General features: G+C 63.7%; 44 protein-coding genes. 24 read left to right on the forward strand and 20 right to left on the reverse strand.

Annotated elements, in window-relative coordinates; translation table 11 throughout:
- Positions 1-259: 259 nt before the first annotated feature.
- Positions 260-481 carry a hypothetical protein gene (locus ACFRJ9_RS23060; RefSeq protein WP_377673023.1) on the reverse strand — a complete coding sequence of 74 codons (222 nt, stop codon included), beginning with the start codon at positions 479-481 and terminating at the stop codon, positions 260-262.
- Positions 482-738: 257 nt separating this feature from the next.
- On the opposite strand from ACFRJ9_RS23060, the gene ACFRJ9_RS23065 reads away from it, so the two are divergent.
- The gene (locus ACFRJ9_RS23065) at positions 739-2,847 is read left to right on the forward strand and encodes a type IIA DNA topoisomerase subunit B (protein ID WP_377673025.1); all 2,109 of its coding nucleotides are present in this window, start codon (positions 739-741) and stop codon (positions 2,845-2,847) included.
- Between the two features lie 14 nt (positions 2,848-2,861).
- Here ACFRJ9_RS23065 and ACFRJ9_RS23070 read toward each other — a convergent pair whose 3' ends face one another.
- Together ACFRJ9_RS23070 and ACFRJ9_RS23075 are read right to left on the reverse strand one after the other, a co-directional pair.
- Positions 2,862-3,848 (reverse strand): M56 family metallopeptidase, encoded by a 987-nt coding sequence (locus ACFRJ9_RS23070; protein WP_377673027.1) that lies wholly within the window; start codon positions 3,846-3,848, stop codon positions 2,862-2,864.
- 5 nt (positions 3,849-3,853) lie between these two features.
- A complete protein-coding gene (locus ACFRJ9_RS23075; RefSeq protein WP_011774471.1) occupies positions 3,854-4,240 on the reverse strand; it encodes a BlaI/MecI/CopY family transcriptional regulator in 387 nt (128 codons plus the stop codon).
- 280 nt (positions 4,241-4,520) lie between these two features.
- Here ACFRJ9_RS23075 and ACFRJ9_RS23080 point away from each other — a divergent pair, with 280 nt between their 5' ends.
- The 4 genes from ACFRJ9_RS23080 to ACFRJ9_RS23095 are packed head-to-tail and all read left to right on the forward strand — an operon-like array spanning position 4,521 to position 11,692.
- Positions 4,521-6,119 (forward strand): cytochrome ubiquinol oxidase subunit I, encoded by a 1,599-nt coding sequence (locus tag ACFRJ9_RS23080; RefSeq protein ID WP_377673029.1) that lies wholly within the window; start codon positions 4,521-4,523, stop codon positions 6,117-6,119.
- Between the two features lie 19 nt (positions 6,120-6,138).
- Positions 6,139-7,233, forward strand: coding sequence for a cytochrome d ubiquinol oxidase subunit II (gene cydB / locus ACFRJ9_RS23085; protein WP_377673031.1), 1,095 nt, complete (start codon positions 6,139-6,141; stop codon positions 7,231-7,233).
- Positions 7,234-7,240: 7 nt separating this feature from the next.
- Positions 7,241-10,672 carry a thiol reductant ABC exporter subunit CydD gene (gene cydD / locus ACFRJ9_RS23090; protein WP_377673033.1) on the forward strand — a complete coding sequence of 1,144 codons (3,432 nt, stop codon included), beginning with the start codon at positions 7,241-7,243 and terminating at the stop codon, positions 10,670-10,672.
- A 9-nt stretch (positions 10,673-10,681) separates the two neighbouring features.
- Positions 10,682-11,692: a GNAT family N-acetyltransferase gene (locus tag ACFRJ9_RS23095; RefSeq protein ID WP_377673035.1), complete on the forward strand. Its 1,011-nt coding sequence runs from the start codon at positions 10,682-10,684 to the stop codon at positions 11,690-11,692.
- A 10-nt stretch (positions 11,693-11,702) separates the two neighbouring features.
- Here ACFRJ9_RS23095 and ACFRJ9_RS23100 read toward each other — a convergent pair whose 3' ends face one another.
- Positions 11,703-12,221, reverse strand: a complete 519-nt coding sequence (locus tag ACFRJ9_RS23100; RefSeq protein ID WP_377673038.1) for a DinB family protein — start codon at positions 12,219-12,221, stop codon at positions 11,703-11,705.
- A 129-nt stretch (positions 12,222-12,350) separates the two neighbouring features.
- On the opposite strand from ACFRJ9_RS23100, the gene ACFRJ9_RS23105 reads away from it, so the two are divergent.
- The gene (locus ACFRJ9_RS23105; protein ID WP_377673041.1) at positions 12,351-12,734 is read left to right on the forward strand and encodes a VOC family protein; all 384 of its coding nucleotides are present in this window, start codon (positions 12,351-12,353) and stop codon (positions 12,732-12,734) included.
- A 70-nt stretch (positions 12,735-12,804) separates the two neighbouring features.
- On the opposite strand, the gene ACFRJ9_RS23110 is transcribed toward ACFRJ9_RS23105, so the two are convergent.
- Positions 12,805-15,321: a DNA topoisomerase (ATP-hydrolyzing) subunit A gene (locus ACFRJ9_RS23110; RefSeq protein WP_377673044.1), complete on the reverse strand. Its 2,517-nt coding sequence runs from the start codon at positions 15,319-15,321 to the stop codon at positions 12,805-12,807.
- 55 nt (positions 15,322-15,376) lie between these two features.
- Between ACFRJ9_RS23110 and ACFRJ9_RS23115 the strand changes: the two genes are divergently transcribed.
- The 4 genes from ACFRJ9_RS23115 to ACFRJ9_RS23130 are packed head-to-tail and all read left to right on the forward strand — an operon-like array spanning position 15,377 to position 20,776.
- Complete coding sequence (locus tag ACFRJ9_RS23115; RefSeq protein WP_377673045.1) at positions 15,377-18,064, forward strand: GNAT family N-acetyltransferase; 2,688 nt, start codon at positions 15,377-15,379, stop codon at positions 18,062-18,064.
- 57 nt (positions 18,065-18,121) lie between these two features.
- The gene (locus ACFRJ9_RS23120; RefSeq protein ID WP_377673046.1) at positions 18,122-18,847 is read left to right on the forward strand and encodes a DUF5998 family protein; all 726 of its coding nucleotides are present in this window, start codon (positions 18,122-18,124) and stop codon (positions 18,845-18,847) included.
- Positions 18,844-20,073 (forward strand): alkaline phosphatase family protein, encoded by a 1,230-nt coding sequence (locus ACFRJ9_RS23125; protein WP_377673049.1) that lies wholly within the window; start codon positions 18,844-18,846, stop codon positions 20,071-20,073. The genes ACFRJ9_RS23120 and ACFRJ9_RS23125 overlap by 4 nt, the downstream gene beginning before the upstream one ends.
- Entirely contained in the window at positions 20,066-20,776 is a 711-nt protein-coding gene (locus tag ACFRJ9_RS23130) for a thymidine kinase (RefSeq protein ID WP_377673052.1), read from the forward strand. The genes ACFRJ9_RS23125 and ACFRJ9_RS23130 overlap by 8 nt, the downstream gene beginning before the upstream one ends.
- Positions 20,777-20,786: 10 nt before the next feature.
- Here the strand turns inward: ACFRJ9_RS23130 and sepH are convergent, their stop codons facing one another.
- On the reverse strand, positions 20,787-22,127 hold the full coding sequence (gene sepH / locus ACFRJ9_RS23135; RefSeq protein ID WP_377673055.1) for a septation protein SepH: 1,341 nt from the start codon (positions 22,125-22,127) through the stop codon (positions 20,787-20,789).
- A 291-nt stretch (positions 22,128-22,418) separates the two neighbouring features.
- Between sepH and ACFRJ9_RS23140 the strand changes: the two genes are divergently transcribed.
- A complete protein-coding gene (locus tag ACFRJ9_RS23140) occupies positions 22,419-22,721 on the forward strand; it encodes a DUF4193 domain-containing protein (protein ID WP_377673057.1) in 303 nt (100 codons plus the stop codon).
- A 16-nt stretch (positions 22,722-22,737) separates the two neighbouring features.
- Here ACFRJ9_RS23140 and ACFRJ9_RS23145 read toward each other — a convergent pair whose 3' ends face one another.
- On the reverse strand, positions 22,738-23,235 hold the full coding sequence (locus ACFRJ9_RS23145; protein ID WP_377673060.1) for a DUF3093 domain-containing protein: 498 nt from the start codon (positions 23,233-23,235) through the stop codon (positions 22,738-22,740).
- 104 nt (positions 23,236-23,339) lie between these two features.
- On the opposite strand from ACFRJ9_RS23145, the gene dut reads away from it, so the two are divergent.
- From dut to ACFRJ9_RS23165, 4 genes are all read left to right on the forward strand, one after another.
- Entirely contained in the window at positions 23,340-23,855 is a 516-nt protein-coding gene (gene dut, locus ACFRJ9_RS23150; protein WP_377673062.1) for a dUTP diphosphatase, read from the forward strand.
- Positions 23,856-23,974: 119 nt separating this feature from the next.
- Positions 23,975-24,721 carry a DUF3710 domain-containing protein gene (locus ACFRJ9_RS23155; protein WP_377673066.1) on the forward strand — a complete coding sequence of 249 codons (747 nt, stop codon included), beginning with the start codon at positions 23,975-23,977 and terminating at the stop codon, positions 24,719-24,721.
- A gap of 100 nt (positions 24,722-24,821) precedes the next feature.
- Positions 24,822-25,079, forward strand: a complete 258-nt coding sequence (locus tag ACFRJ9_RS23160; RefSeq protein WP_377673068.1) for a hypothetical protein — start codon at positions 24,822-24,824, stop codon at positions 25,077-25,079.
- Entirely contained in the window at positions 25,076-25,864 is a 789-nt protein-coding gene (locus tag ACFRJ9_RS23165; protein WP_377673070.1) for a DUF3159 domain-containing protein, read from the forward strand. The genes ACFRJ9_RS23160 and ACFRJ9_RS23165 overlap by 4 nt, the downstream gene beginning before the upstream one ends.
- Here the strand turns inward: ACFRJ9_RS23165 and ACFRJ9_RS23170 are convergent.
- Both ACFRJ9_RS23170 and ACFRJ9_RS23175 read right to left on the reverse strand, forming a co-directional pair.
- The gene (locus tag ACFRJ9_RS23170; RefSeq protein WP_377673072.1) at positions 25,831-26,568 is read right to left on the reverse strand and encodes a potassium channel family protein; all 738 of its coding nucleotides are present in this window, start codon (positions 26,566-26,568) and stop codon (positions 25,831-25,833) included. The two genes, ACFRJ9_RS23165 and ACFRJ9_RS23170, sit on opposite strands and share 34 nt — an antisense overlap.
- The gene (locus ACFRJ9_RS23175; RefSeq protein WP_377673073.1) at positions 26,568-27,239 is read right to left on the reverse strand and encodes a potassium channel family protein; all 672 of its coding nucleotides are present in this window, start codon (positions 27,237-27,239) and stop codon (positions 26,568-26,570) included. The genes ACFRJ9_RS23170 and ACFRJ9_RS23175 overlap by 1 nt, the downstream gene beginning before the upstream one ends.
- Positions 27,240-27,353: 114 nt before the next feature.
- Here ACFRJ9_RS23175 and ACFRJ9_RS23180 point away from each other — a divergent pair, with 114 nt between their 5' ends.
- The 8 genes from ACFRJ9_RS23180 to ACFRJ9_RS23215 all read left to right on the forward strand — a co-directional run bounded on the left by ACFRJ9_RS23180 (position 27,354) and on the right by ACFRJ9_RS23215 (position 38,308).
- Entirely contained in the window at positions 27,354-29,327 is a 1,974-nt protein-coding gene (locus ACFRJ9_RS23180; protein WP_377673075.1) for an APC family permease, read from the forward strand.
- A complete protein-coding gene (locus ACFRJ9_RS23185) occupies positions 29,327-30,691 on the forward strand; it encodes a class I SAM-dependent RNA methyltransferase (RefSeq protein ID WP_377673078.1) in 1,365 nt (454 codons plus the stop codon). The genes ACFRJ9_RS23180 and ACFRJ9_RS23185 overlap by 1 nt, the downstream gene beginning before the upstream one ends.
- 243 nt (positions 30,692-30,934) lie before the next feature.
- Positions 30,935-33,742, forward strand: coding sequence for an aconitate hydratase AcnA (gene acnA, locus ACFRJ9_RS23190; protein ID WP_377673080.1), 2,808 nt, complete (start codon positions 30,935-30,937; stop codon positions 33,740-33,742).
- Between the two features lie 176 nt (positions 33,743-33,918).
- Positions 33,919-35,892 carry a 1-deoxy-D-xylulose-5-phosphate synthase gene (gene dxs, locus ACFRJ9_RS23195; RefSeq protein ID WP_377673083.1) on the forward strand — a complete coding sequence of 658 codons (1,974 nt, stop codon included), beginning with the start codon at positions 33,919-33,921 and terminating at the stop codon, positions 35,890-35,892.
- Positions 35,889-36,458: a DUF402 domain-containing protein gene (locus ACFRJ9_RS23200; protein ID WP_377673085.1), complete on the forward strand. Its 570-nt coding sequence runs from the start codon at positions 35,889-35,891 to the stop codon at positions 36,456-36,458. The genes dxs and ACFRJ9_RS23200 overlap by 4 nt, the downstream gene beginning before the upstream one ends.
- On the forward strand, positions 36,455-37,015 hold the full coding sequence (locus ACFRJ9_RS23205) for a hypothetical protein (RefSeq protein ID WP_377673087.1): 561 nt from the start codon (positions 36,455-36,457) through the stop codon (positions 37,013-37,015). The genes ACFRJ9_RS23200 and ACFRJ9_RS23205 overlap by 4 nt, the downstream gene beginning before the upstream one ends.
- Before the next feature lie 31 nt (positions 37,016-37,046).
- Positions 37,047-37,265: a hypothetical protein gene (locus ACFRJ9_RS23210; RefSeq protein ID WP_377673089.1), complete on the forward strand. Its 219-nt coding sequence runs from the start codon at positions 37,047-37,049 to the stop codon at positions 37,263-37,265.
- Positions 37,266-37,330: 65 nt separating this feature from the next.
- Positions 37,331-38,308 (forward strand): aldo/keto reductase, encoded by a 978-nt coding sequence (locus ACFRJ9_RS23215; protein ID WP_377673091.1) that lies wholly within the window; start codon positions 37,331-37,333, stop codon positions 38,306-38,308.
- An 84-nt stretch (positions 38,309-38,392) separates the two neighbouring features.
- Here ACFRJ9_RS23215 and ACFRJ9_RS23220 read toward each other — a convergent pair whose 3' ends face one another.
- From ACFRJ9_RS23220 to ACFRJ9_RS23260, 9 genes are all read right to left on the reverse strand, one after another.
- Positions 38,393-40,537, reverse strand: a complete 2,145-nt coding sequence (locus ACFRJ9_RS23220; protein ID WP_377673094.1) for a 3-hydroxyacyl-CoA dehydrogenase NAD-binding domain-containing protein — start codon at positions 40,535-40,537, stop codon at positions 38,393-38,395.
- A complete protein-coding gene (locus ACFRJ9_RS23225; RefSeq protein WP_377673096.1) occupies positions 40,534-41,784 on the reverse strand; it encodes a thiolase family protein in 1,251 nt (416 codons plus the stop codon). The genes ACFRJ9_RS23220 and ACFRJ9_RS23225 overlap by 4 nt, the downstream gene beginning before the upstream one ends.
- Positions 41,785-42,086: 302 nt before the next feature.
- Positions 42,087-43,448: an HRDC domain-containing protein gene (locus ACFRJ9_RS23230; RefSeq protein ID WP_377673098.1), complete on the reverse strand. Its 1,362-nt coding sequence runs from the start codon at positions 43,446-43,448 to the stop codon at positions 42,087-42,089.
- Between the two features lie 80 nt (positions 43,449-43,528).
- Positions 43,529-44,188, reverse strand: coding sequence for a DUF3000 domain-containing protein (locus ACFRJ9_RS23235; protein WP_377673101.1), 660 nt, complete (start codon positions 44,186-44,188; stop codon positions 43,529-43,531).
- Between the two features lie 68 nt (positions 44,189-44,256).
- Entirely contained in the window at positions 44,257-45,330 is a 1,074-nt protein-coding gene (locus tag ACFRJ9_RS23240) for a threonine aldolase family protein (protein WP_377673116.1), read from the reverse strand.
- A 43-nt stretch (positions 45,331-45,373) separates the two neighbouring features.
- Positions 45,374-46,102 carry an SDR family NAD(P)-dependent oxidoreductase gene (locus ACFRJ9_RS23245; protein ID WP_377673103.1) on the reverse strand — a complete coding sequence of 243 codons (729 nt, stop codon included), beginning with the start codon at positions 46,100-46,102 and terminating at the stop codon, positions 45,374-45,376.
- Positions 46,102-47,469, reverse strand: coding sequence for a DUF6421 family protein (locus tag ACFRJ9_RS23250; RefSeq protein ID WP_377673105.1), 1,368 nt, complete (start codon positions 47,467-47,469; stop codon positions 46,102-46,104). Before ACFRJ9_RS23250 ends, ACFRJ9_RS23245 begins: the two co-directional genes overlap by 1 nt.
- 214 nt (positions 47,470-47,683) lie before the next feature.
- On the reverse strand, positions 47,684-48,124 hold the full coding sequence (gene msrB, locus ACFRJ9_RS23255) for a peptide-methionine (R)-S-oxide reductase MsrB (protein WP_377673119.1): 441 nt from the start codon (positions 48,122-48,124) through the stop codon (positions 47,684-47,686).
- Between the two features lie 14 nt (positions 48,125-48,138).
- Positions 48,139-48,630, reverse strand: a complete 492-nt coding sequence (locus ACFRJ9_RS23260; protein ID WP_377673107.1) for a hypothetical protein — start codon at positions 48,628-48,630, stop codon at positions 48,139-48,141.
- A gap of 123 nt (positions 48,631-48,753) precedes the next feature.
- Between ACFRJ9_RS23260 and ACFRJ9_RS23265 the strand changes: the two genes are divergently transcribed.
- Positions 48,754-50,022 (forward strand): alpha/beta hydrolase family protein, encoded by a 1,269-nt coding sequence (locus ACFRJ9_RS23265; protein WP_377673110.1) that lies wholly within the window; start codon positions 48,754-48,756, stop codon positions 50,020-50,022.
- Between the two features lie 2 nt (positions 50,023-50,024).
- Here ACFRJ9_RS23265 and ybaK read toward each other — a convergent pair whose 3' ends face one another.
- Together ybaK and ACFRJ9_RS23275 are read right to left on the reverse strand one after the other, a co-directional pair.
- Positions 50,025-50,522: a Cys-tRNA(Pro) deacylase gene (gene ybaK / locus ACFRJ9_RS23270; RefSeq protein ID WP_377673113.1), complete on the reverse strand. Its 498-nt coding sequence runs from the start codon at positions 50,520-50,522 to the stop codon at positions 50,025-50,027.
- Positions 50,523-50,540: 18 nt separating this feature from the next.
- Positions 50,541-50,999, reverse strand: coding sequence for a SufE family protein (locus tag ACFRJ9_RS23275; RefSeq protein WP_377673115.1), 459 nt, complete (start codon positions 50,997-50,999; stop codon positions 50,541-50,543).
- Positions 51,000-51,168: the final 169 nt, after the last annotated feature.

Below are 51,168 nucleotides of genomic sequence, written 5' to 3' on the forward strand. Positions count from 1 at the left end.
AAACGCTCGGCTGGAAAACCCCAGCCGAGCGTTTACGTGATTTACTACAAACCACCTAACCAACAGGTGTTGCAACGACCCCTAGAAACCGCCAATTCCGACCGGGCCGCTTCTTTTGGGCACCGGGCTGTTTCTCGGCTCCCGTGGCTAAGCCCGCATCTGCAACATGCCGGCATACGCAACAGGGCCCCTCCCGCTGGGGAGGAGCCCTGTTGTGCTCGACGTGGTGGTGTTCCGGACGTGAGGCCAGACTTGCTGCCTAGTCGACCGGGACGGGTGCCTTCTCGTTGAGTCGTTCGGTCTCATCGTGCCAGTCCGAAGTCAGGGGCCGAAGCGTGGCTTCAACTGCGCGCCCATGGTGGCCGCAGAAGAGCAGCTCACCGCCGGAGGATTCGAGTACAACGCGGACGTATGCTTGGGCTCCGCAACGATCGCACCGGTCAGCTGCGTTGAGCGTGCGGTCTGCAACTGCTGTTGTCATGTCGGCCTCCTTAGTAGTTCTGTACATCCATATAACCAGTATTCGGAGCAGAACCATGGCAAGGATGGATCACTTTCGCTGTCCGCGTATCACATGTGCGTAACGTAACTACGTAGGATGTGGCCTCCCGGGAGTGGCAACCCGTGCCTGGAGGCGGCCCCGGCTAGCCTAGTATGGGCAGTGTTTGCCTTGAATTACCAGCAAATACACGGCTGGGAAGCACCCTTGAGATATACCCCCGAAGGAGCACACCGCGAGTGGCACCGAGTTCTGAATACAACGCCCGGCATCTTTCTGTCCTTGAGGGCCTGGAAGCCGTCCGCAAGCGCCCGGGCATGTACATCGGCTCCACCGACTCCCGTGGCCTCATGCACTGCCTGTGGGAGATCATCGACAACTCCGTGGATGAGGCACTGGCCGGGTTCGGCCACGACATCAAAGTGATCCTCCACGCGGACAACTCGGTGGAAATCCACGACGACGGCCGTGGCATCCCTGTGGACGGCGAGCCCAAAACGGGACTGTCCGGCGTCGAGGTCGTCTTCACCAAGCTGCATGCGGGCGGAAAGTTCGGCGGAGGTTCCTACACCGCCTCTGGTGGCCTGCATGGCGTGGGCGCGTCGGTGGTCAACGCCCTTTCCAGCCGTCTGGACGTTCAGGTGGATCGCGGCAGCAAAACGTACCAGATGTCGTTCCGCCGCGGCGAGCCGGGCCGATTCATTGATTCCGGCGCGAAGCCTGGACCCAACGCGCCGTTTGAGCCGTTCGTTGAGAATTCGGTGCTGGACGTCGTGGGCAAAGCCAAACGGGGCGTGACCGGAACCCGTGTGCGGTATTGGGCGGATCGCCAGATTTTCACCCCCGACGCGAAATTCTCCTACGATGACCTTGCTTCCCGCGCGCGCCAGACGTCTTTCCTGGTTCCCGGCCTGAAGATCACAGTCCGTGACGAACGCAAGCTGGCCGGTACGCCGGGGGAGAACGGGGCCCATGAAGAGGTCTTCCACCACGACGGTGGCATCTCCGAGTTCGTCGACTTCCTGGCGGCCGACTCCGGTGTGACGGACATCTGGCGTCTGCACGGCTCAGGCAAGTTCAAGGAAACCGTCCCGGTCCTTGACGAGAACGGGCACAGCAAGATCGCCGAGGTGGAGCGTGACTGCGAAGTGGACATTGCCCTCCGATGGGGCATTGGCTACGAGACGACTATGCGCAGCTTCGTCAACATTATTGCGACGCCCAAGGGTGGTACGCACCAGGCAGGTTTCGAAGCAGCTCTGCTGAAGACTTTCCGCAAGGCCGTGGAAACGAACGCGCGCAAGCTCAAAGCCGGCAACGACAAGATCGAAAAGGATGATGTCCTCGCGGGGCTGACGGCCGTCTTGACTGTCCGTCTGGCCGAGCCGCAGTTCGAGGGACAGACCAAGGAGATCCTGGGAACCTCCGCGGTTCGCGCAATCGTTGCCAAGGTGGTTGAAAACGAGATCACCGCCAGGCTGGGTTCCGCCAACCGCAACGACAAAGCCCAGTCAGCGCTCCTGCTGGAAAAAATCGTCAGCGAAATGAAGTCCCGTATTTCCGCGCGCGTGCACAAGGAGACCCAGCGCAGGAAGAACGCGCTGGAAACGTCGTCGATGCCCACAAAGCTCGCAGACTGCCGGACTGACGACGTCGCACGCTCGGAACTCTTCATCGTGGAAGGTGACTCAGCGCTCGGAACTGCCAAGCTGGCGCGTTCGTCTGATTTCCAGGCTTTGTTGCCCATCCGCGGCAAGATCCTCAACGTCCAAAAGGCCTCCGTGGGTGACATGCTTTCCAATGCGGAGTGCGCGGCCTTGATCCAGGTGGTAGGGGCAGGTTCAGGCCGTAGTTTTGATATTGATGCCGCACGGTACGGCAAGGTCATCCTGATGACGGATGCCGACGTTGACGGCGCGCACATCCGGACGCTGCTGCTCACGCTGTTCTTCCGTTACATGAGGCCAATGGTCGAGGCAGGGCGCGTGTTTGCAGCGGTACCGCCGTTGCACCGTGTGGAGGTCATCAATCCCGGCCAGAAGGCCAACGAGATGATTTACACGTACTCCGAAGCCGAACTCCACGTCCTGCTGGCCAACCTGGCCAAGGAGGGGAAGCGCTACAAGGAGCCAATCCAGCGGTACAAGGGCTTGGGCGAGATGGATGCCCAGCAGTTGGCTGAAACCACCATGGATCCGAGGCACCGCACGCTGCGCAAGGTGGGCATTGAGAGTGCGCAGCGCGCCGAAGAGGTTTTCGACCTCCTCATGGGCTCCGACGTTGCGCCCCGCAAGGAATTCATCATTGCCGGCGCGGCGACCCTGGACCGGGAGCGCATCGACGCCTAGGTAACTGACCGGCTCTAGCCGAAGAATCCCGGCACGATCAAGAGTGCGGTGGGCACGGCCAACAGCAGGGCTGAGGCCGCCAGCACCAAGGCACGCATGCCGACGGTGAGTGGCGGCTTTGGTGAGAGCAGGCGGCTCACGCGTGACGCCGTCGTCCGTGGTGAATCTGCGCCGCCGGTGGCGCTGACCGCAGTGCCTTCGACGACGGCGCCGCCCGTGTTGAGTGCCTGGGCACCCAGGGCGGGCGTGGTGGTTCCGCTGGCGACGATGGCGATGGCCTTGATCAGCGTGGCCTTGCTTTCGGTCCGCAGCGCGACGTCGTCGGCCAGCATTTCAATCAGGGAGTTCACGGCCGTCTGGGCAAGCCGGGTGGTGGGAAACCAGGGCAGGGCTTGGCGCCAGGCCGCGAAGGCCCACAGCAGGAGGTCGTGGCGCTGGGACAGGTGCGCGTTTTCGTGGATCAGCACGGCCCTGAGTTCGGCCGGTTCGAGCGCTGCCATCAGGCCGTCGGAAAGTACTGTTACCGAGCGTGCGCCACCTGGCAGGCAATACGCCACGGGGGAGTCGTGGTTGATAACCACCGTGCCCGGGCCGTCATCGGAGGGTGATGCGAGGAGGGCCAGCAATTCCCGGTGCCTCCGCCGCTGGCGTTCAATTTTGTAGTAGGTCAGCAGCAGGGTGAAAACCAGGTGCGCGGTGAGGAGGGCAGCCGCGGACAGGGCAAAGAGATGCCAGAAGCCCAGCGCGGTGGTGGGTTCGTTGTTGAACACCATTCCGGCCAGGCTCTTGAGTCCGGCTATGAGGTTGTCGCCGATTGGTTCCAAGCCGTAAACAAGCATGGCCCCGATCATGGACAAGCCACCGGCCAAGGCGATGGCCTGCCAGAGGACCATGGCCGTGAATGGCGAACGGGCCGGCCACTGAGCGCGCGAGAGCAGAACGGGGACCGGCCAAGCCAATATCAATGCCAGGACCGCAAGCAGGTATGAGGTCCAGAACATAGTGGCTAATTGTAGCCGAGCAGTTTGCGCAGGGTAGCGGCTTCACTTTCGGTGACGGAACCAATGAATCTGGCCAGGACGGCCTCGCGGTCCGGGGCCGAGCCCAGGACTTCGTGCATGAGTTCAGCGGTGTGGTCCGCGCGGCTCGAAACGGCCTGGTAGCGGTGCGGACGCGTTCCGCGTTCACGCTCCACAAGGCCTTTCTTTTCCAGGCGCGAGAGCACGGTCAGGACTGTTGTCACTGCCAAATCCTTGCCCTGGTGACCTGCAGTGCCGTCACCGGCTTCGGAATCCTGCGCCAGCAGATCACGCAGCGTGTTGGCAGTTGCAGCTTCCTGGCCTGCCCAGAGCAGGTCCATCACTGCCCGTTCCAGTTCCCCAAGACTTGCCATCAATACGTCCCTACCTTCCGCTTCCCGTATTCAGAAGAACTGTTGTCGGGAGCGACGATCCAACATTCCATCACTAATTTACCGCTTTTCAACTCTTCATTCTACGTCAGGTAGAACTATCGGCGCGCCGCGCTCCTTCCGGAGCCCTTGCGCGTGTGTAGCGCCACTTGAAGAATGGGCTTGATCGCCCGTCAGTTGTTCTACACTGTGTAGAGAAGAGTCTTCTACGTAGCGTAGAAGTTAGGTCAACGCACTTCGGTCCACCGGACAAAGGACAGCCATGGACGCCTTGGAAATCGCACGCTGGCAATTCGGGATCACTACCGTCTACCACTTCATGATGGTGCCCCTCACCATAGGCCTGGGCCTGGTGGTGGCCATCATTCAGACCATCTGGTACCGCACCGGCAAGCCCGAGTACCTGCGCATGACCAAGTTCTGGGGAAAGTTGTTCCTCATCAACTTCATCATGGGCGTGGCCACCGGCATCGTGCAGGAGTTCCAATTCGGAATGGCATGGAGTGAGTACAGCCGTTTTGTCGGTGACGTCTTCGGAGCGCCGCTGGCTTTGGAAGCCCTGCTGGCCTTCTTCGTGGAATCGACGTTCCTGGGGTTGTGGATTTTCGGCTGGAAGCAACTGAAGCGTGGCGTGCACCTGGCGTGCTTGTGGATTGCCGTGATCGGTTCAGTCTTCTCCGCCTACTTCATCATCGTGGCGAACTCCTGGATGCAGCACCCCGTGGGCGTGGAAATGGTCGACGGGCGTCCGGTCATGACCGACGCGTGGGCAGTGTTCACCAACAACACGGCAATGGTTGCCGTACCGCACACCCTCTTCGGTGCCCTCGGTGTGGCAGGCGCTTTCCTCCTTGGGATCGCCTGGTACCACTTGTGGCGCCGCCGGCACGACGGTATTGACATCGTGGGCGCGGACGGCAAGATGATTCCCGGCGAAGCCGCAGTCCCTGGCCGCGACAAGACCGATTACACCGTCTGGATGCGGTCCCTGCGGATTGGCGCCGTGGTAGCCATGGTCTCCTTTGCCGGCACAGCGTTCACTGGCGACCTGCAAGGCAAGCTCATGTTTGAGCAGCAGCCCATGAAGATGGCTGCCGCGGAGGCAGCCTGCCACGACGGCACCGGTTTCTCCGTCCTCAGCGTCGGCAACCTGGGCGCCACCAACTGCGACGACATCGTGGCGGTCATCGAAGTGCCCGGCATTCTTTCCTTCCTGGCCAAGGGCGACTTCACCACTGAGGTAAAGGGCGTCAACAGCCTCCTTGGCGAGTACAAAGAGAAGTACGGAACGCACCTGCCCGACAACCCGCTGTACGGCGACCGTGCTGGACAGGAAATCCAGTATGTTCCCGTCATGGAAGTGACCTACTGGGGCTTCCGCATGATGATCGGCTTCGGTGGCATTGCAGCATTCGCGGCGTTGTTGGCCCTCTGGGTCACCCGTAAGGGCGTCGTGCCGGAATCGAAATGGCTCATGCGGCTGGCCGTCTTTGGAATCCTTGCACCCTTCGGTGCCAATGCTGCTGGCTGGATCTTCACCGAAATGGGCCGCCAACCATTCGTGGTGGCGCCCAACCCGGACATGAACGGCATTGACCAGGTCTTCATGTTCACTGCCGCGGCGGTGTCCCCGGGCGTCAGCGCCGGTGAGCTCATGACGTCGCTGGTGGTCCTGACAGCCATCTATGCCTTGCTCCTGGTGGTGGAAGTAAAGCTGTTGGTCAAGTACATCCGTGGAGGCGTCGCCTCGGCGATGCCAGAACTGACCCACGGCAAGGACACGGACCACGGCGACAAGAACAACGATGACGACGCCGGCCCGGACAAGTCCGGCGACGACGTCCTGGCGTTCGCTTACTAGAAGCAGGGGAAAACTGACAATGGAACTGTTGCCGACTATCTGGTTCGTGGCCATCGCCGTCTTGTGGACCGGTTATCTCTTCCTCGAGGGGTTCGACCTCGGTGTGGGCATGCTCATGAAGCTCTTCGCCCGTAACAACACAGACCGGCGCGTGCTGCTGAACACCGTCGGCCCGGTGTGGGACGGCAATGAAGTGTGGCTGCTCACCGCCGCAGGAGCCACGTTCGCTGCCTTCCCCCTCTGGTACGCATCGCTTTTCTCGGCGCTCTACCTACCGCTCCTTTGCGTGCTTGCTGCGCTGATTTTCCGGGCAGTTGCGTTCGAGTACCGCGGCAAGGTGGACTCCGAGCGCTGGCGCAACCGCTGGGACTGGGCCATCGCCGTCGGGTCCTTTGTTGCCGCCTTCGGCATAGGAGCCGCTTTGGCGCTGACCACCACCGGCCTGCCCCTGAACTCCAACGGAGACCGCATCGGCGGACCCATGTCATGGTTCAGCGGCTACGCGCTTCTGGGCGGGTTCGGCGTGGTGGCATTCGCTATGGTTCATGCCTTGGCGTTCCTCGCGTTGAAAACCGACGGCGATGTGCGGCACCGTGCCCGCCGCTGGTTCGTTCGACTGGTGCCGGTTGCGGTCCTGCCCATGTTCGGCTGGATGGTGGCAGTACAGCTCCTTAGCGGGAAGGCCTGGACCTGGGCGCTGGTGGCGGCCGGAGTCGTCGCCGTCGCATTGGCCTGGCAGTTGGCCCGCGCAGGGTCCGAGGGCCGCGCCTTCGGAGCCCTCGGCGCCTTCATCGTGTGTGCCACGGCCTCCATTTTCGGTGCGGCCTTCCCCGTGGTCATTCCGTCCACGATCGATCCCGCCTTCAACCTGACAATCTCCAACGCCTCGTCCTCGGACTACACCCTGGGGCTGATGAGCATTGTCGCCGCAATAGGGCTGCCCTTGGTGATCGCCTACCAGTCCTGGACATACTGGGTGTTCCGGCGTCGGGTCAGCGCGGCCCAGATCCCCGAAGCCCATGGCTTCCTTCCTGCGATTGCCGCCAAGGTCCTGGTCTCCAAGGAACAGGGCGCAGCAAGCAAGCCCCAAGACCCGTCCCACCCAGGAGCCTAGGCGCACGATGAAACCAGTGTTTCCAGCCGGGCCGGCCACACGCTCAGCGCTCTATGCGATTGGCCTGCTCTCTGCACTCAAAGCACTCTCCCTGGTGCTCATGGCGCAAGCCGTGGCGGGAATGCTGGCGGGACTTGCATCCGGAACGGGTGACTGGAACACAGGGATTCTGTGGGGCGCTGCAGGGGCGGTCCTCAGGTCTTTGACAGTATGGGGGCAGGGGATCGCCTCGCGGCGCGCTGCCCTGGGAGTCAAAGAGGAACTCCGCGCAAGGCTGCTGCAGCGCTCGATGGCCGACGGCGCCTCAGCCCCGCCCGCGGGAATGAACGACGGCGGCCTGGCGGTCCTGGCGACACGAGGCCTGGATGCGTTGGACGACTACTACACCCAGTACCTCCCCGCTTTGGTGAACTGCGTTACCGTGCCGTTGTTGATCGGTGCCCGGATTCTGTTCGCCGACTGGGTGAGTGCAGTAGTGATAGTGCTGACGGTGCCCTTGGTGCCTTTGTTCATGGTCTTGATAGGACGGCATACCGAGGACAGCGTCCGGGACGCGCAGACGACCCTGCGCAAACTGTCCGGCCATATCCTTGAACTTGCCAAGGGGCTGCCGGTATTGGTGGGACTCGGCAGGGCCACTGAACAACGCGCGGCCCTGGAGGATATTTCCGAGCAGTACCGCACCCGGACCATGGGCACACTGCGAACCGCCTTCCTGTCGGCACTTGCGCTGGAACTGATCGCAACCATCTCAGTTGCCGTGGTTGCCGTCTTTATCGGCGTCCGGCTGGTGGCAGGGGACATGGCCCTCGAAGCCGGTCTCCTCGCCCTGATCCTCGCACCGGACTGCTACTTGCCACTCCGGGAACTCGGCACCGCCCACCACGCCAGCGACGACGGCAGGGCAGCACTCGAAACCACCAATACTGTGCTGGAAGCGCCGGCCCACCAACGCCACACCAATGAACAAAGCGGCGCTGTTCCGGGCGACGTCGTGGTCAAAGGGTTGACGGTGACGTACCGCGCAAGGTCCGCGGCCGCCGTCGGACCGCTCGACTTCACCGCCGCACCAGGGAGCATTACAGCGCTCGACGGCGACAGCGGCACCGGCAAGAGCACGGTCCTGGGCGTCCTCGCCGGCCTTGTGGGGCAAGGGCCGGGGGCCACTGTCAGTGGGAACATCAATGGCGCGGCGCCAGGGACTGTGGCGTGGGTGCCGCAGCATCCCGTGATGGCAGCCGACACAGTCCAGCAGGAGATCGAGCTCTATCTCCATGGCGCCCCGAACAGCAACACCGCCGACGCTGTAGCGCGCGTCCTGGAGAAAGCCTCAGCAGGCCACCTGGCGGCCAAGCATCCCGCTGAACTGAGCCCCGGGGAATTGCGGCGCGTAGCGTTGGCCAGGGGACTGGCCCGCCTGGAAGCCGGTGCAACACTACTGCTCTTGGACGAGCCCACGGCGCATCTGGACCACTACTCCGCCAGCGTGATCCGGGCTGCCATCGAATCCCTCCGAGGCTCCACCACCGTGATCCTCGTGGCCCACGACGCCGCTACCCGAGCGCTCGCCGACCACGTAGTCGCCGTCGGCCACCAGCACGCCCACACAGCCCTCGCAGCCCCTGAAGACAGTGCAGTGCGCCCGCTGCGCAGCGCTGCGGAAGACCGGGCTCCTGTGGTCCCGGCGAACGATTCCGGGAACGGCCCCGCGGCGGTTCCCGAAATCCTCGATTCCGGGAATAGCGCCGGCAGCCTGAAACGGTTGCTGCAAGTACTGACACCTGTCCGCTGGAAGTTCGCCGCCGCCGGGGTGGTCGCAGTCCTGGCTGCACTATTCGCCGTAGCCCTGTCCGGGTTGTCCGGTTGGCTCATCATCAGGGCCAGCGAACAGCCGCCGATCCTCTACTTGCTGGGCGCCATTGTTGGTGTCCGCTTCTTCGGCATCGGCAGGGCCGTGCTGCGGTATTGCGAACGGCTGCTCACCCACGACGCCGTGTTCTCCGCGATGACCCGTCTCCGCGGCGCTCTGTGGGCAACACTGAGCCGCCGGGCCCTCTCCCTACGGCGTCTGCTCCAGGGCGGAAATGTCCTGGGAACCATTGTCGATGACGTTGACACGCTGCGGGACCTGATGCCCCGGGTGGCACTTCCTCCGCTAACTGCAGTGGGCGTCGGGGCGGCGGCCATCGTCGCCACGTCGATGGTGCTGCCGGCTGCGCTTCCCGCAGTAGCAATCGCCTCAGTCATAGGGCTGGCCGTCGCTCCACTGCTGGCCGTGTTGGCTGACCGCAACGCAGCCAAAGCCGAACAGCAGATGCGCTCGGTGGTACTTCGCGGAGTCGCATCCGCCCTCGATGCCCGCGCGGAACTGAGCGCCAATGGCGTAGGTGGCCCCGTCCTGGACACACTGCGTGCCAAAGACCGAGCCGCCACATTGTCAGCCCAGCGCTCGGCATGGGCTGAGGGTCTGGGCCAAGCCGTGATCGTCCTCGGCTGCTCCCTGGCGGCACTATGGGCCGGAGTCCTCAGCGCACCCTCCGTGCTCAACGGAGGCGCGGCCCCGGAACTCGCAGCAGTCATCGTCCTGATGCTGCTCGCACTCGTGGAACCCTTTGGCGGTATCGTGTCCGCGGTGCGCCAGGCCCCGGCGCTCGCCGCCGTCCTGGGACGGGTGGCAGCCTCCGGTGCTTTGGACGCCCCTGCCCCGACGAATCACCAGGACGACCTCGACGGCGGCCCGCGGCCGCTCCCGGACCGTCCCGGCACAGCGGGACTGGAGTTGACCGGCGCCGCTGCAGCATGGCCCGGAGGCCCCAATGTTTTCGAAGGGTTGAATGCAGCAGCCAAACCCGGCCGTTGGCTCGCCGTGACCGGACCTTCGGGAGCAGGAAAGTCGACGCTTCTTTCCGTCCTCCTTGGGTTTCTCCCACTGACGGAAGGAACGGCCACACTGACCGGCACAGCAGCGTGGTGCCCCCAGGAGGCACACCTGTTCGACTCCACTATCCGGGGAAACCTCTTGCTGAGCCGGCCCGCGGGGGAGAAGCCCAGCGAGGACGACATGCACAAGGCGCTGGCCGACGTCGGCCTTGAAGCCTTGGTTGAATCTTTGCCCGGTGGACTTGATGCCCGGATCGGAGCCGCTGGCTCCTTCCTCAGCGGTGGCGAGCGGCAGCGGCTCGCCATGGCCCGGACCCTCCTGACAGGTGCTTCCGTGCTGCTGCTGGACGAACCAACCGCCCATTTGGACGCAGGATCGGCACGGGAAATGATGGCCATCCTTCGCGGGGGACTCAAGGACGTCACCGTTGTCCTCGTCACCCACAATCCGGAGGACATCGATCCTTCTGACGCGCGGCTTGAGCTACCGGCTGCCCACGCGGCCGGGAAACGAATCACGGGTGCGGCGGAGCTGGTGGGAAGGGCTACTCCTCAGTAGCCTGTTGGCATGCCTTTCGAAGCCGCAAGCCATGCCATGCCCGATGTCACCATGACCGGCCTTCAGTGGCGGGCGGCCACCCTGGAGGACCTCGATAACTGGGCCGGGCTGATCGCCCGCACTGCCGCGGTCGAACATCCCGTCTGGTACGAGAAGCGCGGTGACCTGATCCACATCCTGGAGTCCACCAAGAACCCTGCGGCGACAAGCACGCTCCTGGGATTGGATGCAGGCGGCGTTGCTCGCGCCTACGGACGCATCACCAAGAATCCCGAAGGGGACAAAGCCACCGGCATGGCCTGCGTCGACCCGGAGTGGCAGCTACGCGGAATAGGCTCCGCTGTCCTGGTGTGGCAGGAAGGACAGGTCCGGCAACGATTCGAAGCTGATGAGGCTGCCGGACACACTGCGGCACCGCCCCGCCTCCGGATCCAGACAGAAGAACAGCATGAACACCAGGCCACCCTCCTGATGGGGCACGGCTACGGCGCGGTTCGATGGTTCAACGAGATGCACCGGCCCCTGTCCACGGTGCTGCCTGACGCTCCACTCGGTGCAGGGCTCGAACTGAGAACGCTGGAGCCTTCACTGTTTGAGCCGGTGCGCCTGGCCCACAACGATGCGTTCAGGGACCACTGGGGAAGCGAGCCGAGGGACGAGGAGTCGTGGCGCTTTACCATTGAAGAGCCCACGGGGCGGCACGATCTCAGCGCGGTAGTCATCGACAACGCCACAGGGGAGATTGCCGGATACCAACTGACCAGCTTCGATCCCGACTCCGCTGCGGACCGCGGTTTCAAGGAGGGCTACACCGAGCTCCTGGGGGTTCGCCGGGCATACCGGGGCCGGGGGATCGCCCAAGCGCTGCTGGCCGACGCCATGCGTCGGTACCTCGACGCCGGCATGGACGTGGCATCCCTTGACGTGGATTCGGCGAACCCCACCGGGGCGCTGGAACTCTACCTCGGCATGGGCTACACGCCGGTGAACCGCAGCATGACGTGGGAGAAAATGCTGTAGGACAGCGGTCCTAGCCGTCTACGTCGTGCAGGTGGTGGACCACATCGTGCAGGAAGTACTGGGAGAACGTGAGGACGGTAAACGAGGATCCGTTGCTGCGCGTTCCGGTGCGCTGCCAGTCATCCTCCACCACCCGGGCAAACGACTCGGCAATCTCCTTGCCCTCCGCTTCCAGTTCGTCGGCAACCGTTCTTGGATCCGCCGAAGCGTACTCGCCATCGATGGCAGCTTGGTCCTGATCCCAATTGGCGAACGTGGCGTCGTCTTCGGTCAACATCAGATTCAGGCGCTGGTCGAAGAGGCTGAAGACGTCGCGGACGTGGCAGGCGTACTCCAGGTTGGACCACGTGTGTTCGTTGGGACGCGTGGCAACATCCTCGCGGCGCATGACGGCCCGCCATCGCGGGAGCATGTTCACAACGGTGCCCGGCACCGTTGAAGGAGTCACCGTGGCGGCGTCGAAACCGCATTCGGGGCAGGGCTCTGAGAGCACCCAGGTCCAGTCTTTTTCATCAGGGATGATCGGCATGCGGCCAGTCTAGGCCGATCCGCCCCGGACACCTTCGCAGGCCATGAAATGTGGTGTCGTTTTCCAATTACTTACCTGCCCGCCCAAGAGTAAAGTTCGTTCCGGGGGGAGAGCCGGAAAGAGAAAATCATGCTCAAGGATCAGCAGGTTGGTGCCGTCCTACCGGCACAGGACATAGCCCGGGCCCGCGCGTACTACAGCGAAAAGCTCGGACTGGAACCCGAAAATCCGGACGACGACGACAACCTCCAATACAGGTGCGGCGATGGAACCGGATTCTTCCTGTACCAAACACCCAATGCGGGGACTGCCAAGAATACGCAGATGGGTTGGATGGTCAGCGATGTCGCTGCCACGGTGGCGGAATTGCGGGACAAGGGAGTCACGTTCGAAGACTATGACTTCCCCGGGCTGAAGACAGAGAACGGCGTCGCTACGATGCCGGACGGGAGCGCCGCAGCGTGGTTCCTTGATACTGAAGGAAACATTCTGAGCCTCAACCAAAGCGGCTAGCCCATGGAGTGGCTCCTACGCCACGACAGCAACAACGGCCGGCGGTCCCTACCGCCGGCCGTTGCTGTGCCTACTCTGCGGGCTCAGCCCATGCCATGCTCGGGCCGATGGCTTCCACGGGTTGCGACAATGGCACGCCGGAGCCGTCCCTGCGCCCGTGCTCGTGCGGCAGGCCCCTTGCCACGCCAGCCGCGGATGAAGCCTTTGCCGGTCCGTGCCCTGCCCAGGCCAACAGAAGTGTGTCTTCACCCTTGAGGAAACGGTGGACACGGACGCCGCCGGTGGCCCGGCCCTTGGCGGGGTACTCCTCGAACGCAGTCACCTTCGCGGTTCCCGGTGCCGTGCCCGGCAGCGCGCCGTTGGTGCCGGCAATAGTCACCACGACGGCGGCAGGATCGTTCGCGCGGACGGTACCAAAGTGGATGACTTCGTCGCCGGCAGCCAGCTTGATCCCGGCCATTCCGCCTGCTGTCCGTCCCTGCGGGCGGACGTTGGACGCGCTGAACCGAAGCAATTGCGCCTCTTTGGTCACGAAGACGAGGTCGACGTCGTCCTCTTGTGCCGGCTCCACGGCGAGCACCGAGTCCTTGTCCTTGAGGGCGATGATCTCCCAGTCTTCGCGGTTCAGCGGGTACTCCGGTTGAACGCGCTTCACCACTCCCTGAACGGTGCCGATGGCCAGAATGGCATCCAAGGGGACGAAGGCGACCAGTGTCTCTCCCTTGACCAGGGTGATGAAGTCCTTGGCAGGCACTCCGCCGGCCAGGTTGGGGAGTCCGGAAACCGGAGGCAGGACCGGCATATCCATCACCTGCAGGCGGAGCATGCGCCCCTGGGACGTGACCGCACCGATTTCACCGCGCGCGGTGGTCTTCACCACCGAGCGGAAGACATCGTGCTTGGTGCGTGGCCCCGATTCGGCCAGCGGCTCCTGGTTTGACGTCCTGGCGATCTGGCCGGAAACGCTCAACAGCGCCCAGCAGGGGTCGTCCGGAATCTCCAGCGGCAGCGCGGCTGCCTTGCCCTTGGGACCGGGAGCGGCGGCCGCGAGGGCAGCGGCCACTGTGGGGGAGACGGCCTCGGATTCGAGCAGTACCGTGCGTCGGGGAGTGCCGTACTTTTCGGCAATCGCGGCGAGCTCCCCGGAGACCAGGTCACGGAGCAGTTCATCCGACGCCAGGATGGCCTCCAATGCCTCAATTTCGCGGCGGAGCTCGTCCTGTTCCTTCTCCAGCTCAAGGCGGGAGTACTTGGTCAGCTGCCTCAGCCGAAGTTCCAGGATGTAGTTGGCCTGGATTTCGGTGAGGTCGTAGATGGACATGAGCCGCTCACGCGCCGCCGAGGCTTCGTCGGACGAACGGATGATCTGGATGACCTCGTCGATGTCGACGATCGCGATCAACAGGCCTTCCACCAGGTGCAGGCGGTCCTTCTTCTTGCCCAGGCGGAACGACGTGCGTCGGCGCACCACGTTCAGCCGGTGCGCCACATAGACCTGCAGCAGCTGCAGCAGGCCAAGGGTCTGCGGCTGGCCATCCACCAGCGTGACGTTGTTGATGCCGAAGGAATCTTCCATGGGGGAGTATCGGTACAACTGCTGCAGGACGGCGTTGGGATTGAAGCCGTTCTTCAACTCGATGACAAGCCGCAGTCCATGGTTGCGGTCTGTCAGGTCCACGACGTCGCTGATGCCGGTCAGCTTCTTGGCGTTGACGGCGTCCTTGATCTTCTCGATGACCTTTTCCGGGCCCACCATGTAGGGGAGCTCCGTGACCACCAGGCCGGTACGGCGTGCGGAAAGCTGTTCGACCTCAACCTTGGCGCGGGTTTTGAAGGATCCCCGGCCCGTGGCGTAGGCGTCACGGATTCCGTCCAGGCCCACAATCCGGCCGCCCGTGGGAAGGTCCGGCCCGGGAATGAACCTCATGATCTCGTCCAACGTGGCGTCAGGGTTGGCGATCAGGTGGCGCGCCGCGGCGATGACTTCGACCAGGTTGTGCGGAGCCATGTTGGTGGCCATGCCGACCGCGATGCCCGTGGTGCCGTTGACCAGCAAGTTGGGGAAAGCGGCCGGAAGGACTTCGGGCTGCGTCAACTGGTTGTCGTAGTTGGGGACGAAGTCCACTACGTCTTCGTCGAGGTGGTCGGTCATGGTCAGTGCAGCGGCAGCGAGGCGGGCTTCGGTGTACCGCGGTGCTGCCGGGCCGTCGTCGAGCGAACCGAAGTTGCCGTGGCCGTCGATCAGGGGCAGGCGAAGCGAAAAGTCCTGGGCCATCCGGACCATGGCGTCGTAGATCGCGGCGTCACCGTGCGGGTGGAGCTTGCCCATGACTTCGCCCACCACGCGGGCGCTCTTGACATGGCCGCGGTCAGGGCGCAGGCCCATGTCGGCCATCATGTACAGGATGCGCCGTTGAACGGGCTTCAGGCCGTCGCGTGCGTCCGGGAGGGCACGCGAATAGATCACCGAGTAGGCATACTCCAGGAAGGAGCCTTCCATCTCGGAAGTGACATCAATATCGACGATGTTCTCGGTGAAATCGCCGAGGGGCTCGCCCTTGCGTGCGGGAGTTTGGCTGCGGGCCATGGGGTCGGTGAATCCTTGAAAGTTGTACTGCGGATGTTTTAGCTAGGCTAAGCCTATGGTGGATCAGCCCGGCGTCGGCATTTATCCGGAATATTGGGAGGCCGATGTCGTCCTGCGCGACGGCGGAACCGCCCACCTTCGTCCCATCCGGCCAGAGGATGCCGACGCTTTGCAGGCTTTCCACGCGGGCCAGTCGCAAGCCTCCATCTATATGAGGTTCTTCTCCTTCAAGCCAAAGCTCTCGGGCAAGGAAGTCCGGCGCTTCACGGAGGTTGACCACATCAACCGGGTGGCGTTTGTCATCACCATCGGCGGCGAGATCATGGGCATCGGCCGCTACGACCGGCTTGAGGACCCGGACGAGGCCGAGGTCGCCTTCAACATTTCGGACGCCCACCAAGGCCGGGGTATCGGCTCGATCCTCCTTGAACACCTGGCCGTGGCCGCCCGCGAAAACGGTATCCGGCGCTTCACTGCCGAGGTTCTGCCGGAAAACCGCAAGATGCTCATGGTTTTCGCCGACGCCGGTTACGATCTCACCCGGCAATTCGACGACGGCGTAGTGAGCGTCGAGTTCAACATCGACCCCACGGAGAAATCACGCGCCGTCATGGAGTCACGTGAGCACCGAGCCGAGGCGCGCAGCGTGCGGGACCTCTTGTGGCCGTCGTCCGTGGCGGTGATCGGCGCGAGCCGGAAGTGGGGAACCATCGGCTACCAACTGCTGGAGCACATCATTGAGGGCGGCTTCACGGGCCCGGTCTACGCCGTCAATCCCGAGGCCTTCGAACTCGCCGGCATGATCTCCTTCGCGCGGTTGTCCGAAATACCTGGCCCCGTGCAGTTGGCCATCATCGCTGTGCCCTACGAGGAAGTGCCCAAGGTGGTGGACGATTGCGCCGCTTTTGGGGTCAAAGGGATCGTGGTGGCCACCGCCGGCTTTGCCGACGACGGCGAACGCGGCCTGTTGCGCCAGCACGAGCTGGTGCGTCGGGCCAGGGCTAACGGAATGCGGGTCATCGGCCCGGAATCGCTGGGGATCCTGAACACGCACCCGGCAGTGTCGCTGAACGCGTCCTTGGCGCCCACCATGCCGCCGCGGGGGAGTTTGGGCCTGTTCAGCCAGTCGGCAGCCGTCGGCGTCGCTGTCTACGCTGCGGCGAGCCGCCGGAGGCTGGGCTTGTCCTCGTTCCTCTCCGCCGGCAACCGTGCAGACATCTCCGGCAATGACGCCATGCAGTATTGGGAGGACGATGCCGATACTTCTGCCGTAGGCCTCTACCTGGAGTCAATCGGCAACCCCCGCAAGTTCTCCCGCCTCGCCCGTCGGTTGTCGCGGAGCAAGCCCGTTATCGTTGCCAAATCCGACGTTACCGGCCTCAGCCTGCCGCCGGGGCACGAGGTCCGGACCACGCAGGCGCCTTCTGCGGCAGTGGACGCCATGATGCGCCAGGCCGGCGTGATCCGCGTTGAGACCATCGAACAGTTGATGGACATTGCCCAAATCGTGTCGTCGCAGGCACTGCCCACAGGACCGGGCCTGGCCGTCTATTCCAATTCCGTCGCCCTCGCCAAAGTCGTGGCAGACAGCGCCGCACCGCTCGGATTGGACGTGGCCCGACTGGTCACGGACGTGGACCTCGACGCCGGGATGTCACTTGCGCTTCCCGCTCTTAAGGCCAGCCTGCAGGAAAGCCTTGCAGCTGAATCCGTCCACGCCGTCGTGGCCGCCCTCCTCCCTGCCCGGGGGCTCACGGTTGAGGCCTTGGCCGGTGTCCTCGCGGAATGCGCTGCCGAGGCCGGCAAGCCTGTGGTTGCCGCCTTCACTGGAATCCTTGATCCCTCCGTCCATGTGGAGGGCATGGTGGGTTCCACTGGAAAACCCCTGCTGCCCTGCTACTCCAATGCCGGTGCCGCCGTGGCTGCGCTGGCCTCGATCGTCCGCTATGCCCAGTGGAGGGACCGGGACCAAGGACTCTTCGTTGAGCCCGACGGCTGCGACGTGGACGGCACCAGGGAGGCCTTGGCCGCGATGCTTTCCGGCGTCACCGGCGAAAAACTCAGAAAGCTCGACGCCGGTGCTGCCGCAGCGCTGCTGGCCGGCTACGGCATCGAGGTGGTGCCCGCACTCGGATTCGGGACACCCGGCGAGGCTGTGCAGGCGGCCGCAGAGGTCGGCTGGCCTGTTGTCCTGAAGACTACGGATCCTGCGTTGCGGCACCGTTTGGACCTGGGCGGCGTCCGGCTGGACATCCAGGACGCGGAGTCGCTGTTGCAGAACATCGCCCAAATGCGCCGAGCCCTCGAGCCGTACGGTTCTCCGTCCCTCGAGGTTCAAACAATGGCCCCGGTCGGACAAGCCTGCTCCTTGCGTGCCATGGAAGATCCGCTGTTGGGGCCGGTTGTCTCGTTCGGTTTGGCCGGGGACGCCGTAAACCTCTTGGATGACTGGGCGCACCGCGTGCCGCCACTGTCAGGAACGGACCTGCATGATGTCATCCGTTCGCCGCGTGCTTCCAGGAAGCTCTTCGGGTACCAGGGACTTCCGGCTGTGGATGTGGCTGCCCTCGAGGACATCGTGGCCCGGCTCGCCAAGCTCAAGGATGACCACCCGGGAATAGCCCTGGTGGAGTTCAATCCCGTTCTGGCCGGCCCCGCGGGAGCGGCAATCCTGGGCGCAGACGTGTGGATCGGCAATGCAGCGCAGCGTACGGACAGCGCCCGCCGCGCGATGCGGGGTTAGCCACAGGGAGCTGGCAGGCAGTTAGGAAGTCACCAGCCGATCTGTGAAAATGGGGGAATGAGCACCCAGTCTCCGACGCCTCAATCCCGCCCGTCCAACACCGGGCACCACACCGCACATAATCACAGCTCGCAGGGACAGAGCCTTGACCAGGCGCTGCAGCAGGCAGGGTTCTACCCGCGGTTGGTGGCCGACGTCGTAGATGACGCCCTGGACGGCCGCGAGTGCCTGTCGCACTTGGTGCACCTGGAAACACACTTTGACCGTGCCGAGGTTCGCAGGCACATCACAGTTCTGGTTCTTACCGAAGACATGCTGGTGATCACCCATGTTGACGACCAGCAATTGGATGAAGCCGGCGAGCAGATCGTCGCGCAGATCTCCACGGAGTCCGTCCCGGTGGCACAGATCCGCTCGGTGGTGCTCAGCTATATGTACTCCCAGCCGCAGGACTACAAGTCTTCCGATCCTGTCCGGGAGTTGACTGTCTCCATCGCGTGGTCCGGCGGACAGCGCCTGGACATGGGCCCGGCAAGTTGCGGTGACCCGCAGTGCGAGGCCGACCATGGCTACAGCGGAACCATCGCCCAGGAGGACATCGTCTTGCGTATCAGCGCCGAAGCTGACGGTCTTCAAGCGGTGCAGGACGCCAAGGTTTTCGCCCGTGCCCTGCGCGCGGTCAACACGGGCAACCCTGCGCCCGTCCAGCACGCCAGTATCCCTGCTCCCCGGCCTCGATCGGGCGTCTTCAGCAACCGCTTGAGCCGCGGACACCAGCGTTGAGTGATTCCGCACAGAATTACGTAAGCGCGACTTCGGCGGCAAGGCCAGGCACGGACCTTCCGTCGCCTCCGCTTTTTGGGAGCAAGTCCATAGCCGAAGTGTTTACGAGCGCTGCGGCGGCACTCGGACTTCCCGGTTTCGCGAATCAGCTCCAACTGCCCTCAACGAAGCGCGTTTGCGTTGTCCTTGCCGATGGCCTGGGCCGCAACCTCCTCAAGCAGAAGGCTTCCCACACGCCCTTCCTCCGGTCGGTGGTAGCCGCCGGGCAGGGCCAGGTTCCGCAGTGGATCGACGCCGCCTTTCCGAGTACCACGGCTGCTTCCCTCGCGAGCCTGGGCACAGGTCTCCCGGCAGGGCAGCACGGCATGGTGGGCTACGACGTCCTGGACCCTGCCCAGGACAAAGTGGTGAATCTCCTGGGGAACTGGGATGCCCACGTGGATCCGGCCGTGTGGCAGCCGCACCCCACCATCTTTGAGCGAGTAGCGGGGGAGTTGGACGTTGTGACGGTCAGCCTGCCGCAGTTCGGGGATTCCCCCATGACCCAAGCTGCCCTCAGGGGCAGCCGCTTTGTGGGCGGCACAACCCTTCATGCGCGCACGTCGGCCGCCGCGGAGGCAATGTCCGGAGGCCGGCGAACCCTCATGTACTTCTACGCCAACGAGTTGGACAAGGCGGGCCACCGCTACGGCTGTCAATCGGACCGCTGGGAACACCAGCTCGAAGAACTCGACTCCACCGTCAAGAGGCTCTCTGCCACGCTGCCGGTTGGCACCACCATCCTGCTGACCGGCGACCACGGGATGCTCGATATCCCCGAGTCCCAGCGCATCGACTATTCAGCTGATGAATCATTGGTGGCCGGCGTCCGGCATACCGCCGGCGAACCGCGCATGGTCCATCTTTACCTCGAGCCGGACACAACCGATTCCCAGCGGGATGCACTGATCAATGCTTGGCGGCAGCGTTTTGGCGAACGAATATGGATCTTTACCCGTGACCAGGCAACGGAAGCCGGGCTATTCGGCCCCGTCCGCCCCGAGGTCGCACCCAGGATCGGGGATGTCATGATCGCAGCCCGCGACACTTTGGCACTCTACGACACCCGGAGGGTGCGTCCGGCGGCGATGGAGGTGGTGGGCCAGCACGGTTCCCTCACCAAGGCTGAGCGCGAGGTACCGCTGCTGTGCTTCCCGGCCGCCGGCAAGAAGGGCAAACGTGGCTGAACTGGTCTTCTTCTCCGGAACCATGGACTGCGGGAAGTCGACGCTGGCCCTTCAAATGGACCATAACCACCGCGCCCGCGGGCGTGGCGGTGTGCGTTTCAGCTGCAACGACCGCGCCGGGGACTCCACAATCTCCAGCAGGCTGGGTTTGCAGACGGACGCAGTCGAGGTGGGCGAGGGCACTGATTTCTGGGAAGAGGTTGTGGCCCGGCGTACCGGCGGCCTTCGCGTGGACTACCTCATCTGCGATGAAGCGCAGTTCTACTCACCGTCCCAGGTTGAGCAACTGGCCCGGGTGGTGGACGAGATGGGCGTGGACGTGTTCGCGTTCGGGATCACGTCCGACTTCCGGACCAGGCTGTTCCCCGGTTCCCAGCGGCTCATTGAGCTCGCAGACAAAGTCCAGGTGCTGCAGGTCGAGGCCCTGTGCTGGTGCGGACGCCGGGCAACCCAGAATGCGCGCACAGTCAACGGCATCATGGTGGTTGAAGGCGACCAGGTGATGGTGGGCGACGTCGCCCACCAGGCCACAGACGACGCACCGGTGGTTGGTTACGAGACTCTTTGCCGGCGTCACTATATGCGCCGGGTTACTGCCCATGGAGCCAACCTGATGGCGGGCGGGGACCAGCCCCTTCCCTTCGACATGGACGCTTGCCTGTGGGCAGGGGCCGGGGGGCTCCGGCAAGGCGCCGAAGCCTGACCGAAAAGGTTTAGTCCCCGCGTGCTCCGAAAACGATCTCGTCCCAGCTGGGGATGCTGGACCGCTTGGGCCTGGACGGTTGGCGCTCCGCCGGAGCATCAGCGTCCTTGTGCTCAACGGTCTCCTTGGCGTCAGCCGGGAGGCGCTCAACCCTGATGCTCTCAGGCACGGACTCTTCGCGGGAGGAATCGCTGCCGGTCCGGGGCTCGGCGTTGGCGCCACCACCCAGCAGTTCATCGAGACCGGCGGGCTTTCGTCCGGCCAGCGGCGTCACTGGCCGGAGCGGACTGGCCACCACGGTTATTTCACGCGTCTCCGTGCTGACTCCGTTGTGGAGCTTCAGCGAATCATCAGAGTCGTCATCCGAATCGAAGTGCCGCGGGGCCAAACTCAGCCGCGAAAGCATCGAAGGGCGGCCGTCCTTGCGGACTGGTTCGGTAGCCACTGGTTCGCTGACGTCGGGTTCGGGGCTCGCGGCGTCATCGGCTGCCTGGTCTTCGTCGTCTGCGGGCCGCGGATGAGCTGCCGGAACGTTGCTGAGCAGGACGGCCAATGCGTCGTCGCCGTCCTCGTCAACACCGAGGCGCTGACCCCTGCGGGAACGGAGCATCTCCAAAAGACTGTCTGATTCCTTGGCGGAGGCACGCGCAGCCGACTCCGAATCGGTCTCAAAGTCGAAAGGACGGTCCGTTACGGCAGCGAGCCTGCGTGCCGGGACCGGCCCGTCAAGGGGTTCGAGTTCACTGAGTTGCTGGGCCCAGCGGTTGGCGTTCTGCAAGGACTTCCGCTGCGGACTGAAAGTCCACATGGCGGGAGGCTCCTCGCCGATGCTTCCGTGTGCTCCGGGCAGTGTTTCAAAGCGCGCGACGACCGTCCAAGTACCGTCAGATCGACGCCACGAGTCCCAATCAACCGTTGAGGAATCAATGCCGTGGGCAGAAAGCCGATGGGCCACCATCTCGCCGAGGGTAGCCGGGTTGTCGCCGAAAACGGAGCGGAAGACGTCGTGCCCCGGAGCGGGCGCGGCAACTTCGATGGCGCGTGCTTGCCGGGCGACATACTCGCGCTCTGCCAGGACCGGGCCCTCGTAGCGCTGGACGTTGCCAAGGGGAAGGCCAGACAATTCCGCCACTTCTGCGGCTGTGGATCCGCTTCGGATCCTGGCCTGGATGTCCCTGGGGGACATTGCAATGGGTGTGTTCGAGGCACGCGCGGCCACCTGGGCCGGGGTCCGGCTCGCCGCAGCCCGCAGGGCTTCGTCGATCGGAAGCTGGAACATCGCACCGCCGGGACCGCTCAGAAGCAGATGCCCGCCGTCGTCGTGGACGCCTACCAGTCGTAGATCCTGCATAACACCCTCCACCACATGGCATAACTGACATTCGAAACTCTGCCACCCGTCCGGGCCTTTTCCTACTAGGACAAAGGGCGTGCCGTGATATTCCGGCGAAACAGGCCGAATTCGGCGCTTATCCGGCACAAGAGCCGGACTATGGACTTTTGCTGGTGGTGGGAGGACAATCTGGCCGATATCGGGCACAAATCCGGGGCGTCCGGCGTTGCACCCATACACCGGCCGCGGGAATGTTCCGTGTCAGGCCGGGATCCCACCCGAAGCAGTTATGGAGGATGAAGAAGGACCATGGCCACGGATTACGATGCCCCTCGAAAGACCGAGGAAGACGTCAGCGAGGATTCCCTGGAGGAACTCAAGACGCGCCAGTCGGGGAAGCAATCCTCAGCGGTGGACGTTGATGAGACCGAGCTTGCCGAGGGCTTTGAGCTGCCGGGAGCGGATCTTTCCGGAGAAGAGCTCCTGATTCAGGTCATGCCTGCGCAGGCAGACGAGTTCACTTGTTTCAACTGTTTCCTGGTCAAGCACAGGTCCCAGATTGCCGTGGAACGGAACGGGCACCTGTACTGCACGGAGTGCGAAGGCCTGTAGTCGCCTCGCCCGGACTTCAGCGTTGCTCGGCGACCAAGGCTGAGACCAGTGCGTCCGGCCGGCGGGATGACGCCAGCCAGTACGGGGTGCGGTCGGCGGGGTCGGTAATTTCGATCTTCACCACGGGGTCGATCCATCCCCGGAAGCACATATAGGCAAGGCCGTTGAGGCGGGGGCCGCGTTCGGCTGTCGCCTCTGCCTTGGTGAACGCCTCGACATCGCCAACGAACTTGCGATCGATACTTGCCCGGCCTATGCGCAGGGTGTCTGCCGTCACCGTGATGGTGGGCGTGGACAGCACCAGCATGGTGGTCATGATGGCAAGAAGGACAAGCGCGGCGATGATGCCCGTGGCAGGACTGATCGGTCCAAACATCAAAATGCCGGCACCTGAAAGGCCTACCACCACAATCCAGATCCACACTGAGGGCCACAGCTTCTCCGTATAAAGGACCTCGGAGGCTGAGGGGGTGTTCCGGGCAGGCACAGGAGCGGAAGGGTCAGGCGTAGGCATGGGTCCAGCTTATCGGGCCGTGGAGTGCACCTTGCGCCCGGGGTGCACCATGGGCTTGGGCCGGCTTCTGCCGGGGACCGCCGGTCCACGTAGAATGGACCACTGTGAGCAACGAAACCGCAGTATTCAGTACAAACGCCGAGACCACCGCTGTTGATGGCGCCCCCACTTTGGACGTTCAGCTGAAAATGCTCGACGACGGACTGGAAGCCCCCTCCTACGCACACCCTGGCGACGCCGGCGCTGATCTTCGTGCCCGCGTGGACGTGCATCTCGCCCCTGGTGAAAGGAAGTTGGTTCCCACTGGTGTTTCCATCGCGCTGCCGTACGGGTTTGTGGCGCTCATCCACCCCCGTTCGGGCCTGGCCACCAAGCATGGACTGACCGTCGTCAATGCCCCCGGAACGGTGGACGCCGGATACCGCGGCGAAATTGCCGTTACCCTGCTGAACACTGACAAGGACCATGCCCTTGAGCTCAAGCGCGGCGATAGAATTGCACAAATGGTTATTCAGCGCGTCGAGCACGCGAGGTTCGTTACCGTTGACCAACTGTCCGACTCCGTTCGCGGTACGGGCGGCTTCGGTTCCACTGGCGGTTTCAACGTATCGAAGGCCTGAACAATCTACTGAACCCGGCGTGCCACCGAGACCGACACTTGCCGCATTGGCTCGGTTTAACGTGGTTTACCGTGGTTGCGGTTTACTTGGGGATAGACCACTACTAAGGAGAAAACCCAATGCTTTTTGGGCGCGGTAAGAAGTCCAAGGCCGAGCGGCCGGAGACTGCCGGCACCGTCGAGGAATCCGACGTTGCCGGTGCTGAAAATTCCGGCACAGGCAACACCGGCACCAAAGGTGACTTCCGGCTCGGCAAGGGCCCCTTGGACATCGACGAGATCGAGGACCGCGACGGCTATGTTGACCTCGGTGCTCTGCTGATCGCTCCCGCGGAAGGCCTGCAGTTGCGGCTTGAGGTGGAAGAAGCCACCCAGCGAGTGGTGGCCGTGACCATGGACCTCGCGGGCTCCAGCTTGCAGCTCCAGGCTTTCGCTGCACCCCGCTCTGAGGGCCTTTGGGATGAAATCCGTGAGCAGATCAGTGAGTCTGTAGCGAGCCAGGGCGGAGAAACCGAGGAGATCTCCGGTGGCTTCGGTCCGGAATTGGTGGCAAAACTGCCCGCCGAAGCTGCTGATGGCAACCGCGGCTTCCGCGCCGCCCGCTTCATGGGCGTCGACGGACCCCGGTGGTTCCTCCGTGGTGTGCTCGGAGGCGAAGCCGCCCTGGATCGCGACGCGGCGGCAGCACTTGAAGAACTCTTCCGCCGCGTGGTGGTTGTCCGCGGTGACAACCCCATGCCGCCCCGCGAACTCCTGCAATTGCGCCTTCCCAAGGACGCCGCAGTGCCCGGACAGTCCGGAGCTCCCCGCGGCGAACCTGCCATGGAACAGCCGGAACGAGGGCCGGAGATCACCCAGATTGGCTGATTCTCCGGACCGCTGCGAACGGGTCCCAGGGTCCTCGGGGCAGGGAGTACGTGATCTCCCTGACCGGGGCCGGGCGGTGTGCACCGGATTCATTGAATCGGTGACCCACCAGCCGCCCAGCCAGCAGCCGTTCTTTTCGGCCGTGGTCGTGGACGCCCTGCAGCCCGGAACGCAGTCATCAATGGTCGCCGGGAAGTACCCCACACGCCTGCGCGTCATTTGGTTGGGCCGCAACCGCGTCCCCGGAATTGAAGCCGGGGTGGAACTTCGCCTCAACGGCATGGTTACCCAGGTGGACGGACTGCCGGCCATGTTCAATCCACGCTACGAAATACTTTCCCGTCAGGAGCATCTATGACCGTGGCCAACGGATCAGAACCGAAGGACAGCGGCCGGCCGCCGCTGGAAGGCGAAGCGCCGCAGCAGGAGCTGCCGGAGGCTACCAAGCCAGCAGCGGCAGGACCAAGTATGTCCGATCTCGCTGCCGGCTACGCTGAAAAGGCGGGCCTCCACCGGAACAGTGCGGGCCACGTGGACATGCTGAAGTCCGCCGGGGGAGTGCAAGGGATTGCTGAGAGCATTGTCCCTGGCTTGGTCTTCCTTGTGGCCTTCACGATTACCCGGGACCTGACCGTTTGCCTCATCGCCGCGCTGGCTGCCGCCGCCGTCTTCACCGTGGTGCGGCTGGTCCAAAAACGTCCGCTGACGCAGGCCCTGGCCGGCGTGGTCGGCGTCGGTATCTCGGCCTGGTTGGCGAACACCACGGGCAAAGCCGAAGATTTCTATGTGCTGGGTTTCTTCACCAATATCGCCTACATCGCCGGCATGGTGCTTTCGATTGTCTTGAAATGGCCGGTCGCCGGCCTGCTCTTCGGCTTCGTCCGGAATGAGGGACTCGAGTGGCGGAAGGATCCGGAGCGGCTGCGGGCATACAAACTGGGCACCTGGATAGTTGTGGCCGTCCTGGTCCTGCGACTAGTGGTGCAGGTTCCGTTGTATTTCATGGGTGAGCCAGGCCTGACAGCGTTGGCTACCACCAGGCTTTTGATGGGCGCCCCGCTGTACATCCTTGGGCTCTGGGTGGCTTGGCTTGTGACCAAGCCGGCGCCTCAGCCGTCGAAGCCGTCGTCGTCAGCGGCCTGATCTGCCACCTCGGCAGCACCAAGTCTCGGTCCCTGACCTTCAACTGAGGCCGGCGACAACAAGGCCCGCAGGCCGTCTTCTGCCGCAATAGTTGTCACGAAGAACAGCTCGTCGCCACCGTCCAGGACGTCGTCCCGGGTGGGGGTGATCGGCGCCTGGTCACGCAGGATGGCAACCAAGGTCGCGTCGTCGGGCCATTCGATGCCGCCTACGGTGCTCCCGATGACGTGGGAATCGTGCGGAACGGTGAACTCCACGATCGAAGCCACTCCGGTCTGCAAGGTCAGGAGCCGGACAATGTCGCCGATTTCGACGGCTTCTTCCACGAGCGCAGTCATGAGCTGCGGGGTGTTGACTGCTACATCGACGCCCCAGGAGTCGTTGAACATCCAGTCATTCTTGGGGTTGTTGACCCGCCCTACAGTTCTCCCGACACCAAATTCCGTCTTGGCGAGCAGCGAGACCACGAGGTTTACTTTGTCGTCGCCGGTGGCAGAAACCACGACGTCGGCATCCTCCAGTTTCGCGTCCTGCAGGGTGCTCAGTTCGCAGGCATCGCCCACCAACCACCGTGCGCCCCGAAGGCCGCTGCGCCCAATGACCTCGGGCTTGAGGTCAATGAGCAGGATTTGGTGGTTGTGGGCCAGAAGCTCACGCGCAATGGACGAGCCGACGCTGCCTGCGCCAACAATGACAACTTTCACTAAAACTCCTTGACGGGTGCTTTGGCGAGGATCCGGGTGATCTCCGAAGTCCTGTCCAGGGTCACCATGGCGTGAACCGTGTCGCCTTCCTGGTAGGCCGTTCCGGCCTGCGGCAACAAGCCCTCCCCGAAGCGGGTGAGGAACGCGATGCGGATTCCGGATGCTGCCTCAATGGCGTTGAGGCTGTGCCCGATCCAGCCCTCATGCAGGTCAACTTCAGCCAGGACCAAACGGCCGGACGGCTCGCGGTAGTCGCCAGCCAAGTGCTGTTCGGGAAGGATTCGGCGCAGGACCTGGTCTGCGCTCCAGCGCACGGCCGCAACAGTGGGGATACCGAGGCGCTGGTAGATCTCTGCCCGGCCGGGATCGTAGATACGAGCCACCACGTGTGCCACGTGGAAGGTCTCGCGGGCCACCCGCGTGGCCAGGATGTTCGAGTTATCTCCGCTGGAGACCGCGGCGAAAGCGTAGGCCTCTTCAACTCCGGCCTGCTTGAGGGTGTCGCGGTCGAATCCGACGCCAGTGACCTTGCGACCGGTGAAGGTGTTGCGCAGGCGGCGGAAGGCCCGCTCGTCCTGGTCAATGATGGCCACGGAATGGCCTGCATCCTCCAACGTGTGTGCCAGGGTTGCGCCCACACGGCCGCAACCCATGATCACGAAGTGAGCCACCGTGTCTCCTTTTGTGTGTTGTCCATGCCGCTGCGTATGACTTTACCGTTGCAACGCGTGTAAGGCGGCGACCGTCGTCATGACATCGCTGGTGATTCAGAGTAGCTTTGCGGAGTGCTGACAATTCTGAATGCCGCGAAGCGGGTATTGGTGGGCCGGCCAGTCCGGAATGACCGCTTGTCCCACACCTTGCTGCCTAAACGCATCGCTTTGCCGATCTTCGCCTCGGACGCGCTGTCCTCAGTGGCCTACGCACCCGACGAAATCCTGCTCACTCTGGCCCTTGCCGGTGTCAGTGCGGTGGCGTTTTCTCCCCTCGTGGGCCTGGCAGTCATGGTGGTGTTGCTCACAGTTGTGGCTTCCTACCGTCAAAACGTGCACGCATATCCCTCCGGCGGGGGCGACTACGAAATCGCCAACGTCAACCTCGGCAAGTTCGCTGGGCTTACGGTCGCCTCGGCCCTCCTGGTGGACTACGTGCTGACCGTTGCAGTGTCGATGTCGTCCGCGGCGGCCTATGTCACCACCGCCATCCCTTCGCTCCACGGACAGCAGGCGCTCATTGCCACCATCGGGGTGGTCATCCTGGCCTTGGTAAACCTTCGAGGCATCAAGGAGGCCGGCTCGGTCTTCGCCGTTCCCACGTACATCTTCATGGCGTCCATCCTGGGCATGACCGCCGTCGGCATTTTCCAGGCCGTAACGGGGCAGCTGGGCGAGGCGGCATCGGCCAACTTCACCATCGTCCCGGAGTCCGGCTTTGACGAGGGGCTGGTGGGGCTCGCGGGCGCCTTCCTGTTGTTGCGAGCTTTCTCATCGGGTGCTGCTGCCTTGACCGGCGTCGAAGCCATCAGCAACGGTGTGCCCAACTTTCAAAAGCCCAAGAGCAAGAACGCCGCTACAACGTTGCTGCTCTTGGGAGCGATCGCCGCCGCCATGTTGGCCGGCATCCTCTTCCTGGCCAATGCCACCAAGGTCCACATCGTCCTGGATCCCGCCACGGAATTCCTGGTGGACGGCAAACCGCTGCCGGAGGGTTACATTCAAAACCCGGCCATCAGCCAGATCGCCGACACGATCTTCGGGGCGGGCTCCATCCCGTTCTACATCGTGGTGGCCGCCACGGGCGTCATCCTCGTTTTCGCCTCGAACACCGCCTTCAACGGCTTTCCTGTCCTGGGGTCGATCCTCGCGCAGGACGGATACCTTCCGCGCCAGCTCCGTACCCGCGGCGACAGGCTTGCGTTCAGCAACGGCGTCCTGGCCCTGGCGGCCGGAGCGCTGGTCCTCATTCTTGCCTTCAACGCCGATGTCACCAAGCTGATCCAGCTGTACATCGTGGGCGTCTTCATCTCGTTCACAGCCAGCCAACTGGGCATGGTCCGGCACTGGGGGCGCGAACTGAAACTCGCCCGGGACAAGGGTGTCCGCCGCCGGATCATCAAGTCGCGCACCATCAACATGGTGGGCTTCGGCATGACAGCGTTGGTCCTGGTCATTGTCCTGATCACCAAATTCGAGCAGGGCGCCTGGATTGCCCTGCTCGCCATGTTTGTCCTGTTCCTCATCATGTGGAGCATCCGGGCGCACTACGACAATGTGGCCAAGGAGCTTGCCGTCGACGAGGATTCCTCGCCGCGTGCCCTCCCCACGCGCGTGCATGCGGTGCTCCTTGTCTCCCACGTCCGCAAGCCGGTGCTCCGCGCGCTGGCCTATGCGAGGGCCTCGCGCCCATCGCGGCTGGACGCCATTACCGTGGATATCAACTCCGAAGAGACCGAGCACACCGTCAGGGATTGGGAGAAACTGGAGATTCCCGTTCCCCTCACCGTGTTGGCAAGCCCCTACCGTGAGACCGTTACTCCGATCATGGAGTACGTCAAGAACATGCGCCGGGACTCCCCGAGGGACCTCATCGTGGTCTACATCCCGGAGTACGTCGTGGGTAAATGGTGGGAACAACTTGTCCACAACCAGACCGCACTCCGCATCAAGACGCGGCTCCACTTTGAACCTGGAGTCATGGTTGCCAGCGTTCCTTGGCAACTGAAATCTTCCGAAGAAGCAAAGGCACTGCAGGATACATAATGACCTCCCACAGCACTTCCCCCCATGCCCGGTCCAGTGATGGCCCGGGCACCCCAGGCACTGAACTGGTTGTAGACGTTGGCCCCATCGCGCACGGGGGGCACTTTGTGGCCCGGCACGAAGGCCGTGTCATTTTCGTCCGCCACGCCATCCCGGGGGAAAAGGTCCGCGTCCGTTTGACTGATTCCGGTGACTCGTCGCGCTTCTGGCGTGCCGACGTCGTCGAAGTCCTGGAGGCCTCACCCGACCGGGTGCCGCACTTTTGGAAGCTGGCCGACTCGCTGGGTTCCTGGCGTCGTGGCGGGCCGCCTGTGGGCGGCGCGGAGCTGGGGCACATCTCCCTGCAGCGCCAGCGTGCCCTGAAGGCCGACGTCCTCGCGGAGCAGCTGAAGCGGCTGGCCGGACTGGAACTCGCCACTGCGGTGGAACCAGCCGGGGCCGACGACGACGGGCTGGGCTGGCGGACCCGCGCCAGTTTCGCCGTGACAGCCAAGGGGCGGTTGGGTATGCATGCGCACCGCTCCGACGTCGTGATTCCCGTGAAGGACATGCCGTTGGCGGTGCCGGGAATCAACGACTTGAAACTCTGGGATGTTGATCTTGGCGGCATTGCCCGCGTGGAAGTCGCTGTGCCGGCCAATGGTTCACGGCCCTTGGTACTGCTCGCACCGGAGGAATCCACCAGCCCGAAGCGGCTGCACAGCATTCTTTCCCAATTGCCCCATGACGTCTCCGTAGCCAGCTTCGACCCCAGCAAGGGCGAAGTCCTGCAGCTGCGCGGCCGTACATGGGTGCAGGAATCGGCGGCCGACCATGAGTACCGGGTCACGGGTGAGGGCTTCTGGCAGATTCACAAGGACGCGCCGGAGACCTTGGTGAATGCTGTGACCGGATATCTTGCCGGTGGCGGGTACCTGCAGCCGGGCGCCGTCGTCGCCGATTTGTATGCCGGGGCAGGTCTGTTTACCGCGCCCCTTGCCGACGCCGTAGGCGTCACGGGTTCGGTACTTTCGGTCGAAGGTGCGCCTGGCACCAGCCGCGACGCACGGAAGAACCTGCACGGCCAAACGCAAGTAGAGATCGTGCAAGGGCGCGTGGAACGAGTCTTGAACCACCAGGGCAGGAACTTCGACTCGGTAGTGCTGGATCCGCCTCGCGCCGGGGCGGGCAAGGCGGTGGTGAAGCAGTTGATGGCTTCCGGGCCGCGTGCGATCGCTTATGTGTCCTGTGATCCGGCCTCCTTTGCGCGTGATCTGGGTTACTTCCAGCAAGGTGGCTGGCGCCTGGATTCCCTCCGTGCCTTCGACCTCTATCCGAATACCCACCACCTGGAAACTGTGGCGCTCATCGTCCCGGCAACGTAGCAATCCCGCCCGCCGGGCAACCGCCGGCGGGCGGCAACTGCCGGTTTCCATCGCTACGCCTGATAAATGCCACGATGGAGTTGTATGCCACTACGATGGGCGTAGTAGTCCCGCCCCGCGTAGTTCCGCGCTGCGGACCGGGGTGACCAAGAGAGATGTGCCGCCGGGCTAAGTAAGGTGCGCCTAACTGGCTAGCGGCCAACCACGCGACAAAGATGAAACTGTTGCGAGAGGAGTCCTGCCATGAGCACTGTGGACAGCTTCGGTTCCAAAGGCGTACTGAATGTAGCCGGCACCGATTATGAAATTTTCCGGTTGAACTCCGTAGAGGGCGCAGACAGCCTTCCGTTCAGCCTTAAAGTATTGCTTGAAAACCTCCTGCGGACTGAGGATGGCGCCAATATCACGGCGGACCATGTCCGCGCCCTGGCCGGTTGGGATCCCAATGCGGAACCCGACACGGAAATCCAGTTCACCCCGGCACGAGTCATCATGCAGGACTTCACTGGCGTGCCCTGCGTTGTTGACCTTGCCACCATGCGCGAGGCCGTCAAGGAACTCGGCGGCGACCCCAAGCGAGTCAACCCGCTGGCGCCCGCTGAGATGGTGATCGACCACTCCGTCCAGATCGACGCTTTCGGTAACTCCGGCGCGCTGGAGCGCAACATGGAGATCGAATACCAGCGCAACGGTGAGCGCTACCAGTTCCTCCGCTGGGGACAGACGGCGTTCGATGACTTCAAGGTTGTTCCTCCGGGAACCGGCATCGTCCACCAGGTCAACATCGAGTACTTGGCACGCACCGTCATGACCCGCGAAATTGACGGCGTTCTGCGTGCGTACCCGGACACCTGCGTTGGCACCGACTCCCACACCACCATGGTCAACGGCCTGGGCATCCTGGGTTGGGGCGTTGGCGGCATCGAAGCCGAGGCAGCAATGCTCGGCCAGCCCGTCTCCATGCTGATTCCCCGCGTTGTTGGCTTCAAGCTCAACGGCAGCATCCCGGCCGGCGCCACCGCTACCGACGTCGTCTTGACCATCACCGAAATGCTGCGCAAGCACGGTGTTGTGGGCAAGTTCGTTGAGTTCTACGGCGAAGGCGTTGCAGCCGTGCCGCTGGCCAACCGCGCCACCATCGGCAACATGAGCCCGGAATTCGGTTCCACGGCTGCCATGTTCCCGATCGACGACGTCACCTTGGACTACCTGCGCCTCACCGGCCGCTCGCAGGAGAACGTTGCCCTTGTCGAGGCGTATTCCAAGGAGCAGGGCCTCTGGCACGATCCCTCCCGCGAACTGCGCTTCTCCGAGTTCCTTGAGCTGGACCTCTCCACCGTGGTTCCGTCGATTTCCGGCCCGAAGCGTCCGCAGGACCGCATCGAGCTCACGGACGCCAAGGAGCAGTTCCGCAAGGACATCCACAACTACGTCTCCATCGAAGACGGCAGCGTGGACGAGTCCCTGGACGAGTCCTTCCCGGCTTCGGACTCGCCGTCGTTCACACACGCGGACTCGCACACCACCGAAACGGCGCGGGTTGCCTCGGCGGCCAACGGTGCACACGGACGTCCGTCCACACCGGTGCACGTGAAGACCGCTGATGGCCGCGAATTCGAGCTGGACCACGGCGCGGTGTCGATCGCTTCGATCACCTCCTGCACCAACACGTCCAACCCGTCCGTCATGCTTGCGGCTGCCCTCCTGGCACGCAACGCGGTGGACAAGGGCCTGACCTCCAAGCCGTGGGTCAAGACCTCCGTAGCCCCCGGCTCGAAGGTCGTCACGGACTACTACGAGAAGTCCGGACTCACCCCCTACCTGGAGAAGCTCGGCTTCTACATCGTGGGTTACGGTTGCGCCACCTGCATCGGCAACTCCGGCCCGCTTGAGCCGGAAATCTCCGAGGCCATCCAGGCCAACGACCTCTCCGTCACGGCTGTCCTCTCGGGCAACCGCAACTTCGAGGGCCGCATCAACCCGGACGTGAAGATGAACTACCTGGCTTCGCCGCCGTTGGTCATCGCATACGCCCTGGCTGGTTCCATGGACTTCGACTTCGACAACGACGCCCTGGGCACGGACTCCGAAGGCAACGAGGTCTTCCTCAAGGACATCTGGCCGAACCCCACCGAGGTGCAGGAAGTCATTGACTCCTCCATCGATGAGGCCATGTTCGCCAAGGGCTACGAGGGCGTCTTCGACGGCGACGACCGCTGGAAGGCGCTCGACACCCCCGCCGGTGACACCTTCGCTTGGGCAGAGGATTCCACCTACGTGCGGAAGCCCCCATACTTCGAGGGCATGAAGGCGCAGCCGGATCCCGTCAAGGACATCGCCGGCGCCCGCGTGCTGTTGAAGCTTGGCGATTCCGTCACCACGGACCACATCTCCCCGGCGGGCTCCTTCAAGTCGGACACTCCTGCCGGCCAGTACCTCCTGGCCAACGGCGTGGAGCGCAAGGACTTCAACTCCTACGGTTCGCGCCGTGGCAACCACGAAGTCATGATCCGCGGTACGTTCGCGAACATCCGTATCAAGAACCAGCTCCTGGACGGCGTTGAGGGTGGCTTCACCCGCGACTTCAGCCAGGAGGGCGCACCCCAGGCGTACGTCTACGATGCCGCACAGAACTACCAGGCCGCAGGAACGCCGCTGGTGGTCCTGGCAGGCAAGGAATACGGCTCGGGTTCATCCCGTGACTGGGCAGCCAAGGGCACCGCGCTTCTGGGCGTCAAGGCTGTCGTTGCCGAAAGCTACGAGCGTATCCACCGCTCCAACCTGATCGGCATGGGCGTTCTTCCGCTGCAGTTCCCGGCTGGGGAATCGGCAGCAACGCTCGGCCTGACCGGTACGGAAACGTTCGCAGTAGAGGGCGTCACCGAGCTGAACAACGGCACCACGCCGAAGACGCTCAAGGTAACGGCTACGGCAGAGGACGGAACTGTTAAGTCGTTCGACGCCGTCCTGCGCATCGATACCCCGGGTGAAGCGGACTACTACCGCAACGGCGGCATCCTGCAGTACGTCCTGCGTCAGATCTCCGCGTAGGGCATCTGCTGGTCTTCAGCTGATTCACTACCAGGCAGCCCCGGCTGGTCGCCCGACCAGCCGGGGCTGTTGGCGTCCCGGGACAGCAGTCCTGTTGCTTGGGCGGCACGCGGGAAACGCGGAGCCCGGGCACGCGCTAAAGTTAACAAGCACGTCATTCACCCTAAGGAGGGCCGTTGGGACTTTTGGAAACCGTCAAGGATCCACAGGACCTGGCCAAACTGTCCGGCACTGAGCTGGAGCAACTGGCCGGCGAAATCAGGGAATTCCTGATCACCAACGTTGCCGCGACGGGTGGACATCTGGGCCCCAACCTTGGTGTCGTTGAACTCACCCTCGCGATTCACCGGATCTTTGACTCCCCCCGGGACTCGGTGGTGTTCGACACCGGGCATCAGTCCTATGTGCACAAGCTCCTTACCGGTCGCCAGGATTTCAGCACGCTCCGTCAGCAAGGCGGCCTGTCGGGCTATCCGGACCGTGCTGAATCAGAGCACGACATTGTGGAGAGTTCCCATGCGTCGTCGTCGCTGTCCTGGGCCGACGGCATCTCGCGTGCCCGCCAGCTGACCGGGGAAGGCGACCGGTTCGTCGTCGCTGTGGTTGGCGACGGTGCGCTGACTGGTGGCATGACCTGGGAGGCCATTAACAACATTGCCGCTGACAAGCGGCGTCGCGTGGTCATCGTCGTCAACGACAACGGCCGGTCCTACGCTCCCACGGTGGGTGGCTTCGCCGACTACCTCGCATCCTTGCGCCCCACCATCGACTCACTGCGTACAGCCCCCGCCTACGAGCGCATGTTGGACTGGTGGAAAAAGAAGCTGCAGAACGGCGGCCCGGCCGGGCAGTTCACCTACAAAAGCCTGCACGCCATGAAGAAGGGCATCAAGGACTGGTGGGCACCCCAAGGCATGTTCGAAGACCTCGGCATGAAGTACATCGGGCCAGTGGACGGGCACAACCTCCAGGCCATGGAACATGCCCTGAATACCGCAAAGGCCTACGGCGGGCCGGTAATCGTCCACGCCATGACCGAGAAGGGGCATGGCTACGCTCCGGCGCTGGCCAACGAGGCCGACCAGTTCCATGCAGTGGGCATCATCGATCCCGAAACGGGTGAGTCCACCGAGACTCCGGGTGCCAGGTCCTGGACTTCGGTCTTCGCCGAGGAAATTGCCGACATCGCCGATGAGCGCCCGGACATTGTGGGCATCACCGGAGCCATGCTCATTCCCGTGGGCCTGCACAAGTTCGCTGAGCGCCACCCTGAGCGTGTCATCGATGTCGGCATCGCCGAGCAGCACGCCCTTACTTCGGCTGCCGGCATGGCCTTCGGCGGGCTCCACCCCGTCGTGGCAGTCTACGCAACGTTCCTCAACCGAGCCTTCGACCAGCTCCTCATGGACGTGGCCTTGCACAAGGCCGGGGTAACCATTGTCCTTGACCGCGCTGGAGTCACCGGTCCTGATGGTCCCAGCCACCACGGCATGTGGGACATGGCGATGGTGCAGATCGTCCCGGGGCTCCACTTGGCCGCCCCTCGCGACGCCACCCGTCTGCGCGAGGAACTGCGGGAAGCCGTCGCGGTCAACGATGCCCCGACCGTAGTACGTTTCTCCAAGGGCAGTGTCGGCTCCGAGGTCGAGGCAATCGACAGGCTCCACGATGGCGTGGACATCCTGGCGCGGCGTCCTGACGGCTCCACTGAAAATGATGTCCTCATTGTCAGCGTTGGTGCCATGTCCGAGCTCGCTCTCGATGTTGCCGACCGCCTGGGCGCACAGGGCATCAGTTCAACGGTAGTTGACCCCCGTTGGGTTTTGCCGGTCCGGAAGTCGATCATCGCCCTGGCCGCCCGTCATCGTTTGGTCATCTGTATTGAGGACGGCGTCCGGGCAGGTGGCGTGGGATCGCGGATTCGCCAGGAAATGCGTGCGGCGGGCGTCGATACCGCCCTCAATGAAGTCGGCCTGCCGGTGGAATTCCTTGTTCACGGCACCCGCAGCCAGGTCCTGGAACGCGTCGGGCTGACGGCCCAGAAAATCGCCCACGACGTCGTTGCCCAGGTTCTGGGGACAAAGGTCCCGTTTGCGCGGCCCCTCCCGGGCCAGGAGCACCCCACCACCGGCAGTTTGCCCAAGTTGTGAGGGACGACGGCGGACCGGGCGCGCTGCAGCCCGGCGATCTTGTGGTGTCGCGCAACAGGAAGTGGGACGGCAAGGCGCACTGGGTCGTCCCGGGAACATACCTGGGGGAGGACATCCACGGTTGGTGGATTTTCCAGGGAGCGGGGGAGTTCTGTTCCCGTCCGGGTGCGGCCTTCTACACGGCCTCAGACGCTGTCCTCCTGGTGCCTCGCACCGGCGAGTTTGTCGCAACGTTCTACGACGACACCTACCCGGGGGACTTCCGGATCTACGTGGACCTCGCCACCGGCCACGGCTGGAACACCATCCGGCCCGGGGTAGCGGAGTTCCACATGATCGACATGGACCTGGATGTGATTCGCTCCACCACTCGCGGGGTGTTCGTGGACGACGAAGACGAATTTGAGCAGCACCGGGTGTCCATGGGATACCCGCACGGGATCGTTGAGGCCATGCGGAAAGAATGTGCCGCGCTTTTCGAGGCAGTGGACACGATGAAAGCACCATTCGATGTCACGGGCGCCAACAGCACGAGCGCCGAGTGGTTCAGGAAAGGACGAGCATGAGCGGCATCATCCGAACATACAAGCGGGACGACGAAGGGGTTCTTCACTTCCGTGAAGCGTGGTACGACGACGAAGACCAGCAGTTCGTCATCAACCATGGCGTTGTGGGCCACCAGAGCAAGACGGACGAATCAGAGGTCGATGATGACTCCGCAGTCGAAGGGCTGATGGCCGCGTTTGCGGCGCAATGCGAAGAAGACGGCTACGCCGAGATTCCAGAGTCCGATCAGTTCTGGGTGGTTGCCCAGATTGCCCTGAAGACCAAGGACGGCACTGAACGTGACCGGCACCTTGAACGGAAGGCCAAAGCTGCACTTACCGGCGAATTGGCATGGCGCGGCCTCGGCACGGTGGAGCGTTCGGAAATCGGAAACTCGCGCCTGAACATCTACTGCCTCTGCCCGGACGTCAACAAAGCGGTGAATGCCATCAAGATCAGTGTTCGCGGGGAAGACCTGGACTTCACCAAGTTGACCATCGCAGCAGCACCCCATGGCGATCCCACGGCTTTCCGCGTGAAGCACTCGCCCAAGCAAGGTGTGGGCTTTACTCTCTAAGTAACACCCGCAGCGCTCAGAAGGGATCTCCATGTCGTCCAAGAGCAACTGGCCCGGCCACACACCCTTACCCAAGGGACTCGCTGCGCCGGCCAAACGGGCACTGGCCCACGAGGGCATTGAGACGCTGGAGCAACTGGCGGAGTTCGGTGAAGAGGAAGTTTCCAAGCTCCACGGCATGGGGCCGGTGGCCATTGCCCAACTCGGGGAGGCACTGGAGGAATCCGGCATCTCCTACGGCAGCTCGTAACGGGCAACGCCTGCTTTGTTGCCTGGGGTGACCAAGTGCCCTGAAGCGCGTTATAGGCTGAATTCATGACTGAATATCGACGCCTTGGCCATTCCGGACTTACGGTCTCAGCGGTTGGGCTGGGCTGTAACAACCTCGGCCGCGCAAACACGCCTACAGAGTCCCAGGAAGGCACTGACACCGTTGTCCACGCCGCCCTTGACGCCGGGGTCACCTTCTTCGACGTCGCCGACGTCTACGGACGTGAGCCGGGCCTGAGCGAGGTCATGCTGGGCAAGGCACTGAAGGGGCGGCGGGACGACGTCGTCATTGGTACCAAGTTCGGCATGGACATGCACGGGGTCAACGGAAACGACTTTGGTGCACGTGGTTCGCGGCGCTACATCGTCAAGGCCGTGGAGGCGTCTCTCCGCCGCCTTGGCACCGAGTGGATCGATCTCTATCAGTTCCACACACCGGACCCGCAAACACCCATCGACGAGACGTTGGCCGCCTTGGACGACCTGGTTCGCAGCGGCAAGGTCCGTTACATCGGACACTCCAACTTCGCGGGCTGGCAGATCGCCGAGGCCGAGTTTGCAGGACGCCAAACCGGCGGTACGCGCTTCATTTCGACGCAGAACCACTACAACTTGCTGGACCGACGCGCCGAACTCGAAGTGCTGCCAGCTGCCGGGGCATTCTCGCTGGGTGTTCTCCCGTACTTCCCGCTGGCCAACGGCCTCCTGACGGGGAAATACTCTGCGGGCAAGGCTCCGGCAGGATCCCGGCTGAGCCACACCCGCACCAACCTGGTCCACGACGCCGACTGGGAGCAGCTGGGTCGCTTCGGCCAGTTTGCCAAGGAGCGGGACATCAGCGAGCTTCAGCTGGCTTTCTCCTGGTTGGCCGCCCAGCCTGGGGTCAGCAGTGTCATCGCAGGCGCCACCCGTCCCGAGCAAATCCGAGAGAACGCCGAGGCAGTGTGCTGGGTACCAACGCAGCAGGACCGGGACGAACTCGATGAGATCTTCCCGCGAGCACCGAAAGTGGCGCTCTTCTAGGAAGGTGCAACAGCTTCTAAGAAGGTACAACAGAGGGCCGTGGCAGGAGCCGATGCTCCAGCCACGGCCCTCGTGTAGTGGTGCCTAGGCCGGTGCCGAGGCGACACCCGGGGCCAGGAACCGCTTGCCGTTAACGCGTTCCGAGGCGCCTACGCGGTCCAGATAAGGCGTAATACCGCCAAGGAACATCGGCCAGCCGGCGCCCATGATGACGCAGAGGTCGATGTCTTCCGGTCCTGCAACTACACCTTCGGCAATCATGAACCCGATTTCCTCGGCCAGCGCATCCTGCGTGCGGCGCAGGACTTCCTCTCCGGTGGAAGGGTTATTGCCAAAGGACATGATGGCAAGCGTCTCAGCGGGGATAACGGGTGTTCCGTCGGGTCCCGGCACCCAGAGCGTCTTCACACCGTTGTCGATGAGCTTCTGCAGGTTTTGAGACACGGGGAACCGGTCGCCGAAAGCATTGTGCAGGGATTCCTGCACGTGCTGGGCGACAGGCAAGCCCACCATGGCGCTCAATGTGAAGGGCGACATCGGCAGGCCCATGGGACGCAAGGCAGTGTCCGCGACCTCCGCCGGAGTTCCTTCGTCGAACGCTGCGATGACCTCGCCCATGAGACGCAGCAGGATCCGGTTGACTACGAAAGCGGCAGCATCCTTGACCAGGACTGCGGTCTTCTTGAGTCCCTTGGCCAGCTCGAAGGCGGTAGCGAGGACGGCGTCGTCTGTCTTGGGCGCCCGCACGATCTCCAGCAGCGGCATGACGGCCACGGGGTTGAAGAAGTGGAAGCCCACCAACCGCTCCGGGTGGACCAGGTCTTCTGCCATTGCCGTGACGGACAAGGACGATGTGTTCGTGGCCAGAATGCACTCGGGGGAGACGATTTTCTCGACTTCCGCGAAAACCTGCTTCTTGATGTGGAGCTCTTCGAAGACGGCCTCGATGACAAAATCGGCGTCGGCAAAAACTTCTTTGGAGACGGAGCCGGTCACAAGCGCTTTGGTCCGGTTGGCGGCGTCGGGCTTGATGCGCTTCTTTTGCAGCATCTTGTCAACCTCGGCGTGGACATAGGCAACTCCCTTGTCCACCCTTGCCTGATCGATGTCAGTCATGACAACGGGGACCTTGAGTTGCCGGGCGAAGAGCAGCGCCAATTGGCTGGCCATGAGGCCTGCACCCACGACGCCGATTTTGGTCACCGGCCGTGCGAGCTTACGGTCCGGGGCGCCTGCGGGGCGCTTGGAGCGCTTCTGGACGAGGTCCAGGAAGGCGTACACCGTGGAGCGGAACTCGTCCGTCTGCATGAGGCCGGCAAGGGTCTCGCATTCCAGTTCAGCAGAGTCTGCCTGCGTCATGGTGCGGTTTGCCTCCATGACGTCCAAGACCTTGGCCGGAGCGGGTGAAGCGTTCGAGGTCTTGGCCTCAACGAAGGCGCGACCTGCAGAAACAGCAGAAGCCCAGCGCCCTGCGACAGCCTCGTCGGCTGGATCAACAGAGTTGTTCCGCTCCGGCGTCACGTCGCCGGAGATCACCCGTGCCGCCCAAGCCAGTGACTGCTCGACGAAGTCGGCCGGTTCGAAGATGGCGTCAGCCACGCCGAGTTCAAAGGCCTGTGGCCCGGTGAGGGTCCGGTTGTTGCTGAGCGGATTCTCGATCATCACCTTGACGGCATTCTCGGGTCCAATGAGGCGCGGCAGGATGTAGACACCGCCCCAACCGGGTACGAGGCCGATGAACGCTTCAGGAAGGGCGAGGGCGCCCGCGCCTGTGGAGACGGTCCGGTAGGTGGACTGCAACGCGATTTCCAGCCCGCCGCCCAATGCCAGTCCGTTGATGAAAGCGAAGCTGGGAACTCCCAGATTGGCCAGCGTGGCGTAGACGGCGTGGCCGAGCTGGGCCATCCACAACCCGTGCTCACGTTCCTTCAGGGTTTTCACCGCGGAAAGATCGGCTCCCGCCACCAGGAAGTAAGGCTTGCCGGTGACGCCGACGCCCACGATCTCGCCGCGCGAGGCGCGTTCCTTGAGGTTCTCCAGGACGCCGCCGAGTTCGACGAGCGTGTTGGGGCCAAGCGTTGTCGGCTTGGAGTGATCCAGCCCGTTGTCCAAAGTGATCAGCGCGAAGGTACCCGCACCGCCGGGGAGCTGGATGTCCTGGACGTAGGAATGGGTCACTACTTCATCGGGGAACAGGGCGGCGAGCTTCTGGAATTCGGCGGCGCTCATGCGGCGGCTCCTTCGGTGGTGGTGACGGATTCGAAGTCGGGGTGGTGCGGGTTTTCCCAGATCACCGTGGCACCCATGCCCAGTCCGATGCACATGGTGGTGATGCCGTAACGAACGGACGGATCTTCCTCGAACTGGCGCGCCAACTGGTTCATCAGGCGAACGCCCGAAGAGGCCAGAGGATGTCCGACGGCGATCGCCCCGCCGTAGCGGTTGACCCGGGGGTCGTCATCGGCAATCCCGAAGTGGTCCAGGAAGCTCAGCACCTGGACGGCGAAGGCTTCGTTGATCTCGAACAGTCCGATGTCCTCGATTCCGAGGCCGGCATTCTTGAGGGCTTTCTCCGTGGCAGGTACGGGGCCAATGCCCATGACCTCGGGCTCAACTCCCGCGAATGCGTAGGAGACCAGGCGCATCTTGACGGACAAGCCGAGTTCTTCAGCGGCGTCCGAAGAAGCCAGGACTGCGGCGGTGGCGCCGTCGTTCAATCCTGCGGCATTGCCCGCCGTGACGCGGCCGTGGGCGCGGAAGGGGGTACGCAGCTCGGCCAGATCCTCCACTGTGGTTCCTGGCCGCGGTGGCTCGTCGGTAGTGTGGAGTGCCCACCCCTGACCGGGTTTCATCGTAGCCACGGGGACAAGGTCGTGTTGGATTTGTTCGTTGGCGTAGGCGGCCGCCAGCTTGGCCTGGGAAGCTGCCGCGTAAGCGTCCGTGCGGTCCTTGGTGATCGCAGGGAACCGGTCGTGCAGGTTCTCGGCGGTGTTGCCCATGTTCAGTGCCGCCGGATCGACGAGACGCTCGGACATGAAGCGCGGATTCGGGTCGGCGCCGGCACCCATGGGGTGGTTGCCCATGTGTTCCACACCGCCCGCAATGACGACGTCGTAGGCACCGAAGCCGATGCCGCTCGCCGTCGTCGTTACTGCCGTCATGGCGCCTGCGCACATACGGTCGATCGCAAAACCGGGGACGGAACGGGGGAGCCCGGCCAACAGGGCCGCTGTGCGGCCTATGGTGAGGCCTTGGTCTCCGGTCTGGGTGGTGGCCGCAATGGCGACCTCATCGACGCGCTCCGCCGGCAAGGAAGGGTTGCGCCGCATTAGTTCGCGGATGCACTTCACCACCAGGTCATCCGCGCGGGTTCCCGCGTAGATGCCCTTCTCGCCGGCCTTGCCGAAGGGCGTGCGTACGCCGTCCACGAACACGACGTCGCGGACGTTCCTTTGAGCACTGCGTGATGGACTCATGTGTTAACTCCTCGTTGAGACATGGCGCCGGATCCCGTGTCGCGGGCGCTCCGGTTGGCATTGCTGCAATGTTACTCGTCGGTAACTTAGCTTGCAAGGTCCGGTTCGATCGCCGCGCCAAACGGTCCATCGACGCAAAAGGCCCGTCGCCCGAAATGTGGTTCGGGCGACGGGCCAGGAAGTAGGCGGCGGTCAGCCAGCGTCCCCCCGCAGCGTCCACCCCGCCCCAACCGGTACCCTCCCCCAACCCGGCCGGCCCCCCCATGTGTGCGCGGGCCCACGGGCCTGGAAGTAGGCGGCGGTCAGCCTGCGTCCCCCCGCTGTGCGGTTTCCGGGGACTGCTGTGCTTCCTTCGACTTGGATTCCTTGGACGGGAGGGGCTTGGGGTTCAAGCAAGCGTCGGTGAGGATCGGAGCGGCGAAGGAGATCTGCCACTCGCGGGCGCCCAAGGCCCGCAAGTCCGCAGCAACGGTTTCCAAGGAGACGTCGGAAGGCGGCCGCCAGGCCACCCGGCGCAGGTAGTCCGGCGTAAGCAGGTTCTCCACGGGCAGCTTGAGCTCGTCAGCCTTGGCCTGGAGCGCGGGCCTGGCGGTGGCCAAGCGGGCGGCCGCTTCCGGATCCCGGTCTACCCATACCCTTGGTGGCGGCGGGGCATTGGTGGGCAAGTGCAGGGGAGGCAGGTCCGTGGCGGTGCGGGCGGTGGTGATGCAGCGCAGCCAGCGAGGAGCTTCCCGTTGGGCGGACCTGCCATGGAATCCCTTGGTGGCCAGGAGTTGCGGCACCGTGGTGGGCATGGCTTTGGCGGCAGCCACGAGTGCGGAGTCGGGGATGAGCCGACCTGGTGCGACGTCGCGTTTTCGTGCAAGCTGATCGCGCTCATGCCACAACTCACGAACGGCCGCCAGTTGGCGGCGGTCACGGATTTGGTGGAGGCCGGAGGTCTTGCGCCACGGGTCAACGCGGGGCGGGGAGATGCCGGCGGCAAGAATGCCTGCAAACTCCTGCTCGGCATAGTCGAGCTTGCCGTCCGCTTCGAGCAGTTCGATGAGTTCCTCGCGGAGCTCTGCAAGGACCTCGACGTCGAGGGCCGCGTACCGGAGCCAGGGCTCAGGCAAAGGGCGGGTGGACCAGTCAGCTGCGGAGTGCTCCTTGGCCAGTCCAAAACCGAGCAGCTGTTCGATGACTGCCGCCAGGCCTACCCGCGGGAGGCCGGCGAGGCGCGCTGCGAGTTCGGTGTCGAAGAGCTTGTCCGGCCACATGCCCAGTTCCGACAGGCAAGGCAGGTCCTGGGTTGCTGCGTGGAGGATCCATTCGACACCCTGCAAGGCGTCGTTGACGATGTCCAAGGTGTCGAACGGTTCGGGATCGATCAGCCAGGTGCCGGCGCCCTCCCGACGGATCTGCACCAGAAAGGCCCGCTGGCCGTAGCGGAATCCGGACGCTCGCTCCGCGTCGACTCCGGCGGGTCCTGTTCCGGCAGCGATGGCGGCGGCGCACCGCTCCAGTCCGGCGGGGGTGTCGATGACCAGGGGTACGCCTTCGCGGGGCGTATCGAGTTCGATGACTTCAGGTACGTGGCTGTCGAAACCGTCGACCTTGATGTGCGTAGTGGGATCAGCAACCGGATCGCCGGCTGTGGTGTTTTCCAGGTTTTCAGGGGTCATGGTGGCTTAAGCTTACCGATTCCGGCCACAGGGGGCTGCCGTCAACGGATCAGGGATGCCTGCCACGGAAAGGTGGACGGTCAATTGAGCCTCCTGTTGGGTAGTCCCGTAACCCCGGGCGGCAGTGGCGGCAGCCCGGCGAAAGTGCAGACCATATCCGACCAGGCCTCCAGGTGGGCCTGGATATTCGCGCTGGCGGGAGTCCAGGAAGCTCGGAGTTCAATGTCGATCGTGTCCGGGCGGTCGGCAAGTGTGCCGAAGCTCTCGGAGAGGATCCTCGTCGCCGTCCCTCCGGCAGCCCTGTGCGGCGCTGCGTGGCTTTCCAGGGCATCCACGAGCCACGTCCAGGCCACCGAGCCCAGCATGGAGTCGTTGCCCATCTCGGCGTCCATCTGGGCCCGGATGTAGGTGACGATCCTGAACTCGCCCTCCCACACCGCCGAGCCTTCGGGGTCGTATAGGAGGATGAAGCGGCCAGTCGCCAGTTCGTCGTCTTCCTCGCTCGAGGGACTGTTGGCTTGGCTCTCGGCAAATGCCTTGGCTGCCGGTCCGTGGACGGGAACTTGCCGCGTGGCCGCGGTGGGACTGAAGACTTCCGCTCCGAGGGCCACGGCATAGGGGGCCAGTCTGGCGGGTGCAGGTATTTCGTCCAGCCGCAGTTCGCTGCGGCATTGAGCTTTTCGGAGCGTTCCCAAGGCGAAGAGAAACTCCGAGGGAACCTGTGCGAGGGCGTTCACCATCGCAGATTATGCGTCCGGGGCGGCGATTCTGTGCAGGCTCGCCGCCCCGGAGCGCACGGGGTTGCTCGTCAGGCCAGCTCCCGCTTGATCGCTGCAACGAAGGCGTCGATGTCTTCCTCTGTTGTGTCGAAGGAGCACATCCACCGTACTTCGCGGCGCGCGGCGTCCCAGTCATAGAAAGCGAAGGACGCCCGCAGCCGGTCGGCAACGCCTTCAGGAAGGACGGCGAAGACGCCGTTGGACTGCGTGGCCTGGGTTGGCTCAACGCCGTCGATTCCTTCAATGGCCGCGCGCAGGCGGGCCGCCATGGCATTGGCGTGGGCAGCCGAGCGCAGCCACAGGCCGTCCTCCAGCAGGGCAATGAACTGGGCTGAGATGAACCGCATTTTGGAGGCCAACTGCATGTTCATCTTGCGGAGGAACTTCAGCCCGTGAGCTGCTTCAGGGTTGAGCGCCACGACGACTTCGCCGAACAGCAGGCCGTTCTTGGTGCCTCCGAAAGAGAGGATGTCCACGCCGGCGTCGCGCGTGAACGCCCGCAGCGGTACACCCAAATGGGCGGCGGCGTTGGCCAGTCGGGCGCCGTCCATGTGGAGTTTCATGCCCTTCGCGTGGGCATGGTCGGCAATGGCACGCACTTCCTCCGGCGTGTAGCACGTGCCGAGTTCGGTGGTCTGGGTAATGGAGACTGCCAGCGGCTGCGCACGGTGCTCATCGCCCCAACCCCACGCTTCCCGGTCAATCAACTCAGGGGTAAGTTTGCCGTCCTCGGTAGGTACTTGCAGGAGCTTGATCCCGCCGACACGCTCCGGTGCGCCGTTCTCGTCCATGTTGATGTGCGCGGTGGAGGCGCAGATCACCGCTCCCCAGCGGGGCAGCAGGGATTGCAGGGAAAGGACGTTGGCGCCTGTGCCGTTGAAGACCGGGAAACACTCGATGCCAGGGCCAAATTGCTGTTCCAGGACCTCCTGGAGCCGTGCTGTGTACACGTCCTCGCCATAAGAGACCTGGTGGCCGCCATTGGCCGTCGCGAGGGCGGAAAGTACCTCCGGATGCACGCCGGAATAGTTGTCCGACGCAAAACCTCGAACGGAGGGGTCATGAAGTTGGCCCGACCCAGCCGTGCCTTTGCCGGTGTGGATTGCCTCTGTTGTGCTCGTCACTTGTTCATTCACGCTTTCAAGTCTATTTGGCCAGCAGGATGCGCTGGCCGTTCAGGGAGGCGGCCGGATGGTCGAAAAGTCCGACTGCGGCAGCTGCCAGTTCTTCGACGTCCGTGTAGCCCGGGAATCGCCGGTCCGGATGCTCACGCCGCATTGCAGGGTCCAGGAGGGCCTTGACGACAAAGATGACGGCAGCGCTGTGCTGCTCAACCGGCTGTTCCTTGTTGCCGGACTGGGCGCGGCGGAAGCCGTCGGCCACTGCCATTGTCCAGGTCTCCGCCGCAGCCTTGGCTGCGGCGTAACTGGCGGCCGCGGCTGTGGGCGATGAAACGGCTGTTGATGACACCATCGCCAGCCGCCCATGGGGAGAGGCCTCCAGTTGGCTGTAGAAGACCCTGGACACGTTCCGGAGCGTGGTGACCGCGCCCCGTTCCAACGACTCCCAATCCTCGTCGCTTTGGTCTTCGATGCCCTTCGCGCCGCGCCATCCACCTACAAGGTGGATCACGCCATCGACGCGTTCGATTCCGTGTGTTCGGATGTCAGCGGCCAGCCCGCGGACGGAATCGAGGCTGGCGAGATCACAGGTCATCGGGGTCACTGCGCTGCCCGCCTGACCGGCTGCAGCCTTGATGCGGGCGTCGTCGGAACCTACAGTGAAGACCCGGTGGCCGGCCGCCGCCAGGGCCCGGGCGGCAGCCACGCCCGAAGCGCTGCTGCCGCCAGTCACCAGGACCGTCATTGGGGTCATCAGGCCACCATAGCGCCCGTGATGCCCGTGGTGGACTCGATGACGGGACGCATCTTCTTCTCCAGTGCTTCATAGAACATGGACAGCGGGAACTCATCGTCCAGGACCTGGTCGGTCAGGCCGCGGGGCGGGCCGGACAGGGGGAGGGCATCGGGGCCCTTGGACCAGACGGAGGCGGGGTGCGGGGTTACCGTACTCGAGATGAGCTCGTAGGCGGCCAGCCAGTGGGCTGCCTTGGGACGGTCAATGGAACGCCAGTACAGTTCCTCGATTTTGGCACCGAGTTCCACCACGACGTCTGCCGCATTGTCCCAATCGATCGAGAGCTTGCTGTCCGTCCAGTGGAGGACGTGGTGCTGGTGCATCCAGGCAAACAGGAGCTGGCCACCCAGTCCGTCGTAGTTGCGGACGCGGCTGCCTGTAATGGCGAAGCGGAAGATCCTGTCAAAGATCACGGCGTACTGGACGAGCTTGGCGTGCTTGCGGGCATCGGGATCGGCTTCTTCGTCCTTTTCGATGCGCACGGACTCGCGGAATGCCGTCAGATCGCACCGCAGCTCCTCCAGCGAGTAGAGGAAGAACGGCATGCGCTGCTTGATCATGAACGGATCGAAGGGAAGGTCGCCGCGCATGTGCGTGCGGTCGTGGATCAGGTCCCACATGACGAACGTGCGCTGGGTGAGTTCCTGGTCATCGATCAGCTGTGCGGCATCCTCGGGGAGTACGAGGGATGTGGTTTCGGCGGCCGCCTTGAGGACGCGACGGAACCGTGCGGCCTCGCGGTCGGCGAAAATTGCGCCCCACGTGAAGGTAGGAGTTTCGCGGACGGCGACAGTCTCCGGGAACAGCACCGCGGAGTTGGTGTCGTACCCCGGAGTGAAGTCGACAAATCGGATCGGGACAAAGAGCTTGTTGGAGTACTCGCCGGCCTCGAGGCCGCCAATGAACTCCGGCCAGATGACCTCGATCAGCACGGCCTCGACCAACCTGTTGGTGCTGCCGTTCTGGGTGTACATGGGGAAGACCACCAAATGCTGGAGTCCGTTGATGCGCTGTTCCTGGGGCTGGAAGGCCTGGAGTGAGTCCAGGAAGTCCGGCACTCCAAAGCCGTTGTCTGCCCAACGCCCGAAGTCTTCCACCAACAGGTCAAGGTAGCGGGAGTCGTGGGGGAAACTCGGGGCCAGGGCAGCGATGGCGCCGGTAATAGTGGACACCAGGGCGGAGGCTTCGTCGCGGACGGCCGGATCAGCGATGGAGCCGTCCTGTTCCTGGTAGGCCTGCAGGGCGGTGGCAGCAGATTTCAGGGATGCCCACTCGGCGTTGTCTGCGGTGACACGCGGCGGGGTTGCGGTTGCGATGGTGTTCATTGAACTGGGCCCTTTCCGAAGTAGTTTTTTGCTTCTGGGCCGAGCGTAGCAAGTGGAAAGTATCGCTAATTCAAAAACGAGTTGAGCATAAGAGACTCTTAGTCATTGAACCGTGGGAACGCCTCTGAGATCCAGCTCCGGGACAGTGAAGATACGCGACGACGGAAATGCGGTCCGGGCGGACCAGCCAAACAGCGGTCCGCCCGGGTCCCGCCTACTTCTCTTCCGGGTTCACCAAACGGAGCGAGACGGAGTTGATGCAGAATCGCTGGTCAGTCGGAGTCCCGTAGCCCTCGCCGTCGAACACATGTCCCAAATGGGAATCGCATGTGGCACACCGGACCTCCACACGATCCATCCCCATGGTGCGGTCATGGATATACCGAACGGTGCCCTCAGCCAATGGCGCCCAGAAGGAGGGCCAGCCACAGTGGGAATCGAACTTCTCCCGGCTGGTAAACAATTCACTTCCACAGGCACGGCACTGGTAGACACCTTCTGTGTGGGTGTCCCAGTACTCGCCGGTGTAGGGCCTTTCGGTTCCGGCCTGCCTCAGCACGCGGTATTCCTCGGGCGTCAACTCCTCGCGCCACTGGGCGTCGCTCTTCTCCACGGGCGCAGGGGTTGTCTTGCTGGTGTTGTCAGGAGTGTTCATGTCTTTTGCAACGCTCACGAGTCGCCGATAAATCCCGAACCGGCATACAAGTGGAGGACTGGAAGCCCCAACTGATCCTGCGCCTTGTTCGCCCAATCGGTATGGAAAGTATCCGCAATGGCGTGGGGACGGGTCACGACAACAGCCTGCGCAGCACCCAAGGCTCGAACCTTTGCCACCAGGCCGGCCACGGCGCCGCCGTCGACAACCTCACCGGTGACGCCTCCGCCCAAACCGGCCAACGCCGCCAATGATGCCGTCAACGTCTCCGAAGCCTCCGCCCGCTCCGCCTCGAGGTCCGGCGATTGCGCCGTGAGTTCGCGAAACGCCTTGGCGATGTCCAGCAACGACAGGTTCTCCAGGAAATCGACCAGGAGATGTCGCTCCGTATTGGAAGGGACCAGCACAACAAGAGGTGCGTCACCGCCGTCGAGCAATTTGGCGATATTTACGCGGTCGTCGGGGCCAAGGGGCTCTTCAGTCAGGATGACAATGGGATCGCTCATGGCTACAGCGTAGTCCCGGCGAACCGGAGTCCACACGCTTTTGGTCCCCGATTCCGTGCCAGGGGTGCGCCGCGCGGTCCGAACGTGCACAGAGCACTGCTGATGAAAGGCAACAATGGAACCATGGCATCGAATACCCGGTCAGCGAGTGACGCTGCAGATAACAAACTGTCCCTGCGCGCCAAATGGGCCATAGCAGGCGTCCTTGCCGGTGGCACCATTGCCGGCCTGGTGGGCGCCGGATCCTCGGCGCTCGCAGTGTACTTTGCCCGCCGCGTGATCACCCCCGCCGCTCGCCACGAGGATCAGGAAGTCCTGGCCGTTATCCGCGACGACAAGGGCTTGCAGGTCATCCTCGCCGCCACTCCGGACGCAACCATCGACGGCGTCTTCAGCCTATTCTTCGCCGGCGGCCAAGGGCACGCCCGGATCGGCCGGATCGTGTCCTACTCGCCGGCTGAGCAGACAGTCCTGCGCGAGGTTGAGGAGGTCTACAGCGGCAATCTGGCCGAAGCCCGGCGTGGCTGGTGGAGCGGCGCAACCTACCCTGATGCTGCCGCGATCGGCCTCGCAGCCGAGGAAGTGGACATTGATGTCGACGGCGGGAAGGCACCTGCTTGGCTGGTCCGCGCCGAAGCGTCCGCGCCGGCGCCGATCTGGGCCATCATGGTGCACGGGCGCGGGGCCACCCGGCTCGAAGGCCTCCGGGCGGTGCGGACTGCGCGCGGGCTGGGATTGGACAGCCTGTTGATCTCCTACCGCAATGACGGCCTGGCCCCATCGGCCCTCGATGGGCGGTACGGCCTGGGATCCACCGAATGGCGTGATGTAGAGGCGGCCATTGAGTATGCGCTGGAGAACGGGGCCCGCGAGGTTGTACTGTTCGGCTGGTCCATGGGCGGGGCCATCAGCCTGCAAACCGCGGATCTTTCCAAACACCGGCAAGTCATCCGGGCCCTGGTGCTGGACGCCCCGGTGATCAACTGGGTCAATGTGATGGCCCATCACGCCGAGGTCAACAGAATTCCCTACAACGTGGGGCGGTACGGGCAGCTCATGCTGGGCCATCCGCTGGGCAGAAGGCTCACCGGATTGTCTGCTCCCGTGGACTTGAAAGCCATGGACTGGGAAGCCCGCGCCGTTGAGTTGCGCACGCCGACCCTGATCATCCACAGCGTTGACGACGACTACGTCCCTTTCGGCCCGTCAGCCAGCCTCGCCGAAAAGAATCCGGAAATGGTGACGTTCGAGCCTTTCGCCGGCGCGCGCCACACGAAGGAATGGAATGTGGATCCGGAACGCTGGGAACGCGTGGTGCACGCCTGGCTGCAAAGACAATTGGCTCCGCGCAACAACCCAGGCCAGTCCTCAGACGCGGAACAGCCGGCCTAGCATCAGCCTTTTGCTGTTCCGATGGGCGCAGTGATGGCCTTCGTGAGCAGGATCAGGTCTGCCGGAGAAAGCTCGATATCGAGGCCGCGGCGGCCGCCGGATACGAGAATCGCATCGAAAGCAAGCGCCGACTGGTCCAGGACGGTGGGGGATGCCTGCCGCTGTCCAAGGGGAGAGATTCCTCCCAGGACGTAGCCCGTGCGGCGTTCTGCCGCCTTGGGATCCGCCATGGCTGCTTTCTTGGACCCGAGAGCGGCGGCAACGGACTTCAGGTCGAGGTTCCCGGAGACGGGCACGATGGCAACGGCCAGCCGGCCTTCCACCTCCACCATCAGCGTCTTGAAAACGCGAGCGGGTTCAATGCCCAGGACTTCGGCGGCTTCCAGGCCGTAGCTGGCGGCCGCGGGATCGTGGGTGTACGGGTGAAGCAGGAAGGGAACGCCGGCCGCAGCAAGTGCTGCAGTAGCCGGCGTTCCCTGTGAAGCCATTTTCTTGGCCATACCGTGTGGCGGTACCTTTCAGTGTTCCAGACGGCTTGCAGCCGCGACCTTCCGCTTGATACGGCCGAGCATAGCGGTCATTCCCCGCATGCGCAGGGGAGTGATGGCCCGTGTCAGGCCCAGCAATTCCGGCATGTCATCCGGAACGGCAAGGATTTCCGCCGCGGTCAGGCCGTCGAGCCCCTCATGCAGTACGCCGGCGAAGCCACGGGTGGTCGGAGCCTCCTGCGGAGCCTTGAAGAAGAGCCGGTAGGCGCGGGCACCCTCAGGCTTCTTCTCGGACTCGATAGTGAGGAACAGCGGGGACTGACACTCGACAACCTGCTCCAGCAGTTCAGGGTGGTCCTTCAAACGCTCCGGAAGCTCCGGCAGACCCCTAGAGAACTCCAACAGCAGTTGAAGGCGGTCAGGCTCCGTCAGTGCCTGGAAGTCATCGACGATTTCCGCCAGTGCGGCGGGCAAAGTGTTCGTACTCATCTCTTCCAGCTTACGCACTGCGGCGGCGAATGCATCTTGTGTGCCGGAACACTACGCAGGCCGGCAGCCGGAGCTAGACGATATGAAGTGAGGGCGTTAGGTCCCTGCCCGTCCGGTGCGGCCCATTGTCGCCGGGCGGCCGCGCAGCGCCGGCCTGGCATGGGGCGTA

This window comes from Paenarthrobacter sp. NPDC056912, from assembly GCF_042786555.1.
Lineage (GTDB): Bacteria > Actinomycetota > Actinomycetes > Actinomycetales > Micrococcaceae > Arthrobacter.

What these genes read in the sequence shown, in the direction of transcription:
- ACFRJ9_RS23070 (WP_377673027.1), bottom strand. Translation starts at nt 3,848, where the DNA reads ATGTTCTGGACCTCATACCTGCTTGCGGTCCTGGCATTGATATTGGCT.
- ACFRJ9_RS23105 (WP_377673041.1), top strand. Translation starts at nt 12,351, where the DNA reads ATGCTCAAGGATCAGCAGGTTGGTGCCGTCCTACCGGCACAGGACATA.
- ACFRJ9_RS23100 (WP_377673038.1), bottom strand. Translation starts at nt 12,221, where the DNA reads ATGCCGATCATCCCTGATGAAAAAGACTGGACCTGGGTGCTCTCAGAG.
- ACFRJ9_RS23260 (WP_377673107.1), bottom strand. Translation starts at nt 48,630, where the DNA reads ATGAGCGATCCCATTGTCATCCTGACTGAAGAGCCCCTTGGCCCCGAC.
- ACFRJ9_RS23265 (WP_377673110.1), top strand. Translation starts at nt 48,754, where the DNA reads ATGGCATCGAATACCCGGTCAGCGAGTGACGCTGCAGATAACAAACTG.
- ACFRJ9_RS23185 (WP_377673078.1), top strand. Translation starts at nt 29,327, where the DNA reads ATGACCTCCCACAGCACTTCCCCCCATGCCCGGTCCAGTGATGGCCCG.
- ACFRJ9_RS23095 (WP_377673035.1), top strand. Translation starts at nt 10,682, where the DNA reads ATGCCTTTCGAAGCCGCAAGCCATGCCATGCCCGATGTCACCATGACC.
- ACFRJ9_RS23080 (WP_377673029.1), top strand. Translation starts at nt 4,521, where the DNA reads ATGGACGCCTTGGAAATCGCACGCTGGCAATTCGGGATCACTACCGTC.
- ACFRJ9_RS23145 (WP_377673060.1), bottom strand. Translation starts at nt 23,235, where the DNA reads ATGCCTACGCCTGACCCTTCCGCTCCTGTGCCTGCCCGGAACACCCCC.
- msrB (WP_377673119.1), bottom strand. Translation starts at nt 48,124, where the DNA reads ATGAACACTCCTGACAACACCAGCAAGACAACCCCTGCGCCCGTGGAG.
- acnA (WP_377673080.1), top strand. Translation starts at nt 30,935, where the DNA reads ATGAGCACTGTGGACAGCTTCGGTTCCAAAGGCGTACTGAATGTAGCC.
- ACFRJ9_RS23230 (WP_377673098.1), bottom strand. Translation starts at nt 43,448, where the DNA reads ATGACCCCTGAAAACCTGGAAAACACCACAGCCGGCGATCCGGTTGCT.
- ACFRJ9_RS23075 (WP_011774471.1), bottom strand. Translation starts at nt 4,240, where the DNA reads ATGGCAAGTCTTGGGGAACTGGAACGGGCAGTGATGGACCTGCTCTGG.
- ACFRJ9_RS23225 (WP_377673096.1), bottom strand. Translation starts at nt 41,784, where the DNA reads ATGAGTCCATCACGCAGTGCTCAAAGGAACGTCCGCGACGTCGTGTTC.
- ACFRJ9_RS23210 (WP_377673089.1), top strand. Translation starts at nt 37,047, where the DNA reads ATGTCGTCCAAGAGCAACTGGCCCGGCCACACACCCTTACCCAAGGGA.
- ACFRJ9_RS23115 (WP_377673045.1), top strand. Translation starts at nt 15,377, where the DNA reads ATGGTGGATCAGCCCGGCGTCGGCATTTATCCGGAATATTGGGAGGCC.
- sepH (WP_377673055.1), bottom strand. Translation starts at nt 22,127, where the DNA reads ATGCAGGATCTACGACTGGTAGGCGTCCACGACGACGGCGGGCATCTG.
- ybaK (WP_377673113.1), bottom strand. Translation starts at nt 50,522, where the DNA reads ATGGCCAAGAAAATGGCTTCACAGGGAACGCCGGCTACTGCAGCACTT.
- ACFRJ9_RS23215 (WP_377673091.1), top strand. Translation starts at nt 37,331, where the DNA reads ATGACTGAATATCGACGCCTTGGCCATTCCGGACTTACGGTCTCAGCG.
- ACFRJ9_RS23110 (WP_377673044.1), bottom strand. Translation starts at nt 15,321, where the DNA reads ATGGCCCGCAGCCAAACTCCCGCACGCAAGGGCGAGCCCCTCGGCGAT.
- ACFRJ9_RS23165 (WP_377673070.1), top strand. Translation starts at nt 25,076, where the DNA reads ATGACCGTGGCCAACGGATCAGAACCGAAGGACAGCGGCCGGCCGCCG.
- ACFRJ9_RS23120 (WP_377673046.1), top strand. Translation starts at nt 18,122, where the DNA reads ATGAGCACCCAGTCTCCGACGCCTCAATCCCGCCCGTCCAACACCGGG.
- ACFRJ9_RS23235 (WP_377673101.1), bottom strand. Translation starts at nt 44,188, where the DNA reads ATGGTGAACGCCCTCGCACAGGTTCCCTCGGAGTTTCTCTTCGCCTTG.
- ACFRJ9_RS23245 (WP_377673103.1), bottom strand. Translation starts at nt 46,102, where the DNA reads ATGACCCCAATGACGGTCCTGGTGACTGGCGGCAGCAGCGCTTCGGGC.
- ACFRJ9_RS23060 (WP_377673023.1), bottom strand. Translation starts at nt 481, where the DNA reads ATGACAACAGCAGTTGCAGACCGCACGCTCAACGCAGCTGACCGGTGC.
- ACFRJ9_RS23140 (WP_377673057.1), top strand. Translation starts at nt 22,419, where the DNA reads ATGGCCACGGATTACGATGCCCCTCGAAAGACCGAGGAAGACGTCAGC.
- ACFRJ9_RS23205 (WP_377673087.1), top strand. Translation starts at nt 36,455, where the DNA reads ATGAGCGGCATCATCCGAACATACAAGCGGGACGACGAAGGGGTTCTT.
- cydD (WP_377673033.1), top strand. Translation starts at nt 7,241, where the DNA reads ATGAAACCAGTGTTTCCAGCCGGGCCGGCCACACGCTCAGCGCTCTAT.
- ACFRJ9_RS23155 (WP_377673066.1), top strand. Translation starts at nt 23,975, where the DNA reads ATGCTTTTTGGGCGCGGTAAGAAGTCCAAGGCCGAGCGGCCGGAGACT.
- cydB (WP_377673031.1), top strand. Translation starts at nt 6,139, where the DNA reads ATGGAACTGTTGCCGACTATCTGGTTCGTGGCCATCGCCGTCTTGTGG.
- ACFRJ9_RS23220 (WP_377673094.1), bottom strand. Translation starts at nt 40,537, where the DNA reads ATGAGCGCCGCCGAATTCCAGAAGCTCGCCGCCCTGTTCCCCGATGAA.
- ACFRJ9_RS23250 (WP_377673105.1), bottom strand. Translation starts at nt 47,469, where the DNA reads ATGAACACCATCGCAACCGCAACCCCGCCGCGTGTCACCGCAGACAAC.
- ACFRJ9_RS23275 (WP_377673115.1), bottom strand. Translation starts at nt 50,999, where the DNA reads ATGAGTACGAACACTTTGCCCGCCGCACTGGCGGAAATCGTCGATGAC.